This window comes from Streptomyces sp. NPDC021093, from assembly GCF_044333135.1.
GTDB lineage: Bacteria > Actinomycetota > Actinomycetes > Streptomycetales > Streptomycetaceae > Streptomyces.
In genome coordinates, this window is record NZ_JBIRQJ010000004.1 from 619,889 (window position 1) to 677,559 (window position 57,671).

The following is a 57,671-nucleotide window of genomic DNA, read 5'->3' on the forward strand; positions in this document are numbered from 1 at the left end:
AAGGACTGACCAGGAGCGGGCCCGTCCGGAGAGGAGCGTCAGCTCCGCTGATGCCTCAGCCGCGCCGACACCCACCGGGCGCGTCGCCGGAGGATGCGTGGAATGCCAATCGCCTGATGGGAGTGGTGATGGCCCTCATCGTAGGGTCGTCCCCTCTCGTAGGTGATCGGCGCTGCGGCCGAGTGGCGGTTGCGTGCTGCGTCACCGTAGTCGTGCGTCCAGCCCATACCCCGACGTGTGCCCGGGGTCCAAGGTCGGTAATCACCTGACGGACCGCCAATTGGCCTATGCAGGAGGCATTTAGCTGTTCGTACGACAAGCGTTCTGCTGGAGGGCGCCTCCGGCTGGGCCCGTCGCACCGCTTCCCGGTCGACTACCGGTCCGGCTTCGGGTCCTTCAGCCAGTTCACCAGCTCGGTGGAGAAGGTCTCCGGGTCCTCCTCGTGCGGGAAGTGCCCGAGTCCGTCGAGCAGCCGCCACCGGTACGGCGCCTCGACGTACTCGCCGGAGCCCGCCGCGCTGCGGGTGCGCAGCACCGGGTCCAGCGACCCGTGCAGATGCAGCGTCGGCACCCGCACCGGCGCCTTCATCCGCCGGTTGAACTGGAGCCCGTCGGGACGCGCCATCGACCGCACCATCCACCGGTACGGCTCGATCGAGCAGTGCGCCGTCGACGGGATCGTCATCGCCCGCCGGTAGGCGTCGATCGTCTCGTCGTCCGGCTGCCGCGGCCCCGACCAGTCCCGGATCAGCCGCCCGGTCAGCGCGGCGTCGTCCGCGACGAGCTGACGCTCCGGCACCCACGGCCGCTGGAATCCCCAGATGTACGATCCGGCCCGCGACTGCGAGAAGTCCGACAGCATCGCCGAGCGCCAGCGCCTCGGGTGCGGCATCGACGAGACCACCAGCCGGCGCACCAGCTTGGGCCGCATCGCTGCCGCCGTCCACGCCAGGTACCCGCCCAGGTCGTGCCCGACGAGCGCCGCGTCCGGCTCGCCCAGGGACCGTACGACGCCCGTGATGTCCAGGGCGAGGTTCGCCGGGTCGTAGCCGCGGGGCGTGCGGTCGCTGCCGCCCACCCCGCGCAGATCCATCGCCACCGCCCGGAAGCCGGCGTCGGCGAGCGCCGTCAGCTGATGCCGCCAGGTCCACCAGAACTGCGGGAACCCGTGCAGCAGCAGCACCAGCGGACCGTCTCCCATTTCCGCGATGTGGAAGCGCGCGCCGTTGGCCGCCACGTCCCGGTGCGTCCACGGGCCGTCGATGCGTACGACGGAGGAGGTGGACGTCGGGGCCGGGGAGGAGGCGGACGAAGCGGAAGTACCGGAGCCGTTGGTATCAAGGGCGGTCATACCGATGAGCGTGCCACAACGGCCGTGTTGTCCTGCACCTGGCGGGGGTGCGGCTTCGCATTCCCGAGTACGGCGGCCGTCTCCTTGGCCGCCGCGGCGGCCTTCTGCGGGCCCCGGCCCTTCTTGGCCTTCTTCGCGAAGGCGACGCCGATCAGTGCGAGCAAGCCTGCGACCAGCACGTTCGCGGCGAAGGAGAGCAGGAAGCACCAGGCGAGGTGCCAGTCGCTCCACGCGTGGATCCCGTACGCCAGTGCGAAGCTCAACATCGGCAGCGAGAAGATCAGTACGGCGCCCGCCGCGCCGAACGCCCCGCCGCCGACCGCACCGCGCTTCACGTCCTGCCGAAGCTGGATCTTCGCCAGCGCGATCTCGTCGTGCACGAGCGCGGACATCTCGGTGGTCGCCGTGGCGACCAACTGACCGAGGCTGCGCTCGGCGCTCTCGACGCCGTGGGCGTTGCGGGCGGGGTCGCTCATCGCTCTCTCCCTCTTTTGTTCGAGCTTCAGTTCAAGCTTCTGCTCAAGCTCATCGGATCTGCAGTCAGATCATGCCGGACCGGCGCCGTCGTCGCGCGACGCCCCCGGCACATCGTCGTTCCCGCTACCCGCGTACAGCTCGGCCAGCCGTCGGTGCTCCGCGGCCTTCGTGTCGTAGATCTCGGCCATCCGCAGGTGGTAGTCGGGCTTGCCCACCTCGTAGATGTCCGGGATGCCGTCCATGTCTTCGTCGCGCTCTTCCTCGTCGTAGAGCGCACGGTACTTGCGGACCCGCAGTTTCAGCAGCACGCCGGACAGGATCGCGGCGATCAGTGAGCCGATCAGGACCGCCGCCTTGACCTCGTCGGCCAGTTCCAGGTCGTCGGTGAAGGCGAGTTCGCCGATCAGCAGCGAAACGGTGAAGCCGATTCCGGCGAGCGAGGCGATCGCGAAGACGTCCGGCCAGACCAGGTCGTCGTTGAGTTCCGCCTTGGTGAAGCGGGCCGCCAGCCACGTACCGCCGAAGATTCCGAGCGCCTTGCCGACCACCAGGCCCAGCACCACACCCAGCGTCTCCGGCTTGGTGAACACATCGGCGAGCGCGCCGCCCGACACCGAGACACCGGCCGAGAACAGGGCGAACAACGGCACCGCGAGGCCCGCCGACAACGGCCGCACCAGGTGCTCGATGTGCTCGCCCGGCGAGTGCTCCTCGCCCTCGCGTCGGCTGCAGCGCAGCATCAGGCCCATCGCGACACCGGCGATCGTGGCGTGCACGCCGCTGTTGTACATCAGGCCCCAGATCACCAGGGCCAGCGGTACGTACACGTACCAGCCGCGCACGTTCGCGCGCAGCAGCAGCCAGAAGACGGCCAGGCCGACGACGGCTCCGCCGAGCGCCGCGAAGTTGATGTCGCTGGTGAAGAAGACCGCGATGATCAGGATCGCGAAGAGGTCGTCGACGACGGCGAGGGTGAGCAGGAAGGCCCGCAGCGCCGACGGCAGCGAGGTGCCGATGACGGCGAGGACCGCGAGTGCGAAGGCGATGTCGGTCGCGGTCGGGACCGCCCAGCCGTCGGTGCTCCCGTCGCCCATGACATTCACGACGACGTAGACGAGGGCCGGGACCGCCATGCCGCAGAGGGCGGCGATCACGGGGAGGGCGGCGGCCTTCGGGTCGCGCAGTTCGCCCGCGACGAGTTCGCGCTTGAGCTCGATGCCGGCGACGAAGAAGAAGATCGCGAGGAGGCCGTCGGCCGCCCAGTGCTGGACGGACAGGTCGAGGCCGAGGAAGCCGGGCCCGAAGTGCAGGCCGCGCAGCGACTCGTAACTCGCTCCGAAGGTGTTCGCCCAGATCAGCGCCGCGATGGCGGCCACGAGGAGCAGGACACCGCCGACCGTTTCGGTGCGCAGGGCGTCCGCGACGTACGTCCGCTCGGGGAGCGGGAGCCGTCCGAGGAACTTGCTCTTGGTGGGGGGAGTGGGCGCGGCCACGGGTGAATACCTCCGGTCGGTGGGCAGCATGAAGCACATTGCCGACCAGACTTCCCGGCGCACCTGTTGAGTTTTGACGCGTTCCTGACGCGTGGGCAACTCTACCGGTGGTGCGCAAGGGCGTATCCGGCGATCTTCACTTTACGAGCGAAAAGGGCACCCGGCGCGGGGAGCGCGGGGTGCCCTTGAGCTGTTCAGGGGAGGTGCGGGACGGGTGGGACGACCGGGACTAGTCGTCGCCGCCGGCCGAGCTCGGCAGCTTCGCCTGGATCAGCCCCATCACGGACGCGTCGGTGAGCGTCGAGACGTCGCCCAGCTCCCGGTCCTCGGCGATGTCGCGCAGCAGCCGGCGCATGATCTTGCCCGAGCGGGTCTTCGGCAGCTCGGCCACCGGCAGGATCCGCTTCGGCTTGGCGATCGGGCCGAGCGTGGCACCGACGTGATTGCGCAGGTCGGCGACCAGGGAATCGGTCTCGGAGGCCGTGCCGCGCAGGATCACGAACGCCACGATCGACTGACCGGTCGTCTCGTCCGCCGCGCCGACCACGGCCGCCTCGGCGACCGACGGGTGCGAGACGAGAGCGGACTCGACCTCGGTGGTGGAGATGTTGTGGCCGGACACCAGCATCACGTCGTCGACCCGGCCCAGCAGCCAGATGTCGCCGTCGTCGTCCTTCTTGGCGCCGTCACCGGCGAAGTACTTGCCTTCGAAGCGGGACCAGTAGGTGTCGATGAAGCGCTGGTCGTCGCCCCAGATCGTACGGAGCATGGACGGCCACGGCTCCGTCAGGACGAGGTAGCCGCCACCGCCGTTCGGCACCTCACGCGCCTCGTCGTCCACGACCGTCGCGGAGATACCGGGGAGTGCGCGCTGCGCCGAACCCGGCTTGGTCCCGGTGACGCCCGGCAGCGGCGAGATCATCATCGCGCCGGTCTCGGTCTGCCACCAGGTGTCCACGATCGGGCACTTGTCGGCGCCGATGTGCTTCCGGTACCACATCCACGCCTCGGGGTTGATCGGCTCGCCGACCGATCCGAGGACGCGCAGCGACGACAGGTCGAACTTCGCGGGGATGTCGTCGCCCCACTTCATGAACGTACGGATCGCGGTCGGCGCGGTGTAGAGGATCGTCACGCCGTACTTCTGCACGATCTCCCAGAAGCGCCCCTGGTGGGGGGAGTCGGGGGTGCCCTCGTACATGACCTGCGTGGCGCCGTTCGCGAGCGGCCCGTAGACGATGTACGAGTGGCCGGTCACCCAGCCGATGTCGGCGGTGCACCAGTAGACGTCGGTCTCGGGCTTGAGGTCGAAGACCGCGTGGTGGGTGTACGCCGCCTGGGTGAGGTAGCCGCCGGAGGTGTGCAGGATGCCCTTCGGCTTACCCGTCGTGCCCGACGTGTACAGGATGAAGAGCGGGTGCTCGGCGTCGAAGGCCTCGGGGGTGTGCTCGGCCGACTGACGGCCGACGATGTCGTGCCACCACACGTCGCGGGAGTCGTTCCACGCCGTCTCCTGCTTGGTGCGCTGTACGACCAGTACGTGCTCGACCGTCGGGCACTTGGAGACGGCCTCGTCGATCGCGGGCTTCAGCGCGGACGGCTTGCCGCGCCGGTAGCCGCCGTCGGAAGTGATGACGAGCTTGGCGTCGGCGTCCTGGATGCGCGAGGCGACGGCGTCGGCGGAGAAGCCGCCGAAGACGACCGAGTGCGCGGCGCCGACGCGGGCGCAGGCCAGCATCGCGATCGCGGCCTCGGGGATCATCGGGAGGTAGACGGCGACGCGGTCGCCCTTGCGTACGCCCAGCTCGGTGAGGGCGTTCGCGGCGCGCGACACCTCGTCCTTGAGCTCCGCATACGTAATGGCGCGGCTGTCGCCGGGCTCGCCCTCGAAGTGGATGGCGACGCGGTCGCCGTTGCCCGCCTCGACGTGGCGGTCCACGCAGTTGTACGCGACGTTGAGCTCGCCGTCCGCGAACCACTTCGCGAAGGGCGGGTTCGACCAGTCGAGCGTCTCGGTGGGCTCGGTGGCCCAGGTGAGCCGACGTGCCTGCTCGGCCCAGAAGCCGAGACGGTCGGCCTTGGCCTGCTCGTACGCCTCCGCGGTGACGTTGGCGTTCGCGGCCAGTTCGGCGGGAGGAGCGAATCGACGCTCTTCCTTAAGAAGGTTGGCCAGGCTTTCATTGCTCACGACATCTCCCATTCCCAGGGCGTCCGATGTGTCCCCGGGACCTAGCTCATCAGTCCGGGGCCCTGGTGACAAGAGCCATCCGGAAATTGGTTTAGACCTATTGGGTCCGCGAGTTGCTACGGCGTGAGCTGCCGCGACGCCCGTACGGCCCCCTCCGCGGCGGTGCGCGAAGGGGGCCGTACGGACTCACGGACGTACACCCCACGGCCGTACCTCTCACGGACGTACACCCCGTCCACGGACGTACACCCGGAAAGGTTCAGGCGCTCAGGCCCTCCAACTCCGTGTGCGACGACGGTGCGATCCGGTCGAAGACCTCGCTGGTCTCCCCGACCCGTGCCCCGTCGACCAGCAGATATGCCTGCGCCTCGGCCACGTGGAAGTACATCCCGTGCAGTTCCAGCGTCCCTTCGGCGAGGCGGCGCCTCACTGATTCGTGCTGCCGCAGGTGCTCCAGCTGCTGGACCACATTGGTCAGGCACAGCTGCTCGACGGCGTCCGTGGGCAGCCGTCCGGAGATCCGCGCCCACGAGTGGTGACGGCTCTTCATCCGGCGCAGGCTCGGCGCTCCGTGCCGCAGCCAGCGGCGCAGCGGGGTGTTCTCGCCGCCCTCCGCGGGCCCGCTGAGCAGGGCCTGCATCGCGCCGCACCCGGAGTGCCCGCAGATGGTGATCGACGCGACCTTCAGTACGTCCACCGCGTACTCGATGGCCGCGGCGACCGAATCGTCAGCGGCCTCGGCACCCGCCGGCGGAACCAGGTTCCCCACATTTCGTACGGTGAAGAGGTCGCCCGGCCCGCTCGACGTGATCATGCTTGTGACCAGGCGGGAGTCCGCGCAGGTCAGGAAGAGCTGCGAGGGGCTCTGGCCCTCCCTGGCGAGGCGCGCCAGTTCGTCGCGCACCAGCGGCGCGGTGTTGCGCTGGAACGCGCTGAGCCCGCTGGCCAGTTGACGCGTACCGGCCGGGCGCGCCTCGGGGGTCGCGACGGGCGCGGTGTGCTCGTCGCAGTGGTGGTTGCGCCAGGGCGTCCAGGGGCGGCAGCAGGTGTGCGCGGCACTCGTCACGGGACCGGCGACCGGGATTCCGGACCTGCCGGTGACCTCGACCTTGCCGCCCTGTGTGACATGGCCGTCCTGCCAGCCCTGCAGCGCTTCGTACGCCGCGTGGTCCATGAAGGAGCCGTCCAACTCCACGACCGCATGCGCCCCTTGGGGCACCTGACTCAGCGTCCGGGTCAGCCGGGGAACGGCCAGGAAGGTCAACTGCCCGCGCGCCCGTACGTGATGGACGCCGTCGGCGGTCGTCTCGGTGACGATGCGGGTCTTGGCCAGCCGGTGCAGGGCGACGGCGACCGCGACCGCGATCCCCAGGGCCACGCCCTCCAGCACACCGAGCAGTACGACACCGGCGACCGTGGTGACGTACACCAGGAATTCACGGTGCTTATGGACATTGCGGATGTGCGCGAAACTCACCATCTGGATGCCGACCATCATCACCAGGGCGGCCAGCGCCGCCAGCGGAATCCACTCCAGTACGCCGACGAGCAGCCCGGCGGCGAGCAGCACCCACACGCCGTGCAGCACGGTGGCGGCCCTGCTGACCGCGCCCGTACGGACGTTGGCGGTGGAGCGGACGGCGCCGCCGGAGATCGGCAGTCCGCCGAGCAGCCCCGACACCATGTTGGAAATGCCCTGGCCGCGCAGCTCGCGGTCCAGGTCGGAGCGCGGTGCGGGCGGTGCGCCCGGCGCTCCCTGCCGCTCGGCGGCCAGCTTGTCCACGGCGACCGCGGACAGCAGCGACTCCAGGCTCGCCACCAGCGTGACGGTCAGCACCGCCGCGGCCAGCGCGAGCACCGGGCCCTGCGGCATTTCGGGAAGTGCGTGACTGCGCCAGGACGGCAGGTCGACCCGGGCGATCGAGGGGGCCGCGACGGCGGCGACCGCGGTGGCGAGCGCGACGGACGCGAGCGCGGCGGGGGTCTTGCGGAGGAATCTTCCGGTACGCCCCGGGAGGCGCGGCCACAGGATCAGCACGGCGATGGTGAGCGCGCCGATCAGGGGCGCGGCAGGGCCGAGGTGGGCCAACTGCGCGGGTAGCGCGAGGGCGTTGGCCGTGGCGGAGCTCTGTGGAGAGCCGCCGAGCACGATGTGCAGCTGGGCGAGCGCGATGGCGACGCCGATGCCGGCGAGGGTGCCGTGCACGATGGCGGGGCTGACGGCCAGGGCGTTGCGGGCGGCTCGGAGCGAGCCGAGCAGGATCTGCACCAGGCCGGCGCAGATGACGATGGCGCAGGTGGTGCGCCAGCCGTAGCGCTGGATCAGTTCTGCGGTGACGACGGTCAGTCCGGCCGAGGGGCCGCTGACCAGGAGGGGGGAGCCGCCGAGCAGTCCGACGACGATGCCGCCGACGGCGGCGCCGATCAGGCCTGCCGCCAGGGGCGCGTCTATGGCGACGGCCAGTCCCAGCGACATGGGTACGGCGATCAGGAACACAGTGATCGAGGCGGCGAGGTCGCCTCCCGCGATCTTGAAACGGGCCCGGTGGGGCTTTCCGTCCTCGCCGGACGGCGGGCTGTGCGGCCGTTGGAAGCGTGAGGCTCGGGTGGTGCGAGAGGTGTGGTCGGGACGAGTGGGTACGCAAGCAGACATTGCTCTTGTCTCCTCCGGGGCAGCGCGGTCGCGGAACAAGGGGTCGCGGCCGTGGATCACGGCGTGCAGCGGGGGACTCAAAACTCTCGGTAAACGAATCGTAATGCAGAGTAAAGATCTAGGTGGTTCTTTGCGGTCAAATGGGGCAATCCTTCACCCGAATTAGTGAATAAGCATTTCGGACGGCTTGTCGCATCTGTGGGTGTGTGGGTGCATGCGAGGTTTGCCGCGCCGTTCAGGCCGTCCCGGCCCCGGCCGCTCTGCACAGCCGATCGAGGAAGAGGTGGGCGGATGATGGCCGCCACGAAGAGAGTCACCTTCGGCGTCACCGCCGCCGCACTGTCCCTGACCGCCCTGGCGGGCTGCGCCGGTCAGGCGTCGGACCCGGCCGAGAGCAGACAGGGCGCGCACGGCGCCAAGAAGAACGCGCCCGTCGCCGCACCCAACAGCCCGGTCCGGCTGATCGGCGACGGCTCCACCGCGTACACCGGGGTGCAGCCCCTCCAGCCCGTACCGAAGAAGCTCGCACCCGGGCAGAAGCCCCCGCAGTTCGTGGTCTTCTCCTGGGACGGCGCGGGCGAGGACAGCCAGCGGCTGTTCTCCCACTTCCGCAAGGTCGGGCAGAAGTACGACGCGACGATGACGTACTTCCTCAGCGGGGTCTACCTCCTGCCCGAGGACAAGAAGAACCTCTACAACCCGCCGCAGCACTCCGCCGGGCGCTCGGACATCGGCTTCAACGACGCCAAGGGAATCAAGGACACCGTGGAGCAGATCCGCGGCGCCTGGTTCGAGGGCAACGAGATCGGCACCCACTTCAACGGCCACTTCTGCGGCAAGGACGGCGGCGTCGGCACCTGGTCGAAGGAGGAGTGGAAGAGCGAGATCGCCCAGGCCAAGTCCTTCGTCAAGAACTGGAAGTCCAACACCGCGCTGAAGTCGGCCAAGCCGCTGCCCTTCGACTACGAGAAGGAACTGGTCGGCGCCCGTACGCCCTGTCTTGAGGGCCGCAAGAACTTCATGCGGGCGGCGAGCGAGATGGGCTTCCGCTACGACACCAGCGGCGTCAACGACCAGATCTGGCCGGAGAAGCAGGGCCGCCTCTGGGACCTGTCGATGCAGCTGGTGCCGGTGCCGGGGCGGGCCTTCCAGACCCTCTCCATGGACTACAACTTCTACATGAACCAGTCGGGCGCGACCCGGGGCGACGAGGACAAGCACGAGTACTGGGGCAACCAGATGCGCGACGGCCTGGTGCAGGCCTTCGAGCGCTCGTACCGGGGCAACCGCGCCCCGCTGATCATCGGCAACCACTTCGAGTCCTGGAACGGCGGCACGTACATGCGCGCCATCGAGGACACCATCAAGACCGTCTGCACCCAGCGCGACGTGAAGTGCGTGTCGTTCCGCCAGCTCGCGGACTGGCTGGACGCGCAGGACCCGCAGGTCCTGGCCAAGCTGCGCACCCTGAAGGTCGGCCAGGCGCCGAAGACGGACTGGGCGGCCTTCCTGAATCCGGCCGCCCGGCCCGCCGCACACGCCCCGTCGGCCCCGGGAGCCCATACGGCCCCGGGAGCTTCGGGAGCCAAGCCGGCTGAGCGGCACTGACCGCCAGGCGTTCGTCGAGCACGAAAGGCCGGGTCGGCCCGGGCAGCCGGGGCAGATCCGCCGTCTGCGCCCCGGGCACCGTCCGGTGCCCGGGGCGCCTCTCGGGTTTCGGGGCGCTGCGCCGGACTCCGTCCGTCGGTTCCGCTGCGGGGGTGACCGGTGCGGGGGTGACCGGTGCGGTTGCGAGGACGTTGCGAGGACTGGGTGGCGCCGACGGCGGGTCGCTGCGGCAGCTACGCCGGCTGAGCGGCACTGACCGCCAGGCGCTCGTCGAGCACGAAGGCCGGGTCGACCTGGGCAGCCAGGTCGGCGCCGGTCTTCGCGTTCCCCCAGCTCTCCGCGTTCCTCAGGTGGAAGTGCACCATCTGGCGCGTGTAGCGCTCCCAGTCGCGGTGCGCGTAGCTGTCCTCCGCGGCGTCCTGGAGGACCTGCAGAGCTTGGCGGTTGTCCGCCTCCAGGAGCTCGAAGCGGGACGGGCGGCCCTTCTCCATGGCGCGCACCCAGTCCGAGTGGCCCATGGTGACCAGCAGGTCGTCGCCGACCTCCGCGCGCAGGAAGTCCAGGTCGTCCTGGCCCTGCACCTTGTTGCCTACGACCTTGAGCGCGATGCCGTAGTCCCGGGCGTACTCCTTGTACTGGCGGTACACGGAGACGCCCTTGCGGGTGGGCTCGGCCACCAGGAACGTCATGTCGAAGCGGGTGAACATGCCCGACGCGAAGGAGTCCGAGCCCGCCGTCATGTCGACCACCACGTACTCGTCGGGGCCGTCGACCAGGTGGTTCAGGCACATCTCGACCGCGCCGACCTTGGAGTGGTAGCAGGCCACACCCAGGTCCGACTCGGTGAACGGGCCGGTCGCCATCAGGCGGATCACGCCGTCGTCGAGGATCACCGGGCGGGCGCACGCGTCGTACACCGGGTTGTCCTCGCGGACCCGCAGCAGCCGGGAGCCCTCGCCGGGCGGAGTCGTCTTGATCATCGTCTCGGCGGAGGCGATACGGGGGTTGGTGCCGCGCAGGTAGTCCTTGATGAGGGGGAGGTGCGCGCCCATCGCGGGCATCGCGGCCGACTCGTCGTCCGAGAGTCCGAGGGCCGCGCCCAGGTGCTGGTTGATGTCGGCGTCGACGGCGACGACCGGAGCTTCGTTGGCCGTGAGGTGGCGGATGAACAGCGAGGACAGCGTGGTCTTGCCACTGCCGCCCTTCCCGACGAAAGCGATCTTCATGTTCACCAAGGGTAATCGCATGAATGCAGTGGGTGCGCACTGCAAGTGAAGAAGACCACTCCAAGGTGGGGCGTGGAGGGGTGTGCGGGAACGGTGCGTACGCTCCTTACTTATGAGTACGAACGCTGATCCGCTCGCGGCGCTGGGCGCGCTGCCCGGCGTGCCCGAGGCCGTGGATTCCGTACGCAAGGCCGTGGACCGGGTCTATGGGCACCGCGTCATGCGGCGCCGCAGCAACGAGATCACCGGGGAGGCCGCGCTGCGCGGTGCGCGCGGCTCGGCGGCGCTGTCGGGCGCCGACTGGGCGCTGGAGGAGGTGCGGCGGCGCACCGACTTCAGCGGTGACGACGAGGCCCGGGTGGTCGGCGGGGCTCTGCGGCTGACGGCCGAGGCCGGGCAGCTCCTGTCCATCTGGCGGCAGTCGCCGCTGCGGGTGCTGGCGCGGCTGCATCTGGTGGCGGCCGGCGGCGCGGGTATCGCGGACGAGCTGGTGGGGCGGCCGAGGCTGGCCGGCGAGCCGGTGGACGAGCCGCTCGTCGAGCTTCCGCTGCCGGGTGCGGGGGAAGTGGCGGGGCGTCTTGAGGGGCTGTCGCAGTTGATCATCGCCGGGGGTGCGGCCGCCCCCGCGCTGGTGACGGCGGCGGTGGTGCACGGTGAGCTGCTGGCGCTGCGGCCGTTCGGCTCGCACAACGGGCTCGTCGCGCGTACCGCCGAGCGCATCGTGCTGATCAACAGCGGGCTCGACCCGAAGTCGGTCTGCCCGGCCGAGGTCGGCCACGCGGAACAGGGCCGGGCGGCGTACGTCGCGGCGCTGGAGGGCTACGTGTCCGGTACGCCGGAGGGCGTGGCCGCGTGGATCGCGCACTGCGGGCGTGCGGCGGAACTGGGGGCGCGGGAGTCGACGGCGGTCTGCGAGGCGCTGCAGCGCGGCGCGGCCTGAGGCCTGTCGGCCGCGGGTTCGGCGGCCGGGTCCGGTGGCTGGGTCCGCGGTAATCGTGTCCGGTGGTCGGGTTCGGTGACCGTGTCCGGTGGTCGGGTTCGGCGGCCGGTTTCCCTGTCAGGGCAATCAGGGCAAAGAGATGCGGCGGTACCGGAATAGGTACCGCCGCTGGCATGTCCGCCGGGTTACCAAGCGTCCTCGGATTTTTGCCCATCAGGTCGGGATCTTCGCCCGTGGCCTGGTGCGGCTGGCCCGTAATCGACGGGTCGACGTCGCGTGGGTGCTCGGCTTTCATGCGCGGTCCGTGGGGCCGTAATGCGTAGAAAGGTGATCCTCTCGGATGTCCTTGGTCTCGCGGGCCGTTGAATCCTTTGTACTCCCGTTGGCGGGGAAGCGGAACCCCTGGAAACGCTTCTTTACTTTTACTCTCAAATACGGGCAAACAGTCAGCCGGTGACGGCGGTACGGCGGCGGCTCGCGTACCAGACGAGGCCGGCTGTGGCGGCTGCCGCTCCCACCGCTGCCGCCGCCATCAGAGCCGGGCGGGGCGGCATCGTGAGGGTGGGCAGTCGCTGCTTCAGCCGGACCGGGCGGCTGAAGACGAGAACCGGCCATTCCCGGGCGGTCGCCTCGCGGCGCAGCGCCCGGTCCGGATTGACCGCGAAGGGGTGGCCGACCGACTCCAGCATCGGCACGTCGGTCGCCGAGTCGCTGTAGGCGAAGCAGCGGGCCAGGTCGTACCCCTCGGAGGCGGCGAGGTCCTTGACGGCCTCCGCCTTGGTCGGTCCGTACGCGTAGTACTCCACCTCGCCGGTGAAGCAGCCGTCATCGCCGACGACCATCCGGGTGGCCACCACCCGGTCGGCGCCGAGCAGTTCACCGATCGGCTCGACCACCTCGGCGCCGGACGTCGAGACGATCACGACGTCACGGCCGGCGGCGTGGTGCTCCTCGATGAGGGAGGCGGCCTCGTCGTAGATGATCGGGTCGATCAGGTCGTGCAGGGTCTCGGCGACGATCTCCCGCACCTGCTGGACGTTCCAGCCTTTGCAGAGCGCGGAGAGGTATTCGCGCATGCCCTCCATCTGATCGTGGTCCGCGCCGCCCGCCAGGAAGACGAACTGTGCGTAGGCCGTTCGCAGAACGGCTCGGCGGTTGATCAGTCCGCCTTGGTAGAAGGACTTGCTGAAGGTCAGCGTGCTCGACTTCGCAATGACGGTCTTGTCCAGGTCGAAGAAGGCAGCGGTGCGGGGCAGCGAGCGGTTTTCCACGAGCCGAGCATAGGCGCCCACCATTCGGCGTACGCTGGGGCGCGTGGGTTTGCCTGAGAAGCCTCTCGGGTACACCATGGAAGTCACGGATCGTTCGCGACCGTGCTACCCCGGTTCGGCTCCTCCCCCCCCGAGTCGGACCGTGGCAGACGACCCCCGCTCTCCCCCCCGGCGGGGGTCGTCGCATGTCCGGATGCTTTTTCGGGCCCCTCGGCGGCCTCTGATCCGTGTGCATCGGGCGGGTCCTCTCTCTTGTTCGTGGCTGACGGCGATCCCTTGCACACCTTCAACTCGTCACTCTGCGTAGTTGTTCCGTTCCCCTTGGAAGTCACTGGTAAGGGCGAGCGGAATATTCACAACTGCTGAGTTGTCCACAGTTTTCGAGCAAGATCCACATGGTTTTCCGGATCGCTGCACGGTGATTCCAGCCGCGAAGTTCGCGGATCTCGGAATCGCTTGAGAGCGCAGTGAGAGGGGGCGGGGATCGTGGCTGGACCGATCACACCCGACCGGTTGTCGGCTGCCGAAGGGCGGCGGGGCGGACCGCTGATCGTCACCGAAGATGTGGAGTTGCTCGACGATCTGCTGAGATTGTGCGCCGCAGCGGGCGCGGAGCCGGAAGTTCATCACGGATTGCCGGATCGGCACGGAAGTTGGGAAGCGGCGCCGCTGGTGCTCGTCGGGGACGACGCGGCGGCCCGGGTGCGCGGAGCCGTGCGCAGACGCGGGGTGATGCTCGTCGGGCGCGACCAGGACGACCCGCTGGTCTGGCGGCGGGCCGTCGAGATCGGCGCGGACTACGTGCTGCGCCTGCCCGACGCCGAAACCTGGCTGGTGAACCGGATCGCCGACGCGACGGAGGGCGTCGGCCGTCAGGCACTCACCGTCGGGGTGATGGGCGGACGGGGTGGAGCCGGAGCCTCCACTCTGGCGTGCGCGCTGGCCGTGACGGCCGCGCGGGCCGGCCGGCGCACGATGCTCATCGACGGCGACCCGCTCGGCGGAGGACTCGACGTCCTGCTCGGCGGGGAGAGCGTGCAGGGCATGCGCTGGCCGGATTTCGCCTCTTCGCGGGGGCGGGTCGCCAGTGCGGCGCTGGAGGAATCGCTGCCCCACCTGCACGAGTTGAGGGTGCTGAGCTGGGACCGCAGCGACGCGGTGGTCATCCCGCCGGAGGCGATGCGGGCGGTACTGGCCGCGGCCCGCCGGTCCGGTGGGGTGGTGGTCGTGGACCTGCCGCGCAGGGTGGACGAGAGCGTGGCGGAGGCCCTGGCCCAACTGGACCTCGGGCTGCTCGTAGTGCCCGGTGAACTGCGGGCCGTGGCTGCCGCCCAGCGGGTCGCCGCCACGGCGGGCATGGTGCTGGAGGACTTGCGGACCGTCGTGCGGGGGCCGTACGCGGCCGGGCTCGACGAGGAGTGGGTGGCCAAGGCGCTCGACCTTCCCCTGGTGGGGGAACTTCCGGCCGAGCCGGGGTTGTTGGATGCGCTTGCGGAAGGGGAACCGCCGGGGAGCAGTGCGCGGGGGCCGCTGGCCCGGTTCTGCACTGCGTTCTGGGAGCGGGCGCTGGTTGGGGGTGTGGCCGGATGAATGCGACCGTGCTGTTGAACGCGGTGCGTATGCGCCTCGCGGAGAGCGGGGCCGAGCCGACACCGGCGCGGGTGGCTGCCGTGCTGCGGGAGCAGGGGCGGCTGCTCGGGGACGCGGAGGTGCTGGGCGCCGCGGACGAGTTGAGGTCCGAGCTGGTGGGGGCGGGGCCGCTGGAGCCGCTGCTCGCCGACCCTTCGGTGACCGATGTGCTGGTCTCCGCGCCGGACCGGGTGTGGGTGGACCGTGGGGCGGGTCTGGAGCTCGCTCCGGTGTCCTTCGAGGACGCGGCGGCGGTGCGCAGGCTGGCACAGCGGCTCGCGGCGGTGGCGGGCCGACGTCTCGACGATGCCCGGCCGTGGGTGGACGCGCGGCTGCCGGACGGGACGCGGATGCATGCCGTGCTGCCACCGGTGGCGGCCGGGTCGACGTGCCTGTCGCTGCGGGTCGTGCGGCCCAGGGCGTTCCGGCCCCAGGAACTGGTGGCGGCCGGGACGGTGCCGCCGGGCGGGGACGTGCTGCTGCGGGCGCTGGTCAAGGCCCGGCTGTCGTATCTGATCAGCGGGGGCACGGGAGCCGGGAAGACGACCTTGCTCTCGGCGCTGCTGGGGCTGGTCGGGGAGCGGGAGCGGATCGTGCTCGCCGAGGACTCGGCGGAGCTGCGGCCCGACCATCCGCATGTGGTGCGGCTGGAGTCCCGGCCGCCGAACCAGGAGGGCGCCGGGCGGGTCACTCTGCAGGACCTGGTGCGGCAGGCGCTGCGGATGCGGCCCGACCGGCTGGTGGTCGGTGAGGTCCGCGGGGCCGAAGTGACCGAGCTGCTGGCCGCGTTGAACACCGGGCACGAAGGCGGGTGCGGCACGGTGCACGCCAATGCGGCGGCACAGGTCCCGGCCCGGATGGAAGCCCTGGGGACGGCTGCAGGGCTCGACCGGGCGGCGCTGCACAGCCAGTTGGCGGCGGCCCTGTCGGTGGTCCTGCATCTCGCGCGGGATCGGGACGGCCGGCGGCGGCTCGCCGAGGTGCATGTGCTGGAGCGGGATCCGGCGGGGCTGGTGGTGACGGTGCCCGCGCTGCGGTGGGGCGCCGGCGGATTCGTACGGGAGCGGGGCTGGCCGCGGCTGCGGGAGCTGATCGGGGGTGCGCTGTGACGGGAGGACCGGTCGCGTATGCGGCGATGGTGTGCGCGGGGCTTGCGGGCTGGCTGCTGGTCGGCTGGGACCGGGGGGTGCGGCGGGCCCGGCTGGTCGTGGCCGGGGGCGTGGTGGACGAGCGGGAGACGCCCTGGGAACGGCTCTGGCTGCTGGTGCGGGAGCGGGTGCGGCCGGAGTGGCTGTGCGTGCCGGCGGCGGGGGTGGTCGCCGCGCTGGGGGAGTCGATGGTTCCGCTGGTGCTGGGGGCGGTGGCGGTGCCCCTGGTGGGACGGCGGCTGCGGGCGACGGAGTCGGAGCGGGCGCGCGGGAGACGTACCGACGAGGTGATCGCGCTGTGCGGGGCGGTCAGCGGGGAGCTGCGGGCCGGCAGCCAGCCGGGGCAGGCGCTGTGCGCGGCGGTCGCGGACACCGGCGTACTGGGGGATGCGGCGGCGGAGGTACTGGCGGCGGCCCGGTTCGGGGGTGATGTGCCGGAGGCGCTGTACCGGGCGGCGCGGGAGCCGGGGGCGGACGGGCTGGTCGGGGTGGCGGTCTGCTGGCAGGTGTCGGTGGGCAGTGGGGCCGGACTCGCCTCCGGGCTCGACCGGTTGGAGGCCGCGCTGCGGGCCGAGAGGGACCGGCGGGAGCAGCTCCGGGCCCGGCTGGCCGGAGCCTGGTCGACGGTGGCGCTGCTCGCGGTGCTGCCGGTGGTGGGCGTGCTGATCGGCAGTGCGATGGGCGCCGACCCGCTGAGGGTGCTGCTGCACACACCGCTGGGGCTCGGATGCCTGGTGGCGGGAGGACTGCTGGAGGCCGGGGGTCTGCTGTGGGCCCGCCGGATCGTACGGACCGGAGCGGGGGAGGGCGCGTGAACGGAGAAGTTGTCCACAGGCTGGGGGTGGTGGTGTGCGCTGCTGCGGCCGTGGGATGTCTGGCCTTTGCGGTCGCGGGCCGGAGCAGGGAACGGGAGGCGCGGCGGCGACTGGCGACGCTGCTGGCGGTCGAAGCGGCGGTGTACGGGGCGGGGCGGCGAGGGCGTTTCCGTGGTGGGGCCGAGTGGGTGCGGGGCTGGGGCGGCCCCGCGGGGGCTGTGGTCGCGGGATATGTGCTGGTGGGAGGGGTGTGGGGGTGCCTCGTGGGGGCGGTGGCCGCAGTGGGTGTGCGGCGGTGGCAGCGGGGGCGGCAGCCGCGGGGTGATGCGGCGGCGGAGGATGCTGCCGCAGGTCGTCAACTACCGCTCGCAGCCGATTTGTTGGCGGCCTGCGTGGCTGCCGGTGCGGGGCCACGGGAGGCTGCCGAGGCGGTCGGGGAGTCACTCGGCAGGCCGGTCGGGGAGCGGCTGGCCCGGGCGGCGGCAGAGCTGCGGCTCGGCGGCGAACCGGCCGAGGCGTGGGGGCGGTTGGCGGCGATACCGGGCGCTGCCGGTCTGGCCAGGTGTCTGGAGCGGGCGGGTGCCAGCGGGGCTCCGGCGGCCGGACAGGTCGGGCGGGTGGCGGACGGGCTCAGGGCGGAACGGGCACGCCGGGCCGAGGCTGCGGCGAACAGGGCCGGGGTGCTGATCGTCGTACCGCTGTCGCTCTGCTTCCTGCCCGCCTTCCTGGTGGTGGGCGTGGCACCGGTGGTGATCGGGCTGGGGGAGGGACTGCTGGCTGGTGGGTGAGGTGAGTCGGGGCGACGGGAAGCGGCCCGAAGCAAGATCCGAAGAAAGATCCGAATCGAGAAGTGAGCGGAATCAACGGGAGGTTGAGATGTGGAAGCGGATGAAGGTTCGGGGCTGGGGTTGGGGCTTGGAGCGGGTGCGGGTGCGGGCGCGGGTGCAGATGGCTGGCGACTCAGGGATGACGACCTCCGAGTACGCGGTGGGGACGATCGCGGCGTGCGCCTTCGCGGCGGTGCTCTACAAGGTCGTCAGCAGTGATGCCGTCTCGACGGCGTTGCAGGCGGCGGTGGAGAGGGCGCTCGATGTGCAGTTCTGAGGGGGCGGAGACAGAAGCGGTAGGGGCAGGGGCAGCTCGTCGTGGTGCTGACCGGGGGTATGTGACCGCCGAGGCCGCGCTGACCCTGCCGGTGCTGATGCTGTTCGGGATGGCGCTGGTGTGGGCGCTGATGGCGGCCTCCGCCCAGATCCAGTGCGTGGACGCCGCCCGGGCCGGGGCGCGGGCGGCAGCCAGGCAGGAACCGCAGGCGGCTACCGAGGCGACGGCCAGACAGGCGGCACCGGACGGGGCGAAGGTCGGGTTCCGGCGGGAGGGCGACCTGGTGCGGGTGCTGGTGGAAGCCCCTGTGCCGGGGCCCGGCCGACTGGGGCTGACGCTGCGGGCCGAGGCGGTCGCGCTGGCGGAGGAGACGGTGGGGGTGGGGGTGTGAGAGCGCGTGGCCGGAGGCCGGGGGTGTTCCGGTGGGGGAGGGCGGAGCGGGGTTTGGAGCGGGGGCCGGAGCGGGGGTCGGCGACCGTGTGGGCGCTGGGAGTTGTCGCGCTGCTCGGAGTGGTGTTCACGGGGGTGCTGGCGATGGGACAGGCGGTGGTGGCCCGTCACCGGGCCGGGAGCGGGGCGGACTTGGCGGCGCTGGCGGCGGCAGGGGAATGGGCGCGAGGGGAGGGATCGGCGTGCCGGAGGGCGGAGGAGGTGGCTGGGGCGCAAGGGGTGCGGGTGGTGGGGTGCGTGGTGCGGGGGGAGGTGGCGGACGTTTCGGTGGCGGCGGGGGTGGGGCCGTACGAAGTGGTGGTGAGGTCTCGGGCGGGGTGGGGGTCCGGGGCGGTGGGTGGAGGTGAGGGTGCGGGCGTGGTCGCGCCTGCGGCGGGCCGGGCCCGCACCCCGCCGCTGAGGCACGTTGCGGCTCCGCCGCGTGGCGCTGGTCGCGGGGCCGGGAGCAGCACGGTTCGTGCCGGTGGGGGCTGATGCCCGGGGCTGTGCCCTGCGTACGGGCTGTGCCCTGCGTACGGGCTGTGCCCCGCGCATGGACTGCGTCCGCGCGCTCTCAGGCGTCGGGCGGGCCGGGCGGGCCGGGTGCGTCGGATGGGCTGGAGGTGTCTGGTGAGTGAGGTGAGCCGGGTGGGCTGGAGGCGCCCGGTGAGGGGGGTGTGTCGGGGGAGGGGGTGCTGGTGGGGGCGGCGTTGAGGAGGGTGGTGAGGAGGCGGAGGGCGCCTCGTTTGTGGAGGGGGTCGTTGCCGTTGCCGCACTTGGGGGACTGGATGCAGGAAGGGCAGCCGGCGTCGCACTCGCAGGAGGCGATGGCTTCGCGGGTGGCGGTGAGCCAGGCGTGGGCGGTGTGGAAGCCCCGTTCGGCGAATCCGGCGCCGCCCGGGTGGCCGTCGTAGACGAAGACGGTGGGGAGCAGGGTGTCGGGGTGCAGCGGGATGGAGACGCCGCCGATGTCCCAGCGGTCGCAGGTGGCGAAGAGCGGGAGGAGGCCGATGGCCGCGTGCTCGGCGGCGTGCAGGGCGCCGGGGAGGATCTCCGGGGTGAGGCGGGCGGCGTCGAGGTCGTCCTCGGTGAGGGTCCACCAGACGGCCCGGGTGCGCAGGGTGCGGGGCGGGAGGTCGAGTTTGGTCTCGCCCAGGACCTCGCCGGTGACGAGTTTGCGGCGGAGGAAGGAGACGACCTGGTTCGTGACCTCGACGGAGCCGTAGTGGAGGTGGGCCGTGCCCCAGGGGACGGTGGTGTCGGTGGAGAGGATGGAGATGGCGGTGGTGTCGCGGGCGGTCGTGGAGTAGGGCGGGTTGGCCTCTTCGACGAGGGCTGCGGAGTCTTCCAGGTCGAGGCGGCGGACCAGGTAGGTGCGGCCCTGGTGGAGGTGGACGGCGCCCTCGTGGACGGCGGTGTGGGCGGCTTCGGCGTCGACCGTGCCGAGGAGGCGGCCCGTTGATTCTTCGACGATCTGGATGGGGTTGCCGCCGCCGCCCCGGATGTCGGCGAGGTCGGCGGCCCGTTCGCGGCGGGTCCAGTACCAGGACTTCCCCCGGCGGCGGAGGAGGGAGGCTGATTCGAGGGAGGGGAGGAGGGGGGCGGCGGCCGGGCCGAAGAGGGTGAGGTCGGCGGCGGTGAGAGGCAGTTCGGCAGCTGCCGCGCAGAGGTGGGGCGCCAGGACGTAGGGGTTGTCGGGGTCGAGGACCGTCGATTCGACGGGCTGGTCGAAGAGGGCCTCGGGGTGGTGGGCGAGGTAGGTGTCGAGGGGGTCGTCGCGGGCGACGAGGATGGCGAGGGCGCCTTCGCCGGTGCGGCCCGCGCGGCCGGCTTGCTGCCAGAGGGAGGCTCGGGTGCCGGGGTAGCCGGCGATGAGGACGGCGTCCAGGCCGGAGACGTCGATGCCGAGTTCCAGGGCAGTGGTGGCGGCGAGACCGAGCAGTTCGCCGGAGTGCAGGGCGGCTTCGAGGGCGCGGCGCTCTTCCGGGAGGTAGCCGCCTCGGTAGGCCGCCACCCGGTGGGGGAGCGAGTGGTCGATCGAGGCCAGGCGTTCTTTGGTGATGAGGGAGATCAGTTCGGCTCCGCGGCGGGAGCGAACGAAGGCAACTGTGCGGATTTTGTGCAGGATCAGGTCGGTGAGGAGGTCGGCGGTCTCCGCGGTGGCGGTTCGCCGGACGGGGGCTTCCCGCTCGCCGTGGAGGTCGGTGAGCGGCGGTTCCCAGAGGGCGAAGACCAGTTCCCCGCGCGGGGAGGCGTCGTCGGAGACCTCGCGGACGGGCAGGCCGGTGAGGCGGCTCGCGGCGACCGCGGGGTCGGCGGCGGTGGCGGAGGCGAGGAGGAAGACCGGGTTCGCTCCGTACCTCTCGCAGAGGCGGCGCAGGCGCCGGATCACCTGGGCGACGTGCGAGCCGAAGACGCCCCGGTAGGTGTGGCACTCGTCGATGACGACGTAGCGGAGGGCCTTGAGGAAGGAGGACCAGCGGGCGTGGGAGGGGAGGATGCCGCGGTGCAGCATGTCCGGATTGGTGAGGACCAGGTTGGCGTACTGGCGTACCCACTCGCGTTCCTCGACCGGGGTGTCACCGTCGTAGACCGCCGGGCGGATCGCGTTGCCGAGAGGGGCGGCGAGGGATTTCACCGCGCGGCGCTGATCGGCGGCCAGGGCCTTGGTGGGGGCGAGGTAGAGGGCCGTGGCGCCGCGGCCGTTGGGGGCCTCGGAGCCGTCGAGGAGGGTGGTGAGGACCGGGGCCAGGTAGGCGAGGGACTTCCCGGACGCCGTTCCTGTGGAGATCACCACGGACTCGCCGTCCAGTGCGTGCTCGGCACCTTGTGCCTGGTGGGTCCAGGGGTGTTCGATCCCGGTTTCGCGGATGGCCGCGATCACTTCCGTTCGGATGCGGTCCGGCCATACTGCATGGCTGCCCTCCCGCGGGGGCAAGTGCTCCGTATGAGTGATGCGAGCGGCCCGGCTCTCCCCTGCGGCGAGACGGGCGAGGACCTCGCCCGGAGACGGGGCCTGGGCCCTGCTCTGGGGAGGTCGTCCGGGACGGGGATTCTTGGCCATCACCGCCGAGTGTGTCACTGGCGTGACGGACAATGGTCCCAAGGCGTCGTGCTCGCCTGCTGGTAAGTGATTGAATGCGTTTCGCGGCTGGCGTTCCGTCCTCTGGCTCCGCCGGGGAGACCTCAGGGGGGCGGCCGCTCGATAGCAAGGTGCTGGAGGATCCGTGGACCTGTCCCTGTCGACTCGCAACGTGACCGGACCTGCCGGCGACCGTACGGTCGTCGAGGTCGGTGGCGAGATTGATGTGTATACCGCGCCCAAGCTGCGCGAGCAGTTGGTCGAGTTGGTGAACGACGGCAGTTACCACCTGGTCGTCGACATGGAGGGCGTGGACTTCCTCGACTCCACCGGCCTCGGCGTGCTCGTGGGCGGACTGAAGCGTGTGCGTGCCCATGAGGGCTCGCTGCGCCTGGTCTGCAACCAGGAGCGCATTCTCAAGATCTTCCGGATTACCGGACTGACCAAGGTGTTTCCCATCCACACCACGGTCGACGAAGCCGTCGCGGCCACCGACTGACGGCTTCCGGTCTCCGGAGGCAGAACAGAATCAAAGAGCAGTACAACGCGGGGTGCCGGGCTTGTAGCCCGGCCTCCTGCGGATGCACGCCCGTACGTCAAGGGGGAGCGCAATGGCCACCGTGGAACTCCGTTTCAGCGCCCAGCCCGAACACGTCAGGACGGCCCGCCTCGTGGCGGCCGCCGTGGCGCGTCGGGCCGGGGTCGACGAGGCGGTGCTGGACGAAGTCCGGCTCGCGGTGGGCGAGGCGTGCTCCCGGGCCGTGGGGCTGCACCGTACGAACGGCATTACGGCTCCGGTACGGGTCGCGCTGACCGAGGAGGAGAAGACCTTCTCCATCGAGGTCGGCGACGAGGTTCCCGGACCGGCCGGTTCGGTGCCGGGCGCGCGCAGTACACCGGAGTCGGTGCCGGGTGCTGTGGATCTCGATTCCGACGGTGAGGACGACATGGGCCTCGCCGTGATCAGTGGACTCGTCGACGACCTCGAAGTGGTCGGCGGGGAGAACGGCGGAATGATCCGCATGAGCTGGCCCACCGCTTCCGCGGTGGCGATGCCCTGAGGTCTCTGAGACCCCTGAGGTAATGCTCTTGCGGTATTTCCGTAAGCGATATTCGTGAGGCCCTGCTGAGCAGGGCCTTTCGTTTTTTCCCGGCCGTTTCAAAATCATTTCGAGAGATCGATTTCACTGCGGTCTGTTGAGATCAGCTTCCGCTACCTACAATCCGTCCACGTCTTGAGCTCTGTGCGTCAAGGAGGACGAATGGCGGGACTCTTCAACTCCCCACAGTCCGAACACTTCTCGAACCTCGCGGTTTCACTCACCGACAACAACCGGCTCATCGTGATCGTCATCGCCGCTGTCGCGATCGCCGCACTGATCGTCGCTCGCCTGCTGACACGGCAGGTACTGGCGGCCGACGAGGGCACCGACTCCATGAAGGAGATCGCAGCCGCCGTGCAGGAGGGCGCAAATGCCTATCTGATGCGGCAGTTGCGGACTCTCGGGATCTTCGCGGTGGTGGTGGTATTCCTGTTGCTGCTGCTTCCGGCGGACAACACCTCGCAGCGGATAGGGCGTTCGCTGTTCTTCCTCGTCGGCGCGATCTTTTCCGCGGCCACCGGATACATAGGTATGCGCCTTGCCGTACGAAGCAATGTGCGTGTCGCGGCGGCTGCGCGGGAAGCGACTCCTGCGGAGGGTGAGGCGGAGAAGGATCTCAAAACCGTCTCGCACAAAGCGATGAAGATCGCTTTTCGTACGGGTGGCGTCGTCGGCATGATTACCGTGGGCCTCGGCCTGCTCGGTGCGGCCGTCGTCGTCCTCGTGTACGCCGACCACGCCCCCAAGGTTCTGGAGGGCTTCGGGCTCGGTGCCGCGCTCATCGCGATGTTCATGCGGGTCGGCGGCGGCATCTTCACCAAGGCCGCCGACGTCGGCGCCGACCTGGTCGGCAAGGTCGAACAGGGCATTCCGGAGGACGATCCGCGCAATGCCGCGACCATCGCCGACAACGTGGGCGACAACGTCGGCGACTGCGCGGGCATGGCGGCCGACCTCTTCGAGTCGTACGCCGTCACGCTCGTCGCCGCGCTGATCCTGGGCATGGCGGCCTTCGGCGACGCGGGACTCGCGTTCCCGCTGATCGTTCCCGCGATCGGTGTGATCACCGCCATGATCGGCATCTTCGCCGTCGCGCCCCGGCGCAGCGACCGCAGCGGCATGACCGCGATCAACCGCGGGTTCTTCATCTCCGCCGCGATCTCGCTGGTGCTGGTCGCCGTCGCCGTCTTCGTGCACCTGCCGTCCTCGTACGCCGATCTGGAAGGCGTCGGGGACAAGTCGGTGCTCGGGCACAGCGGCGATCCGCGGATGCTGGCGCTGGTGGCCGTCGCCATCGGCATCGTGCTGGCCGCGCTGATCCAGCAGCTCACCGGGTACTTCACGGAGACGACGAGGCGGCCGGTCCGCGACATCGGCAAGTCGTCGCTGACGGGGCCCGCGACCGTGGTCCTGGCCGGCATCTCGATCGGGCTCGAATCCGCCGTCTACACCGCGCTGCTCATCGGGCTCGGCGTGTACGGGGCCTTCCTGCTCGGTGGTACGTCGATCATCCTGGCCCTCTTCGCGGTCGCGCTGGCCGGGACCGGGCTGCTCACCACCGTCGGCGTCATCGTCGCCATGGACACCTTCGGGCCGGTCTCCGACAACGCGCAGGGCATCGCCGAGATGTCCGGCGACGTGACCGGGGCGGGCGCGCAGGTGCTCACCGACCTGGACGCGGTGGGCAACACGACGAAGGCCATCACCAAGGGGATCGCCATCGCGACGGCCGTCCTCGCGGCGGCCGCGCTCTTCGGCTCGTACCGGGACGCCATCCTGGGCGCGGCGCGGAAGGCGGGCCTCGTGACCGGCGGCGAGGGCACCCCGGTCAGCCTCTCCATGGACATCTCGCAGCCGAACAACCTGGTCGGGCTGATGCTCGGCGCCGCGGTCGTCTTCCTCTTCTCGGGTCTCGCGATCAACGCGGTGTCCAGGTCGGCGGGGGCCGTGGTCTTCGAGGTGCGGCGGCAGTTCCGCGAGCACCCCGGGATCATGGACTACACGGAGAAGCCGGAGTACGGACGGGTCGTCGACATCTGTACGAAGGACGCGCTGCGGGAGCTGGCGACGCCGGGGCTGCTCGCCGTGATGGCCCCGATCGCCGTGGGCTTCACCTTCGGCGTCGGCGCGCTCGGCTCGTACCTCGCGGGTGCGATCGGGGCGGGCACGCTGATGGCGGTCTTCCTCGCGAACTCCGGCGGGGCCTGGGACAACGCCAAGAAGCTCGTCGAGGACGGGCACCACGGCGGCAAGGGCAGCGAGGCGCACTCCGCGACCGTGATCGGCGACACCGTCGGCGACCCCTTCAAGGACACCGCGGGCCCCGCGATCAACCCGCTGCTGAAGGTGATGAACCTGGTGGCGCTGCTGATCGCACCCGCCGTGGTGCAGTTCAGCTTCGGCGTCGACGCGAGTCCGTGGGTACGGGCCGTGGTCGCGGTCATCGCCTTCGGCGTGATCGTCGGAGCGGTGTACGTGTCCAAGCGGCGCGGCATCGTCATGGGCGACGAAGCGGGCGGTGACGGTGGTCACGGTGACGGCGGACACGGTGACGAAGGCAACTCCGGGGGCGTTCCCGAGCAGGCCGGACCGTCCGTGACGACGAAGGCGGTGCCGTAGCGAGTCTGGTAATGGCAGGTCAGAAGGCAGGCGGGCGACACGCGTTGGCGTGCCGTCCGCCCGCTTCGTGCGCGGGCGCGGGAGGGGGCGTGAGCCGTCTCTCTCCTGGTGCAAATGGCTTCAATACTGGGTGAATGGGATGCCCGACACGCGGTGGTAGCCCACTTGGCGTGTATGTTCCGGGGCCGAGAACCTTGGAAGGGACCAATCCGGTGAACAAGAAGCTTGCAGCCGCACTGTCCGGCGGTGCGGTACTCGTGATGATGGCGACGCTGTCCGGCTGCGGAGACGACGCAGAGGACAAGAAAGCGGAGTGGTCCAAGGCTTTCTGCCCGAAGGAGAAGACCGCTCTCGACAAGCGGAGCAAGGCCGAGCAGCTGATCGTCGCGACGGCTGCCGACGGCAAGCCCGAGGACATCAAGAAGGCCGATGTGGCGGCCTTCCAGCAGGTCGCGGAGTCGAACCGGGCGCTGGCCGAGGCGCTGCGCACGTCGGGCGTGCCGCCGATCGACAAGGGAGAGCAGCTCCAGAAGGACGGCATCAAGCAGCTTGAGGCGCAGGCCGCCGCGTACACCGCGCTGAAGAAGAAGGCCGAAGCCCTCGACCCGAAGAACGGCGACGCGTTCGCGAAGGGTCTGAAGGAGATCGGCGCCGACATGGAGAAGGCGGACAAGCTGCTCAGCAAGGCGCAGCCGACCTGCCAGAAGCCGAAGGACGGCGCGGGGAGCCCGGCCGCGGGCCAGTAGGGCCCGCCCAGTGGCGGGCCCGGTTCCGGGCGCGGAGTGGAGCGGGCTGACGGGCCCGTGGCCCGGAGCGGGCCGACGGATCCGCGGCCCGGGGCGCCGTTGCCGTGTCACGGGGGCGGGCCGCCTCCGTGGGTACGGCGATTGTCAGTGGCAGCGGTGACAATGGCCGGGTGAGTCAGACCAGCCTTTCCGCGCCCCTGCCCGAGTCCCTGCCCGCCCCCGAGAGCGCTCCCCGGTTGCGGGAAGCCCTGCTCGCCGCGGCCTTCACCGCCGACGGGCTGCTCGACCTGCTCGGCGCGCCCGCGTACAGCGCGCTGGCCCGCGGTGAGACCGTGCCCGCGCTGCGGGCGACCCGGACGACCGGGCCGCTGGAGACGCTGGTGCGGCTCTTCCTGCTCCAGGAGTCCGTGCCGGCCGAGCGGGCCGCCGGCGTGCTGCCGGTGGAGCTGTGCCTGGCCGACGGCTGGCTGGTGGCCGAGGGCGATGACGTACGGGCCCGGGTCGACGTGCGGCCGTACGGCGGGGACGAGGGCCAGGACTGGTTCATCGTGTCCGACCTGGGGCGCGCGGTCGGCGGCGCGGGCGGTGCGGGCACCCGCGAGGAGGGCGTCGTGCTCGGGGTCGGCGGCGCTTCCACCACGCTCGCCGGAATCACCGTACGTACGCCTGTCGGCGCCGCCCTCGACGTCGGTACGGGCTCCGGCATCCAGGCACTGCACGCCGCACAGCACGCGGTGCGGGTCACCGCCACCGATCTGAACCCGCGCGCGCTCGACTTCACCCGGCTCACCCTCGCCCTGTCGGGGGCAGCCGGCGCCGAACTCCTTGAGGGCTCGTTGTTCGAGCCGGTCGGGGGCGCCGCGTACGACTTGATCGTCTCCAACCCGCCCTTCGTCATCTCGCCCGGCGCCCGGCTGACGTACCGGGACGGCGGGATGGGCGGGGACGATCTGTGCCGCACGATCGTTCAGGGAGCGGGCGAGCTGCTGAACGAGGGGGGATACGCGCAGTTCCTCGCCAACTGGCAGCACGTGGAGGGCGAGGACTGGCAGGACCGGCTCCGCTCCTGGGTGCCGCGCGGCTGCGACGCGTGGATCGTGCAGCGCGAGGTGCAGGACATCACGCAGTACGCCGAGCTGTGGCTGCGCGACGGCGGCGACCACCGCACGGACCCCGCCGACTACGCCGCGCGGTACGAGGCGTGGCTGGACGAGTTCGAGGCCCGCAAGACCACCGGGGTCGGTTTCGGCTGGATCACGCTGCGCAAGTCCGCGGCCGCACAGGACGCGCCGTCGATCACCGTCGAGGAGTGGCCGCACCCCGTCGAGCAGCCGCTCGGCCCGGTGATCGTGGCGCACTTCGAGCGCCAGGACTATCTGCGCGGCCACGACGACGCGGCGCTGCTCGCCGACCGTTTCAAGCTGGCCGACGAGGTCGTGCAGGAGCAGATCGGGGCCCCGGGGGCCGAGGACCCGGAGTACGTGGTGCTGCGCCAGAACCGGGGGATGCGGCGGGCGACGAAGGTCGACACGGTCGGCGCGGGCTTCGCGGGAGTGTCCGACGGGTCGCTGACCGCCGGGCAGATCCTGGACGCGATCGCCCAACTCATCGAGGAGGACCCGGTGTTGCTCCGGGACCGGACGCCGGAGGCCATCCGGCTGCTGGTGGAGCAGGGGTTCCTGGAGCCGCTTGAGGAGGGGAGGGAATGAAGTGACGGCATTTGCCCGGTAAGGGGCTCTGTGTCGCCCCGGAGGCGCGGCTACCGTCGAGAGGGTGCGTGACGACGCACGTCGGCATGCACGGGAGAGCAGCGGTCTCGGGTACGCGGTCTCGGGGGAGGCGCCATGGCGGGCGGCACGCCGGAACGGGGCGGACAGCAGGGTGGGCAGCGGGGCGGACAGCGCATCGTCGCGGGCCGGTACCGGCTGGTGCGGAAGCTGGGCGCGGGCGGTATGGGGCGCGTGTGGCTGGCGTACGACCAGGAGTTGGCCATCGAGGTCTCCATCAAGGAGATCGTCATGCCGGAAGGCACGGACGCGGCCCCGGTCGACGACGGCGAGCGCGCCGAGCGGATCGCCCGCGCACGCAGCGAGGCCCGCAACGCCGCCCGGCTGCGCGGCCATCCGCATGTGGTGACCGTGCACGACGTGGTGGTGGACCACGGACTGCCCTGGATCGTCATGGAGTTCGTGCCGGACGCCGTCGATCTCCAGTCGGTGGTGCGGAGTTCGGGCCCGCTCCCGCCCGACGAGACCGCGCGGATCGGGCTCGCCGTGCTCGACGCGCTGGCCTTCGGGCACCGGATCGGCGTCCTGCACAGGGACGTGAAACCGGCCAACATCCTTCTCGCGCCGGACGATTCGGGCCCGTACGGACGTGTGCTGCTGACCGACTACGGGATCGCGCTCCAGCCGGGGTCGAACGAGCCCCGGCTGACGGCCACCGCCGGGATCCTCGGCACACCCGGGTACTTGGCCCCGGAGCGGGCGCGCGGCGACCCGCCGACACCCGCCGCCGACTTCTTCTCGCTCGGCGCGACGCTGTACTCGGCGGTCGAGGGCCGGGGTGCCTTCGACCGGCCCGACGACTACGCGATGCTCACCGCCCTGCTGACGGAACCTCCCGCTCCGCCGGTACGGGCCGGGGAGCTGCTGGGGCCGGTGCTGCTGGGGCTCCTGACGAAGAATCCGGTACGGCGGTCCGCGCCCGAGACGGTGGCGCGGGGGCTGGAGCGGGTACGGCAGGGGCCGGTGGCGGGATTCGGTCCTGTGCTGCCGTACGGGGGTGGAGGGACTGGCTCCGGTGGACCGCCGAGCGGGACGGTGCCGCTGGGCAGGGGGGTGTCCACACCGGGCGGGACGCCGCAGGGGAGTCCGTACGAGCCGCCGAATCCGTATCCGTACGAGCCGAATCCGTACGCGGCGATGGGGGTCGGCGGGCTCGGCGGGGGAACGCCGTCGACGCCGGGCACTCCGGTCGACGGCCCGGGCGTGCCGGGTGCGCCCGGGGCGCCGGACGGCGGCAGGCCGAAGCATCGGCGGGGCGTCGTGCTGGGGGCCGCCGTCGCGGCGCTGCTCGCGATCGGCGGCGGCACGTGGGCGGTGCTGGCCATCGGCGGGGACGAGAAGGGCGGGACCGGCGCGGGTGGGGCCAAGTCGTCGGCCGAACCGGCCGAGGCCTCGGCCTCGCCGAGTGATGCGGGCGGTGGCTCGGGCGAGCTCTATCCGTACGGCGAGACCGTCGGGCTGACCAAGCCGCTCGGGGTGGGCGACTGCGTCAGCACCGTGTGGTTCAGCAAGCCGTTCACGGGCCGGCCCAACATCGGGACGGCGGACTGCGCGACGGGCGTACCCGACGGGCAGGTGATGACGGTGGAGAAGTTCGACACCGCGCAGGAGGCGAAGCGGGACGGGGCCGAGCTGTGCCGGGGCCGGACCCGGTCCTTGGTGGCGGCGCTGCCCGACGCGGCGCCGTATGCGCTGATCCCGACGGCGCAGGGGTTCGACACGGCGGGCGGGCAGGTCGTCTGCCTGGTGCTCGGCCGGTCCACCGGGATCGGCAGTGAGGTGGGACGGTTCCGCGACACGGGGCTCGACCTGCCGGTGTCGGGGATGGCGGTCGGCGACTGCTGGACGTACAAGCAGCTCAAGGACACCTGGGCCGCGCTGCTGACCGACTGTGCGAATCCGCACACGGATCAGGTGATCGGCTCGCTGTGGGCGCCGGCCGGGATGGCGTACCAGCGGGCGGTCGACAACGCGAACAAGCTGTGCGGCAACAAGTTCGAGCCGGTCTGGGCACCGGGCGACAAGTTGTCCGTGAACGGCAGCATGGCGGGCGCGTCCGAGTGGAACACCGGTTTCAGGAAGGTCGTCTGCACGGTGGGCCGGGCGGACCGGAAGGCGGAGTCCGGGACGCTCTCGCCGACGGGCGGGTGAGGGACCCGGGGGCGCGGACGGACGACGGCCCCGCCGACGGGCGGGCGGCGGTCTCACGGACGGCGGACGGCGGGCGGCGGTCTCACGGACGGCGGTCTTACGGACGGCGGGCCAGGGGGTCCGGCCAGGGGCGCCAGGTGGTCCGGCCAGGGCTTCTTGCGGGGGCCGCGCCACCGGGCCCGGACGGACGGGCCCCGGACCCGTAAGGGGTGGTGTGTCGGTCCGGGCGGCAGGAATGGCGATTGTCGGGTTACCGTCTCCGAGTGGCCGTTGCGGGCTTTCGGGCTTTTGCCGTTTGACACGAGGGCGGGTTGTACCGTCACACTCCGCAGCGTTATGCGTCCGGCACAGCCGTGCCGGACGGGTATCGACCACCACTTGTGACCACCGAGTGTCGACCGGAGAGAAGAGCCAAGTTGTCCCCGACCAGCGAGACCGCACAGGGCGGCCGCCGACTCGTCATCGTCGAGTCGCCTGCCAAGGCGAAGACGATCAAGGGCTACCTCGGCCCCGGATACGTAGTCGAGGCGAGCGTCGGGCACATCCGCGACCTCCCGAACGGCGCCGCCGAGGTGCCGGACAAGTACACCGGCGAGGTCCGTCGCCTCGGGGTCGACGTCGAGAACGACTTCCAGCCCATCTACGTCGTGAACTCCGACAAGAAGGCGCAGGTCAAGAAGCTCAAGGAGCTGCTGGCCGAGTCGGACGAACTCTTCCTGGCCACCGATGAGGACCGCGAGGGCGAAGCCATCGCGTGGCACCTCCAGGAGGTCCTGAAGCCCAAGGTCCCGGTCCACCGGATGGTCTTCCACGAGATCACCAAGGACGCGATCCGCGAGGCGGTCTCGAACCCCCGCGAGCTGAACAAGCCGATGGTCGACGCGCAGGAGACCCGGCGCATCCTCGACCGGCTGTACGGCTACGAGGTGTCGCCGGTCCTGTGGAAGAAGGTCATGCCGAAGCTGTCGGCGGGCCGTGTCCAGTCCGTCGCCACACGTCTTGTCGTCGCCCGGGAACGCGAGCGCATCGCTTTTCGTTCTGCTGAGTACTGGGACCTCACCGGTACGTTCTCCACCGGACGCACCGGGGACGCCTCCGACCCGTCCTCTCTGGTCGCCCGCCTGACGACGGTCGACGGCAGGCGTGTCGCCCAGGGCCGCGACTTCAGCGCGGCCGGACAACTGAAGAGCGACGTCCTGCACCTGGACGAGGCGAACGCACGAGCGCTGGCCGCCGCCCTCGCCGACTCCTCCTTCGCGGTGCGCTCGGTCGAGTCCAAGCCGTACCGCCGCTCGCCGTACGCTCCGTTCCGTACGACGACCCTCCAGCAGGAGGCGTCCCGCAAGCTGGGATTCGGCGCGAAGTCGACCATGCAGGTGGCCCAGAAGCTGTACGAGAACGGCTTCATCACCTACATGCGTACGGACTCCACCACGCTGTCCGGCACCGCGATCACCGCCGCCCGCGCCCAGGTGACGCAGCTGTACGGCGCCGACTACCTGCCGGACAAGCCGCGCACGTACGCCGGCAAGGTCAAGAACGCGCAGGAGGCGCACGAGGCGATCCGCCCGTCGGGCGACCGTTTCCGCACTCCGGCCGAGACCGGTCTGACCGGCGACCAGTTCCGGCTCTACGAGCTGATCTGGAAGCGGACCGTCGCCTCCCAGATGAAGGACGCGGTCGGCAACTCGGTGACCGTGAAGATCGCGGGCCAGGCCTCGGACGGCCGCACCGCCGAGTTCTCGGCCTCCGGCAAGACGATCACCTTCCACGGCTTCATGAAGGCGTACGTCGAAGGCGCCGACGACCCGAACGCGGAGCTGGACGACCGCGAGCGACGCCTCCCGCAGGTCGCCGAGGGCGACGCGCTCGGCGCCGAGGAGATCACGGTCGACGGCCACGCGACGAAGCCGCCGGCCCGCTACACCGAGGCCTCGCTGGTCAAGGAGCTGGAAGAGCGCGAGATCGGGCGTCCGTCCACGTACGCCTCGATCATCGGCACGATCCTGGACCGCGGTTACGTCTTCAAGAAGGGCACGGCACTGGTCCCGTCCTTCCTGTCGTTCGCCGTGGTCAACCTGCTGGAGAAGCACTTCGGCCGGCTCGTCGACTACGACTTCACCGCGCGGATGGAGGACGACCTCGACCGCATCGCGCGGGGCGAGGCGCAGTCCGTGCCGTGGCTGCGGCGGTTCTACTTCGGCGAGGGCGAGGCGACGGGCGTCGCGTCCGACGCGGGCAACGGCGACGGGGACCACCTGGGTGGTCTCAAGGAGCTGGTGACGGACCTCGGCGCGATCGACGCGCGGGAGATCTCGTCGTTCCCGGTGGGCGACGGGATCGTGCTGCGGGTCGGCCGCTACGGTCCTTACGTCGAGCGTGGCGAGAAGGACGCGGAGAACCACCAGCGCGCGGACGTCCCGGACGACATGGCGCCGGACGAGCTGACCGTGGAGTACGCGGAGGAGCTGCTGGCCAAGCCGAGCGGCGACTTCGAGCTGGGTGCGGACCCGGAGACGGGCCGGCAGATCGTCGCGAAGGACGGCCGTTACGGGCCGTACGTCACGGAGATCCTGCCCGAGGGCACCCCGAAGACGGGCAAGAACGCGATCAAGCCGCGGACCGCTTCGCTGTTCAAGTCGATGTCGCTGGACACGGTGACGCTGGCGGACGCGCTGAAGCTGATGTCGCTGCCGCGAGTGGTGGGTGTCGACGCGGAAGGTGTCGAGATCACCGCGCAGAACGGGCGGTACGGGCCGTACCTCAAGAAGGGGACGGACTCGCGCTCGCTGGAGACCGAGGACCAGCTCTTCGCCATCACGGTGGAGGAGGCGCTGGCGATCTACGCCCAGCCGAAGCAGCGCGGGCGGGCCGCCGCCAAGCCGCCGCTGAAGGAGCTGGGCACGGACCCGGTGAGCGAGCGTCCGGTGGTGGTCAAGGACGGCCGTTTCGGTCCCTATGTGACCGATGGGGAGACGAACGCGACGCTGCGGTCCGGCGACAGCGTGGAGGAGATCACGCCCGAGCGCGGGTACGAGCTCCTGGCGGAGAAGCGGGCCAAGGGGCCGGCGAAGAAGACGGCCAAGAAGGCGGCAAAGAAGGCTCCGGCGAAGAAGGCTGCCGCGAAGAAGACGGCGGCCAAGAAGACGGCTTCTTCTACGGCGGCGAAGAAGACCGCTGCCGCGAAGAAGGCGCCGGCGAAGAAGGCTCCTGCCAAGAAGGCGGCGGCGGCTTCCGAGTAGTCGGGGCGTTGGGTTGGGCGGTCGCGCGGGCGTGCGGTCGTGAGGGGGCGGCTCCGCGTGGGGGCCGCCCCCTTGCCCACCCGTTCCGCCCCAGGGGGCGGCCCCTGTGCCCAAGGGGGCTAGGGGCGTAACTCCAGCCCCGTCCACACGTCAGTTCGAGTGCCCGCGCATGCGCCCCCGGCACTGCGGATAGGCTGGCGGGATGACGCGAGCCGAGCAGCCAACGGTCGTGAGCCCCACCTCCGACGCACTAGCCGCAGACTCACGCGAGCGAGCCGTACGGGCTCTTCTGCGCCATCAGCCGCTGAAACGGCTGTGGAGCGCACAGCTCGTCGGTGGTGTCGGGGATGCTCTCGCCCTTCTTGTCCTCCTCCTGCTGACGCTGGAGGCATCAGGCCTCCGGGATGTCTTCGGTGGTGACTACCGGGCCGACGCCTTCGCCGTGGCCTCCGTGTTCGGTGCGCGCATTCTCGCGACGCTGCTGTTCGGTGCCGTACTGCTCGGTCCCGTTTCCGCGCTCGTCGCGCCCGGCGGGCCGCTGGACCGGCGCTGGGCGATGCTCGCCGCCGACGGTGTGCGGCTCGCGCTGCTGGTGATCGCCCCCCTGTGGGTGGTCTGGCTGCCGGGCAAGGCGACGGCGATACTGCTGGTGACCGTGTTCGTGATGGGGGTCGCCGAGCGGCTCTGGACCGTGGCGCGCGAGAGCGCGGCCCCGGCGCTGCTGCCCGCGCCGCCCATAGAGGGCGCTGCGGTACGACCGCTTCCCGATCACCTCGACGCGCTGCGGAGGCTGTCCCTCCGTACGAGCTTCGCGGCGATCCCGCTGGCCGCCGCCGCGCTTCTCGTCGCGGTACTGCTCGCGCGGCTGCTCGGTACCGGCATCGGCTGGTTCGCGCACCACCAGGCGGCGCTCGGGTCGTATCTCGCGGCGGGGCTCTTCGCCGCTTCCGTCTCCACGCTCGTACTGCTGGAACTGCCCGACGTGCTGACGCCGCGTGCCCGTTCCCCGCTGGAGGGCCTGCGGCGTCCCACGACCGGGAACGGGCCCGACAAGGGGCGTACCGGAGCGATTCCGCTTCTTGTTCTGGCGGGTGCTGCCGTCACGATGTCGGTCGCTGCCGCCGGAGCCGTCTCCGTACTGCACGTGCGTGATCTCGGACGCGGGCCCGCGGTGTTCGCGCTGCTCGTGCTCGCCCTCGCGGCGGGCGTGGGCATCGGCATCCGCAGTGCCGCCAAGATCCTTCCGGCGCTGTCGCGGCGTCGGCTGCTCGCCCTCGCGATCGCCGTCACCGGGGTCGCGCTGCTGGCCATGGGGCTGGTCCCGGACACCACCACCGTGCTGCTGCTCGCGCTCCTCGCGGGCGTCGCTGCGGGCGTCGCCGCGAACACCGGGCACACCCTGCTCGACCTGGAGACCGAGGACTACCGCCGGGCCCGCACGACGGAGCACCTGCAGGCGGTCGTACGTGTCTGCGGCGCGCTCGGCGTGCTCGCGGGGCCGCTGCTGGCCGCCGCGATCGGCCTGCACCGGCTGGAGAGCGGAAGCGTCGTCTTCGTACAGGGCGGCGGGGCCGCGTACACGTTGATGCTGGTCGGAGCGTTGCTGCTGCCCGTGGCCGCGCTCGTGCTCGCGAAGGCGGACGACCGTCAGGGAGTGCCGCTGCGGCGCGATCTGCGCGAGGCGATCCGTGGCGGGGAGCCCGCGCAGGCGCCGTCCGCGACCGGCTTCTTCATCGCCCTGGAGGGCGGTGACGGCGCGGGGAAGTCCACCCAGGCCAAGGCGCTCGCCGACTGGATAAGGGCCAAGGGCCACGAGGTCGTGGTGACGCGGGAGCCGGGTGCGACGCCGATCGGCAAGCGGCTGCGGTCGATCCTGCTGGACGTGTCGAGCGCGGGACTCTCGAACCGTGCGGAGGCGCTGCTGTACGCCGCGGACCGTGCGGAGCACGTGGATTCGGTCGTACGGCCCGCGCTGGAGCGCGGCGCGGTCGTCATCAGCGACCGGTACATCGACTCGTCTGTGGCGTACCAGGGTGCGGGCCGGGATCTGGCTCCGACGGAGATCGCGCGCATGTCGCGGTGGGCCACCCACGGTCTCGTACCGCATCTGACGGTTCTGCTGGACGTGTCGCCGGAGACGGCGCGCGAGCGCTTCACCGAGGCGCCGGACCGGCTGGAGTCGGAGCCGCCGGAGTTCCACGCGCGCGTGCGGGCCGGATTCCTGACACTGGCGGCGTCGGACGCGAGCCGCTATCTGGTGGTGGACGCGGGCCAGGAGCCCGAGGCGGTGACCACGGTCGTACGCCACCGGCTGGACCGGATGCTGCCCATGTCCGAGCAGGAGATCGCCGCCCAGGAAGCCGCCCGCAAGGCCGCCGAGGAGGAGGCGCGACGCCTCGCCGAGGAGGAGGCCGCGCGCAAGGCCGAGGAGGAGCGGCTGGAGCGCGAGCGGCAGGAACACCTCGCCCGGCTGCGTGCCGAGGAGGAGGAGCGCAAGCGCCGCGAGATCGAGGAGGCGCGGCTGCGCGAGGCGGAGCGGCAGGCCGAGGAGGCCCGTCAGCGCGCCGAGGAGGCGCGCAAGCAGGCCGAGGAGGAGCGGGTGCGCCGCGAGGCCGAGGCCAAGGCACGGGCGGCGGAGCAGGAACGGCTCCGCAAGCAGGCCGAGGAGGAGGCCAGGCTGCACGCGGAGGCGGAGGAACGCCGCCGCGAGAAGCAGCGCAAGGCGGAAGAGGCGCTGCTGAGGGCAGAGGAGGCGCGGGCGGCCGCGACGGCGGCATCGGCGGCCTCCGCGGCGGCGGCCGCCGTGCGGGTGCCGGAGCCCGACAACGAGACGACGCTGCAGACGCCGGTCGTACGGCTGAACCTGACGAAGGCGGACGAGACGCCGGGCACGGCGGACGGTCGTACGCCGGACGGTCGTACTCCGGAGGGGCGCACTCCGGACGGTCGTACTCCGGACGGTCGTACTCCGGAAGGGCGCACGCTGGACGGGCGCACTCCGGACATGGCGGAGACGGCGGTGCTTCCGCAGGCGCCGAAGCCTTCGGGCGGCGGGGCGGCGGACGAGACGGCTGTGCTTCCGGCGGTGCGGGACGAGGGCGCCGGTACGGGCTCGGGCCCGGGCGCTCGTACGGCCGCTGGTGCAGGCGCGGGCTCGGGTGCGGCCGATCGGGTTCCGCCGGGGTTCTTCCGCGACGAGGCGGGGGAGGTCCGGACGCAGGAGCTTCCCCAGCTCGACCCGGACAATCCGGGAGGCGGCGGGTCGGAGCGCTCCGACCGGGACCGGCCGCGTCGGCGGTCGGACTGGGCGGAGGAGACGCCGCTGGACGATCTGCCGTCGCTGGCGGACGAGCTGCTGGGCGGGCAGGACGAGGCGGACGAGGGTCGGGGCAAGGGCCGGGGCAAGGGCCGCCCCTGACGGGGAGGGGTTCGAGCCTCTCCCACCTCCCACCTCCCACCTGCCACCTCCCATCTCCTACCTCACCGGTCCACCGGTCACCTCCACCGGTCACCGTTGTCAGTGGTGTCGCCCACAATGGAGACCGGGCCCCCGTACCGGGGCCGTCAGGGTGTGAGGTGGGAGCGGTATGACCGTATGGGACGACCTGGTCGGGCAGGAGCGCGTCCAGGAGCAGCTGGCCGGTGCGGCCAGGGACGCCGATGCGCAGGTCACCGCCCAGTCGGCGGGCGAGTCCGGCGCCGACGCGTCGAAGATGACGCACGCCTGGCTGTTCACCGGCCCGCCCGGCTCCGGCCGTTCGACCGCCGCCCGCGCCTTCGCCGCCGCCCTCCAGTGCACCAGCCCCGACCGTGCGATGGGCGGCATCCCCGGCTGCGGGTTCTGCGACGGCTGCCACACCACCCTCGTCGGGACGCACGCCGACGTGGAGATCGTCCGCACCGATCTCCTCTCCATCGGCGTGAAGGAGACCCGCGACCTGGTCCGCCGCGCTCAGCTCTCCCCGGCGGTCGGCCGGTGGCAGGTCATCGTTCTGGAGGACGCCGACCGCCTCACCGAGGGCGCGGGGAACGTACTGCTGAAGGCCGTCGAGGAGCCCGCCCCCCGCACGGTCTGGCTGCTCTGCGCGCCCTCCCTCGAAGACGTGCTGCCGACGATCCGCTCCCGCTGCCGCCACCTCACGCTCAGCACGCCGTCCGTGACGGCCGTCGCCGACGTTCTCGTACGGCGCGACGGCATCGACCCCGAAGCGGCGATGACCGCAGCCCGCGCCACCCAGGGCCACATCGGCCGCGCCCGCCGCCTGGCCACGGACGAGCGCGCCCGCAACCGCCGGGCCACGGTCCTCCGCCTCCCCCTCCGCGTGGACGACATCGGCGGCTGTCTCAAGGCCGCCCAGGAACTGGTCGACGCGGCGGGCGAGGACGCCAAGCAGGTCGCGGAGGAGGTCGACGAGAAGGAGACCGAGGACCTCAAGGCGGCCCTCGGCGCGGCGGCCGGCGGCCGGATGCCGCGCGGCACGGCGGGTGCGATGAAGGAGCTCGCCGACCGGCAGAAGCGCCGCTCCACCCGTACCCAGCGCGACAGCCTCGACCTCGCCCTCACGGACCTGACCGGCTTCTACCGCGACGTCCTCGCCCTTCAGCTCGGCTCGTCGGTGGCCCTCGCCAATGAGGACGTACGGGAATCCCTGGACCGCATCGCCCGCGACTCCACGCCCGAGCGCACCCTCCGCCGCATCGAGGCGATCATCGCCTGCCGCCAGGCCCTGGACCGGAACGTGGCACCGCTGCTGGCCGTCGAGGCGATGGCGGTGTCACTGCGGGCGGGCTGACAAGGGGAGCTGGGGGAGAGTCGGGGGGACAGTCGGGGGAAGCAGTACGGCCGTGCAGTCCTGCCGGGCCGCGGGGCTCAGCAGGGGGCCGAACCCGGTGAACAGGTTCAGGAGGTCTGCTCCCCAGCGCTTGCGGAAGGCGTCGTCGATGCGCGCGATGTCGAGTTCGTTGGCCGCGGTGAGTTCCGCGAGGTCCCGCCTCTCCTGGAGGGCGGGGGTGCGGATGAGGCCGGTGAACCTGTCCGTGAAGCGCATGGCCGGGTCCGTGAGCACGGGGTACGTGGCCCGCCTGTCGCAGCTCGCGTAGAAGTAGACGACGGCCTCGGCCTCGGGGCCGATCACGGCCTCCAGAGGCCCGCGCCGGTCGGGCGGCAGCAGGACGGGGGCGAAACCGTCGGTGCCGTAGAACGCGTGGCACAGTCCCGCGAGTTGCAGTGCGGGCCGGGCACCCCAGCGGGCGAGCTGTTGGCGTACGCGCTCCAGGTGGGACAGCAGGGTGCCGCCCGGGTGGTCGAGGGCGTCGGCACCGTGCTCGCGCAGGAGTCGTAACGCGGCGCGGGCGGTCCGGTCGGTGTGTCCGGTGTCGGGGCTCATCGGTGACTTCCTTTCGGGCGGCCGGAGTTCACACGGCCACGGATGCGGCAGCGGATGCAGCTGCGGATGCGGCTGCACCGAGGCCGATGACCATCCGCACCCAAGCCCTCGGGCGGGGTCGGCACCCGGCAAGCCCCCGCACACCGTCCGGAGCGGTGCGGGGAAGCCGGCCGGGTTGCCGCCTTGGGCCCGGAAAAGATCGTCCCGCCTGCCCAATACTCAAGTCAATCCTCGGGTTTCCTTGCCCACCTCCAAGCTGTAGCTTCAGCTTCCATGACCCTCGACGACCTCCGCGTCTTCGTCGCCGTGTGCCGCAGCGGCAGCCTCAGCGCCGTCGCCCGCGAGCTGTGCTGCACGCAGTCCGCGGTGAGCCAGCACATCAAGCGGCTGGAACGGGAGACCGGCATCGCGCTGCTGGAGCGCCATCCGCGCGGAGTGGTGCCCACCCCGGCCGGGCAGCTCCTGCACAGCGCGGCGGCCGGCGGCCTCGGTGACATCGACCACGCCCTGCGCCGCCTGCGGGACCTGGTGCACGGCGAGGGCGGCTCGGTGCGGGTCACCACCGGCGCGACCACGGTCCGCCACTTCATGTCCGATGCCGTGGTCGCCTTCCGAGGTCAATTCCCGCGCGTCAGCCTGGAGTTCCGGACCACGCACTCCAGCCGCAGCTGCTTCGACGCGCTCCTCGCGGGCGGCCTCGACCTGGCCTGGATCACCCTGGGCGAGCCGGTCCGCGGCATCGAGCAGCGCCCCGTCGTGGAGCTGCCCTGGGTGCTCGCCGTCGCCGCCGACGATCCGCTCGCCGCCAAGTCCCGTATCGACATGGCCGACTTGGCGGACGTACGGCTGATCGGCCTGCCCGAGAACGCCACTTCCCGCTCCCGCCTGGACGCCTGGTTCGCGGCGTCCGGCATCGAGCCGACCTCCGACACCAGCGTCGCCGACTGGGACACCGCGATCCTGCTGGCCGAACTCGGCCTGGGGCACGCGATCGTCCCCGACCTGCCCGGCTGGCACGGCCCCGCCCACCCCCACCTGCGGTTGATCCCCGTCCCCGAACTGCCCACCCTCTGGACGGGCTGGGCCGTGCGCCGCTGGGAAGCGCTGTCCCCGCTCGCCCGCGCCTTCGCCGACACGGTGGAGGCGAGCTGCGACGAGGTCTTCCCGTCGTGCGGCGAGGTCTTGCCGTCGTGACGTGAGGTCTTGCCGCCCTGAGGCGAGGTCTTCCCGTCGTGCGGCGAGGCCTTCCCGTCCGGCCCCGCCGCGAGTCCCGGAGCGACCCACGGTTGACCGCCTCACTCGTACGGGCAACTCCGCGCACCCGAGGCGCACCCCAAGTAACAATCCCACTACGCTCCGGGCATGGATACCAGGCGCCTGCTCCTCACCTCCGCCACCCTGTTCGCCACGACCGGCCTCCTGATCGGCTCCTCCGGCTGCTCGTCCGGCTCGACGTCGTCCCCGTCGCCGAGCCGCACCGTGTCCACCTCCGTGCAGGGCAAGGTCCAGGGCGTGGACCGCGCCGCCCTCGCCCCGTACTACTCCCAGAAGCTGTCCTGGCGGGAGTGCGGCGTCCCCGGCTTCGAGTGCTCGACCATGAAGGCGCCGCTCGACTACGCCAAGCCCGGTGACGGGAACGGCGGCAGTGGCGACATCAAGCTCGCCGTCGCCCGCAAGAAGGCCACCGGCCCCGGCAAGCGCATCGGATCGCTGCTGGTCAACCCGGGCGGACCGGGCGGTTCCGCGATCGGCTACCTGCAGGCGTACGCGGGCATCGGCTACCCGGCTCCCGTCCGCGCCCGCTACGACATGGTCGCCGTCGACCCCCGCGGCGTCGCCCGCAGCGAGCCCGTCGAGTGTCTGACGGGACCCGAGATGGACGTGCACACGCAGGTCGACCAGACCCCGGACGACCCGGCCGAGATCACGAAGCTCAGTGCGGCGTTCGACAAGTTCGCGGCGGGCTGCGAGCAGCGCTCGAAGCGCGTCCTCCCGCACGTCTCCACCGTCGAGGCGGCCCGCGACATGGACGTCCTGCGCGAGATCCTCGGCGACGAGAAGCTCCAGTACGTGGGTGCTTCGTACGGCACCTTCCTGGGAGCCACCTACGCCGAGCTCTTCCCGGACCGCACCGGCCGCCTCGTGCTCGACGGCGCCATGGACCCGTCCCTGCCCGCCCGCGACATGAACCGCGACCAGACCGCGGGCTTCGAGACCGCCTTCCGGTCCTTCGCCGCGGACTGCGTCAAGCAGCAGAGCTGCCCTCTCGGCACCGGCACCCCGGCCCAGGCCGGCACCCGCCTCAAGGCGCTCTTCGCCGCCCTCGACGCCAAGCCCGTCCCCACCAAGGACAAGAAGCGTCCGCTCGGCGAGGCCCTCGCCACCACCGGCGTGATCGCCGCGATGTACGACGAGGGGGCCTGGCCGCAGCTCAGCGCCGGGATCAAGGCCGCCCAGCAGGGCGACGGCAACGGCCTCCTGGCCCTCGCCGACAGCTACTACGAGCGCGACGCGAACGGCAAGTACGCCAACCTCATGTACGCCAACACCGCCGTCAACTGCCTCGACCTCCCTCCGGCCTTCACGTCCTCCACGGACGTCCAGTCGGCCCTCCCCTCCTTCGAAAAGGCCTCCCCGGTCTTCGGCGAAGGGCTCGCCTGGGCCTCCCTGAACTGCGCCTCCTGGCCGGTCGAGCCCACCGGCAAGCCCCACCGCATCAAGGCGGAGGGCGCCGCTCCGATCGTCGTGGTCGGCACCACCCGCGACCCGGCCACCCCGTACAAGTGGGCCGAGTCCCTCGCTGGCCAGCTCGACTCCGGCACCCTCCTCTCGTACGACGGCGACGGCCACACCGCGTACGGCCGCGGCAGCGACTGCATCGACACGGCGATCAACACCTACCTCCTGGAGGGCACCCCTCCCAAGGACGGCAAGCAGTGCCGCTGACCTCTCCCGTGCTCTCTTCGGCCCTCGTCCCGACCCCCGTCTGACCTGCACGGAGTCCACCGTTCCGGGGGTGTGCGGAGCACCCCCGGAAACTGTGTAGACTTGGCTCCGCTGCTGATCGCACCATGGTGTGAACGGCAGCAATGCCGCCTTAGCTCAGTTGGCCAGAGCAACGCACTCGTAATGCGTAGGTCTCGGGTTCGAATCCCGAAGGCGGCCCGGATCAGCCCCAGGACTCACTCGCCGTGACCTGGGGCTTTTTCATGTCCGGGTGTCCTTCGGGACCGGGGCGTTCTTCAGAGCCGGGGCTAGTGGGGCTTGCCCTTGGGAGGCTTGGGAGGCTTCGGGGGTTCTCCTCTGGTGTTAGTGCGGACGACCTCGATGCCCCGGGCCGCGTTCGCCGTGGTCAGGGTGTGTGGGCCGGTGACGGGGCGGCTGGGCAGGAGGTAGCCGTCGGGGACTGCTGTTTCGCGGAGGTAGTACGCGCCGAGCGGCAGTCCGGTGAAGGTGCACCGGCCTCCCCGGTCCGTGGCGCAGCCGGGGCCGGTGAGGGTGTCGGGGCGGGGGCCGGACATCTGCAGGCCGGGGATCCTGTTGGTCTCCCGCCAGAGCTGGAACACCGCGCCCAGAAGCGGCCTGCCGGTGGTGGCGTCCCGTTTGAGGACGGTGATCCGGCCCAGGACGGGGCGGACGGGCTGGTTGTGCGCGGTCGCCGTGACGCCCTTCGCGGCGTTGTCCACGGTCAGGGTCAGGGGGCCCACGACGCCCGGCCGGGGCAGGACGTACCCGGTGGGGGCCTGGATCTCCTGCCAGTAGTAGGTGCCGAGTGCGAGTTCCTCGCTGCGGCAGACCCCGTCCGCCCCTGTGGTGCAGGGGGTGCCGAGCGCGGTGTCCGAGGGCTGCAGGCCCGGGGTGCCGTTGGTCTCGTGCCAGAGCTGGAAGACCGCGCCGGCGAGCGGCTTTCCGGTGCCGGCGTCCTTCTTGACGACGGTGACCCTTCCGGTCGGCGGGAGGTAGTAACCGGCGTCGTGGGTGTGGTCGTTGTCCCCGGCCGCGCCCGTGGTGAGGACGTCGGTCTGGGTCTTCGGGTCCGGGTCGGAGTCGATCGAGCGGTTGGTGCCGCGTTCCTTCGCCGTCGGTACGAGCTCGGCGGGGGCGGGCCGTTCGGGGATGCCGCTGGTGTCGGCGGTCGTCACGTCGAACTTGATGCGGTACGTCGTCCTCGGCTCGACCTGGAAGTAGTACTCGCCGCGGGCGTCGGTCGTGGTGGTCCGCAGGACGTTGCCGTCCTTGTCCAGGAGGGTGACCGTCGTGCCGGGTACGGGTTCCTCGGTCGGTCCCTGGATGCCGTCGCGGTCGCGGTCGAACCAGACCCGGTTGCCGATCTGGACCGGCGCCTCGTCGCACAACAGCTCCAGGTCACCGAGGCCGTTGGCCTTGCCGAAGGTGCCCTTCCCCTCTTCGATCTGGTAGTCATCGCCGCCCGCGCCGGTGGCGTTGTCGAACTTCCGCACACCGCCCGAGAAGATCGTCAGCGGGTCCACGATCGTCGAGACCGTCTTGGTGAAGCGGGGGGCGAAGGCGAGCCCGCCCTGCAGCGACTCGGCGAGCTGGCCGAGCGTGGAGTCTCCGGGGTAGTACTCCTTCACCCCGTTCTGCTGCGGCGGCTCGGTGCCGTCGACGAAGTGGTTGGGGCAGGCCGGTGAGTCGCTGTCCCACACCCAGCCGCCCGCGGTTCTGCACACCCTGGTGATGTCGCCCATGGCGGGGAAGAGGGAGCGCTGCGCGGTGTCCGTGCTGCCCTCAGGGGCGAGCGCCTCGTACCCGGCCTGGTCGCCGAGCCGGTCCCGGAAGCCCAGGATCAGCGAGCCGTCGCGGTCGAAGACGAGGTCGGACAGCATCGGGCCGGGGAAGTTCGCCTGGATGAACCACTTGTACGGGTCCCAGGTCTGCAGCCAGGGCCGCCAGGCGGTGTCCCCCTGCACGGCGGCGTAACCCATGCCCCGCGCGTAGTCGAGGGCGTGGGAGACGACCGTACTGAACGAGGTGCCGGACAGCTTGAGGACGTAGGCCCGCAGGTCGGCGCTCCGCTGGGAGGACTCGGCGGAGCAGGTGCCGCCGACGTACACGGCGCCGTCGTGGACTCCGAGGCCGTACGGGCGCCAGTCGCCGGCGCCGGACGGGCAGCCGGGGTCGGGGACCGGGATGACCTGGGCGGGGGCGGCCTGCGGATTCCCGGGGGCCGCGCCCGCCGTGTCGTAGACGTAGAGGCTCTTCGCCTTGAGGCCCATCGCGTACAGCTTGCTGCCGTCCTCCGACAGGTCGAGGTCGCCCAGGCCCTCCTTGCCGACCGCGTCGTTGATCGCCATGGTGTCGCGGGTCAGGTCGGTGGAGTGCTCGGCGTCACCGGCGTCAGGGACGGTCGCGAAGACCGACGTCCGGTCGGTCTTGCGGTCGACGAGGTAGATCCCGCCGGGGCCCGCCGGGCCGTAGGGGATCAATCGTTTCGTCAGGGCGCCCACGAAGAGCTGGTCGGTGTCGCGCTTGTGGGCCAGTCCGTAGGTGGCACCGATCTGGTCGGACGTCGCCTCGGTCGTCGGCTGCTCCGAGTTCCCGGTGCGGTCGTAGGGCCAGGACACCAGCGCCCTGACGCCCACGCTTCCGGCCGCGTCCTGCCGCTGGCAGGGCGTGGCCAGGTCGGGGTTCTCCTGGCAGTAGTCGGCCGGGTTGTGCACGCCCGTGACGACGTCGGCGTTCCCGCCGTCGGAGACGTTCACGAACTCGACCAGCGAGGACAGGGAAGGGGCGGGACCGCCCGCCTGCGCGGGGCGCAGATATGTCTTGGTGGCCGGAATGACGGCCTCCACCCGGTACCGCCCGCCGGTCAGCCCCAGGCTGCCCGGGGCGAAGCGCACCTTGCCGTCGGAGCCGGTGACCGCCGTCCGTACGGTGCCCGCTGCGTCGGTCAGCGTCACGGGGATGCCGGGCTCGCCCACCTCAAGGGCGGGCGTCCAGCTGCCGTCGGAGTCCACGTCCCGTACGACGGTCACGGTGACGGTGCCGTCGGCGCGGGCGTCCGGCGCGCCCGACGCGGGAGTACCGGCGAGGGACGGAACGGCGAGGGCGAGTACCGCGCCCGCCATCCACCGGCGGCTCCACCCGCGGCTCCGTCGACGGTTCCGCACGGGCGGAAAGGGTGGTCTTCTCATGTTCCTCATTCCCACTGCTGTCGTCGCAGATGGCGGAATGATCTCCTCCGGTCGTACGATCGCGACCCGTCCGAGGGATGAGTCGCCCGCTCCTCACCCGTCCGCTGCGCCGCTTTCGTTCGCGTGGACCGACGAACGGAGCCCGGTGCCCCCTGCACGGATGATGCGTGCGGGGGACACCGGGCTCTTTCGGCTCAGTTACTGCTGAGGGTCGTGGCCTCGGTCAGCGGCTGCTGAGGGCCGGCAGCTGACCGCACTCGCCGCCCGCGCACTTGCTCAGCCAGCTGGCGAAGTCGGCGTCGTACCTGGTGCCGATGGTGTCGCGGAGGAAGGTGGCGGCCGCTTCGTACTCGCCCGCGCGGTAGTGGCCGAGCAGGGTGGCCACGTCACCGGGGTGCGACTGGAGCATGTAGCGGACGCCCAGGTAGCCCCACTGGTAGATACGGGTGGTGTCGGAGTTCTCGTAGGTGTTCCCGAAGAGCTGGCTGAGCGTGTACGTGTTCTTGCCCGCCTCCTCGATCGCCCTGTCGTAGGTGACGCCGCGGTACGCGTACGAGACGTACTCGGCGAAGCCCTCGACCCACATCACGGTCGGGGTGGTCTGCCCGGCCGCGAAGTCGCCGTGCATGTTGTAGCGGCCGTCGAGGTAGTGGGTGTACTCGTGGTTGAGGTTCCAGATCTGGAACGCGCCGTCCTGGGCGGGCTGTTCGTAGGCGATGAAGCGCGGCTGGTTGCCCTGGACGGCCGGGTCGCCCTCCAGGTACATGCCGCCGTTGTTGGTGTCGATGCCGAAGATGATTCCGGCGTAGGTCCGGTAGTCGTTGCTGGAGTTGAAGGCGACGATCTCGATGTTGGTGTTGTTGTCGTCCTTGACCGGGCCGGGGTCCTTGACGATGTTGTGGAAGACCGGGTCCTGCTTGAGGACGCTTTCGCAGCTGGCCGCCAGTTCGGTGGCGGTCAGTTCCTGGGCGACGATCTTGGCGCTCGGTCCGCACGAGTGCTTGACCGTCAGTACGGCTTCCCGCACCCGGTTCTGCAGGTCACAGGTGCCGTACTCGGCACAGTTCGCCTTGTCGAAGGCGTCCGTCATCCCGGCGACGGTGATCCACAGCGCGGCGGTGCGCCCGGTCATCTGGCTGCGGCCGAGCAGCTCCTTGACCAGCGGCTTGACGAGGTCCTTCAGGTCGGCGTGCTGAAGGAAACGGCCGATTTCGAGTCCGGCGTTGCTGACCAGGTAGGACTTGTCGGTACCGAGCAGGTCGTCGTGGGCGACGGCGAAGTCGCGCATTCCGGTGAGCACGCTCGGGTCCGCCTTCACCGCTGCCGCGAACTCCGGCAGCTGGTGGCCGCGGAACATGACGGTGTAGGTGTTGTTGACGGCCGCGACCATCCAGTAGAACTCGTCGTACGACGCGTTGTAGTCCTTCTGCAGGCGCTTGACCACGTTGAGGAAACGGATGTTCTCGCCGGAGCTGTCGATCAGGATGACGGCCTCGGCCAGGGTCTGGCCGTTGGCCTCGGTGACGTCGAAGGCGTGCGAGGAGGCGAAGAAGGCGTCCAGGGCACCCTGGATGGCGCTCTTCAGCGCCGGGCCGTACTCGCCGACGTTCTCCGGCTGGCCCCACTGGACGTAGTAGCCGGCGCGCAGGAACAGCACCAGCTGGCTCGCCGAAGTGCTGTTGTCACCCGGGTAGTTGGCCGAGACGTCCCTGAGGGCGTTCGCCACCGTGACCATCTGTTCCTCGCGGAAGATGGCCTTGGCGTCCCCGCCGGTCACGCTGAACAACGTGTTGATACAGCCGACTTCCGACTTCTTGATCTGCTCGACCAGGGCGGCGCCGGTCCTTGAGGCGAAGTCGCTGACGTTGCACTCCGCAGCGGCCTTCGCCTCGGCGCGGGCCTTCTTGCGCTCCGCGGCGTTCTGGGGTGCGGGGCGCGGGGGGCGCAGCGTGGGGTTCGAGGCGCGCGCGGCCGATCGCGGGGAGGTGGCGGCGTGCCCGGGTGCGAGGTCGGCGTCGAGCACGGTGGCGGTGGCGGGCTGTGGGGCGGCCCGGAGCGCGGACGGCAGTGCGGGGGCCTGCCTCGGTGCGGACTTGGGTGTTCCGGCGTCGGCCGGGACCGGGGCCGCCACGCCCGTGGGGGCGAGCAGGGTGAGCCCCAGGCCGGCGGCGGCCACGGTGGGTATCAACAGGCGGGTGAATTTCCTGACGGTGGGGGGTCTGCGCATGGCGATGGCCTCCAGGCCGGTCGGCAGCCGTGCTCGGGGCACGGCGGTGGGGGGAGCGGACCGTTGTGGCAACGGAAGTTGAGCACTTCCGGAGCTGTCATGCCCGCGAAAAGTGTGACCGTACAATTTCACAGTTCACATGGCAGTGGTAGGGGGCTGCACGCAACAGAAGAAATTGATGTGGCGTCAGGTGCCGGGTGTGGTGGGGGACTTGGGCCCTCGCGGCTCTCGGGCCGGGTCGCCGCGGCGCTCGTCGGGTGCGGGAACGTGCAGGTGGGCGTGGTTCTACCGCTGTGGTGGTGCTGGAGGTGCGGGGCGACGAGGGTGTCGTTGGGTGGTGAGTCCCTCGGCGGCGTGGTGCAGCGGGTGGTCCCGGGACGGGATGCGGGCGCGGGCCGCGCTTGTCGTGACAGTGTGCGACGACACGTCGCACTTGCAGTGACATCACGAGCGGGTCGACTCTTGTAGGAGTCTACGAAGAGCCGGTCTCAGCCTGCGGGGTTTTCATGTCTTCCACGCCTAGCTGACTCCGCTCGGTTGGCTGTGTACTCCTCACACAAGGTGCAACGAAGCAAGGGATGAGCGCGTGGACTTCCTCCGACCCGCCCCACGGGCGGAAGTGCTGGACGCCGAGGCCGGCCGCTCTGCCCCTGTCGCCGTCGACCACCCGGAGGCGGCCCGGCGTGCGAGGGAACCGCGCTGATCACCCGCACCCCTTCCGAACCAGGCTGATCCCCCGTTCACCGTTGCCGAACCTCACCGATACCGAACCTCACCGATACCGAATCTCACTGATCCCGAACCTCACCGATACCGAACCAAGGAGTCACCGTGACCGCGCACGCCCAGGAGAAGAGCATCCAGGAGCTTGAGAGTGCCTGGATGGACGAGGCGATCAGGCTGGCCACCACCAGCGTGCAGAACGGTGGCGGTCCGTTCGGCGCACTGGTGGCCAAGGACGGCGAGATCGTCGCCATCGGGAACAACCAGGTCACCGCGAACCTGGACCCGACGGCGCACGCCGAGGTGAGCGCGATGCGCGCGGCCTGTCAGAAGCTGAACACCTTCTCGCTCGAAGGCTGTGTCCTGATCACCTCGTGCGAGCCGTGCCCGATGTGTCTTTCGTCCGCGCTGTGGGCGCGGGTCGACCGGATCGTCTTCGCCGCGGACCGGGACGACGCCGCGGTGGCCGGGTTCGACGACCGCAAGTTCTACGACCTGTTCGAGAAGAAGCCCCAGTCGATGTGGCCGGCGCAGATCGTGCGGCTGGACGTGGCGAACCGTACGGAGCCGTTCGACGCGTGGCTGGCCAAGTCGGACCGTATCGACTACTGAAACTCCGTACCGGAGTACCGGAGTACCGGAGTACCGGAGTACCGGAGTGCCGGAGTGCCGGAGTGCCGGAGTGCCGGAGTACCGGGGCGCCGCAGTGTCGGCTCATCGGAAAGACCCCAGGACACACGTGCTGTGACCTGGGGTCTTCCATGTCTGAGGGCTGCCCTGTGGGCAGGCCCGCGCGCGCCCGTGCCTACGCCAAGTCCTCCGGGTACCAGCGCAGTTCGACCGTGTTGCCGTCCGGGTCCTGTACGTAGAGGGACTGGGCCGAGCCGCGGGCGCCGAAGCGGGGGACCGGGCCGTCCAGGACCGTGAAGGTCCCGGAGTCGATGACCGCCTGCCAGTCGAGGGGGTCGACGGTCAGGCAGATGTGGTCGACGTTGGATTCGCCGCGGGGGCGGCTGAACAGGTCGATGATCGTTGCTGAGTTGACGCGCACGGAGGGGAACGGGACCTTGCCGGCCCGCCACTCCTCGACCCGGACCGGCGCCAGGCCGAGGGGGCCGGTGTAGAAGGCCAGGGAGCGTTCCACGTCCTGGACGTTGAGCACCAGGTGGTCGAAGTCCTTCACGCGCAGCTGAGGCAGAGACGGCAGAGACATGAGGGGAATCAAGCAGGGGCGAGGGGTGGCTGTCAATGCCTGGTGAGGGGGGCGGGGGCGGGGCTGAGGGGGGGGCTGGCCTGGGGGTTCCCCCTCAGCGCGGTGGCTCAGGTGGGCGGCCGCTGGGTCCAGACCTCCAGTTCGGGGCGGCCGTTGGCGGCGGGGATGCGGTCCGTGCGGCTCCAGTGCCAGGATTCGTACGCCGCCTTGGCCGCCGTGTTGGAGGGCTCGATGAGCGTGGTGACGAGCTCGGCGTCGACCCGTACGAGCAGGCGTTCCTGGAGGCGTTCGGCGACCTTCTGACGGCGGTGGGAGGGGGCGACCATCAGATCGGCCACGTTGAACACCCGCCCGGAGTCAGCGAGTTGCCCGATCTCGGGCGGGGCGATGTCGTGGCGTCCGTACCACCAGGAGCCCTGCCGGTCGGGGAGGTAGCCGTAGATGCAGCCGACCAGGGCGGTGGCGGAGCTGGCGATCAGGAGGTCGAAGCCCGGACGCTGGACGTCGGCCGCGAAGCGGGTGAGGAAGGCGGTCCGGTCGTGGAAGGCCGGGTCGCAGGGGTTGTTCGGGTCGTTCGGGTCGTCCGGGGGCACCGTTTCGTACGGATTGCGCCTCGGGCGCGTACTGCTCGTCCTCGCCCTGCTGCTGTCGCGGTACGTCAGTTCGTACAAGTCCGCGATGGATTCCCGCTGTTGGTCGGCCTGCCATCTGCTCAGCCGACGGAAGAACACCTCTGCCACTGCTGCCATGCCCACAGCGTGACAGTGGGGAGCGGGTTGTGGAACAGGACCTACGCCTGGAACAGGACCTACGCCGAGCGCGCGAGCGCCGCCTCTATCTGGGTGGTGACCTCGGCGGCGGGCAGCGGGCGGCCCGCGCGGTCGAAGCCGTGGATCGAGGTCTCGCCGAGCCGGACCGTGGGGGTGCCGCGGACCCCGCTGCGGCCGAAGGCCTCGGCCACAGCGACCGCCCACGGGACGTACGTACCGGAGAGGGTCGCCTCGCGGAAGGCGGGCGCGACCACGCCCACGGACTCGCCGACGCGCAGGACGACCGAGGGGTCGCCGTAGGAGTCGACGCTCTCGTCGGGCTGCTGGGCGTAGAGGGCCTCGTGCAGGGTCTTGAAGTCCTGCTGGCTCTCGTGGAGCGCCGCGCCCGCCGCGCTCAGCGCCGTCGTGGAGCCCCGGCCGCCGAGCATGCCGTCGAGGAACGCCGCGAAGTGGTACTCCAGGCGCAGCCGGCCGTCGTCCGCGAAGCGGCGGATCGCGGCGCCCGCGCTGAGCTCCAGGCCCGCGCAGTACGGACAGCGGAAGTCCTCGTAGAGGGAGAGGACCGGGAGCGCGCCCGCCTCTCCGTACGGGACGACCAGCCCGGACTCGCCCGTGGCGTGCGCGGGCCTCCGGGGCGGCTGCTCCGGCTGCGACGACTGCGACGACTGCGACGACTGCGGGAACTGGGGCGGCGCGGGCTGCTGCGACATGAACCGGGCTCCTTTTCGTCTCTCTCAGGTACGCACAGGGGGGCGGGCAGCGCATCTTCACGCCGCGTGCGCGGCCCGTGGGGACAGTCACTTGGCGTCGGCATAGCACTCCACCGCCGCCACCGTGAACGGGAACCGCACCGGGGTCTCCCCGAAGGCGATCCGCCCGGCCAGCTCACCGGCCGCGCGGATCGCCGCCGTGACCGCTTCCGTCTCCTCCGCCGGGCAGTGCACGATCACCTCGTCGTGCTGGAAGAAGACCAGCTCGGCCTTCATCCCCGCCGAGTGCAGGGACTGCCGCAGCGCCGCCAGCATCAGCAGTGCCCAGTCCGCCGCGCTGCCCTGGACGACGAAGTTGCGGGTGAAGCGGCCGCGGGCGCGGTCGTTGCGCGAGGCGTAGCCCGGGGTGTATCCGTCCTCCGAGGAAGGCGCGTCCACCCCGGAAAGCGATTCGTCCGGGTCCTGCGGGATTCCCGCCTCCCCGGAGTCGTCGTCCGAACCCGCCGCCGGTGGGCAGGTCCGGCCCAGCCAGGTGCGCACGAGGCGGCCCTCCTCGCCCGCCCGCGCCGCGTCGTCCACGTACTGCACGGCGCGCGGGAACCTCCGGCGCATCGCGGCCAGGTTCTTCAGGCCGTCGCCCGAGGTCTGCCCGTACACCGCGCCCAGCACGGCGATCTTCGCGGCCTCGCGGTCGCCGGAGAAGGCCCGGTCGGAGACCGCCTTGTAGAGGTCGCCCGGCTGGCCCGCGACGTCCATCAGGCCGGGGTCGCGGGAGATCGCGGCCAGGACGCGGGGTTCCATCTGGTCGGCGTCGGCGACCACCAGCCGCCAGCCCTCGTCGGCGACGACCGCGCGCCGGATGACCTTGGGGATCTGGAGCGCGCCGCCGCCGTTGGTCACCCAGCGGCCGGTCACCGTGCCGCCCGGCAGGTACTCGGGTCGGAAGCGGCCGTCGCGCACCCAGTCCTGGAGCCAGCCCCAGCCGTGCGCGGTCAGGATCCGGTAGAGCTTCTTGTACGCGATCAGGGGGGCGACGGCCGGGTGGTCGATCTCTTCGAGCTCCCAGCGCCGGGTCGACTTGATCTTGATTCCGGCCTGCGCGAACGCCTTGATGACATCGGCCGGCAGCTCGGGGCGGACCCGGCGGCCGAACGCCTCCGACACCTGGTCAGCCAGCTCGGCCATCCGGCGCGGGTCGCCGCCGCCCGCATACCGCTCGCCGAGGAGCTCGTCCAGTACGGACCGGTGGACGTCGGCCCGCCAGGGCAGCCCGGTCTGGTTCATCTCGGCGGCGACGAGCATTCCGGCGGACTCGGCGGCCGTCAGCAGGCGCATGCGGTCCGGGTGCTCGGCCGCCTCGTGCCGTCCGACCTGGTCCTCGTACACCTGGAGGAGGGCCTCGAAGGGGACGTGCACCGGCTGCGGCTCGAACAGCGAGGACTGGGAGCCGGGCTCGGCGGCGCGCTGCGGGGGATCGGGCGGTACGGGGAGGTGGTGGAGGCGGGCGTACGCGGCCGCTGCGGAACGGGGCTCGCCCCAGCGGCCGGCCTGGCCGAGGAGGAGGAGCTCGGCGTCCTCGATGTCGTAACAGCGGGGGACGTGGACGCCGGCGGCGAGGAGGCGGGGGTAGATCTCGGCGGTGGAACGCCAGACCCAGCGGGTCGCCCCGGGGCGGGAGCGGACGGCCTCGGCGAGGTCGGGTTCGTGGCAGGGGGCGGCGGCGGGGCGGCCGGCCCGGGTCAGCGGGGCCAGCAGTGCCCCGCCGCCTTCCGTCGCGGCGACAGCCCACCGGTCGTTCATGAGATCGAGTGTGGCAGGGGGGTCTGACAATGCACGGCGAGCAGGCGGGAGGGCGCGTGGCCGTGTGGGCGGGAGGGGGCTTGGCCGTGCGGGCGAGGTGTGCGTGGCCGTGCGGGCGGGGTACGCGTGGCCGTGTGCGCGGCGGGGAGCGCGCTTGTCTCGCACGGCAGTTCACGCTATCTACACGCTTTCCCCTGCTTCTGGCGCACAACTTCTCGGCGGCCCCACCAGTCACATAGGTGAGTGACCGTCCGCACCGGAAGAGGAGCCCCATGAACGTCCGTCATGTCCTGGCCGCCGCAGTCGCGACGGCAGCTCTGTCCGCCACCGCGGCGCCCGTCGCGTACGCCGCGGACGCTCCCGCCGAGCTGCCCTCCTGCAGCGACGTCGGGTCCGGGGGCAGCGGCTACGAGATGAAGCTGCTCGATTCGACCATGTCGGAAGCGACCGGACCCGTCGTCGCCGGCGGCGACTGGTACACCTACACCGTCACGGTGACCAGCACCTCGGCCGACGAGCTGAAGGACGTCGGCCGGTCCGTGGCCCTTGCCCGCCAGACGGAGAACGGCGAGGACCAGCCCGGCCCCTGGATGGACGTCGAGTACAAGTCGAAGGAGACCGGCCAGTGGGTCGCCCTTGAGGGGCACGGCGGCCCCCTGACGACCCTCGGCACACTGAAGCCGAAGGAGTCGGTGACACAGGAGGTGCGGATGCGGGCCGCCAAGGACACTCCTGAGGTGATCAACTTCATCGACTCGTACTTCTCGGCCTCCGTCGACGACGTCTACGTCGACCCCTCGACCGGTACGAAGACCCCCTGCCGCGGCTCGATGACCGCGATGGACAGCTTCGGGGTCAAGCAGGCCGGGACGACCCCGGAGCCGACCCGCACTCCCGGGCCGAAGCCCACGACGACCGCCAAGCCGACTGCCAAGCCGACCGCCGAGCCGACTGCGACAGCGACTCCGTCCGGCGGTCCTTCCGAGTCGGGGAAGCCGTCCGGCAAGCCCACCGCGACCCCGAGCACCGTGCCGACGGCCACCGGGTCGGCCTCCCCCGCCCCGCAGCTCGCGGGCAACGCGGGCGGTACGGGCGTCACCGGCGGCACGGCCAACCTCGCCTCGACCGGTACCTCCGGCGCCCTGCCGATCGTCGGCCTCGCAGGTGGCGCCGCGGTGCTGCTGGGCGCGGTCGCGGTGGTCGTCGTACGACGCAAGGGACGCGTGTAACAGCGGCGGCGGACCCCGTCCCCCGGGCGTACGTCCGCACGGCCCGCCCGGGATGCCGACCGGTCGGGCCGCTGGCAGGCTCGACGCATGCGCGTGGCACTTGCACAGACCGACTGCGTCCTCGGTGACGTCGAGGCGAACCTGGCGGCGGCCCGGGACCGGATCAGGCAGGCCGTCGCCCAGGGTGCCGAACTCGTCGTCTTCCCCGAGCTCAGCCTGCACGGCTACCACCTGGGCGCCCTCAAGCAGGACACCTCAGTGGAGGCCCGTGACCCGCGGCTGATGGAGCTGAGCACGCTCGGCGCGGATGTCGTCGTCGGGTTCCACGAGTACACCTCCATGAGGGCGTACAACACCTCGGCGTACTACAGCGCGGGCACCCTGCTGCACGCCCACCGCAAGCTGTACCTCCCCAACTACCTGGCCTGGGAGGAGCGCAAGCACGTCAGCCCCGGCCAGTCGCTGAAGGCGTACGACCTGCCCGGCGGGCGGGGCCGGGCGGCCACGCTCATCTGCAACGACGCCTGGCAGCCGGTGCTGCCGTGGATCGCCGTGCAGGACGGCGCGGAAGTCGTCGTCGTCCCCGCGAACAGCGCGGCCTCCCTCGACCCCGAGGCGATGGACACCGGCCTGTACTGGGACAGCCTGCTGTCGTACACGGCCCGCATGCTCCAGTGCTGGGTGGTCTTCGTGAACCGCGTCGGCAGCGAGAACGGGGCGTCCTTCTGGGGCGGCTCCCGCGTCGTCGACCCGCGCGGCATGGTCGTCGCCCAGGCCCCCAAGTGGGAGACCTCACTGGTCACCGCGGACATCTCGGTGCACGAGGCGCGCCGCCAGCGCCGTGCGGTGCCGCTCGTCGCGGAGGCCAGGCTGAGCCTGGTGTCGCGCGAGGTCGGCCGTCTGATCGACGAGGGCGGCGACAGCTGAGCCACGGGATCGGCGACGAGCGGCACGGCCGGGCGCGGTATACCAGAAGGGTGAGCCCGACCGAGGAGATACGTTGACCGACACTGCCGCCTTCCCGGGCGCCGACCAGGCGTTTTCCGCGCTGTACGGAACGGGCGACGACGATCTCGACCTCGGCGCCTCGCTGCTCGCCGCCGCCCCCTGGGCGGACGCGGGACGTGAAGTGCTGCGCCGGGGCGAGGAGTTCGTGCGCCGCGCCTGGGACCGGGGCTGGCAGCCGGCCGACGTCGCCCGCCTCGTCCGCCGCGACCTCAAAGAGGTGCACATACGCCTCCTCGCCGACCTGGTGGCCGCCGAGCACAGGCGGCATGCGCCCGCGCACGCGTACGTGCCGCCGCGCTGGCAGGAGCAGCTGCGGGAACTGGGCGTCCAGGACGGTCCTGTCCGGTGGCAGAGCGACGAGCTGTACGCCGACGCGCTCGCCCGCCGCGAGAAGACCGACCGCTTCTCCCTGGCCACCGCCGTACTGGAACTGCTGCGGCTGCTGATCCGGCTCCCCACGATCGAGCCCGTCGGGCCGGCACCGGGCGCCTCCCCCCTCGTACAGCAGCTGCAGGCCGCACCCGGCGAGCCGCGCATGCTGACCCGGATCCGCGCCCTGCTCGCCAAGGCGGAGGCCACGGACTACCCGGAGGAGGCCGAGGCGCTCACCGGGAAGGCGCAGGAGCTGATGGCCCGGCACAGCATCGACGACGCCGTCCTCGCGGCTCGGGGACACGGGCACTCCGCTGACGGGCCCGGCGCCTGCCGCATCGGCGTCGACGCACCGTACGAGACGGCGAAGGCGATCCTGCTCGACGCGGTCGCGACGGCGAACCGCTGCCGGTCCGTGTGGAACAGCGAGTTCGGGTTCTCCACGGTCGTCGGCTTCGAGGCCGACCTGGAGGCCGTCGAGCTGCTCCACACCTCGCTGCTCGTCCAGGGGACGGCCGCGATGACCCGTGCCGAGGCCGCCCAGCGGGCCGGCGGCCGCAAGCGCACCAAGTCCTTCCGGCAGTCGTTCCTGACGGCGTACGCGAGCAGGCTCGGCACCCGGCTGGCGGAGGCCACCGAGCACGTCGTGGCGGAGGCCGGGGCCGAGGGGGCGGGCGCGCTGCTGCCCGTGCTGGCGGCGCGGGACGTGGCGGTGACGGACCGGGCGGAGCAGATGTTCCCGCGCACCACGTCCACGCGCGTGCGTGGCGTGAACGACCTGGCGGGCTGGGAGCACGGGACGGCGGCGGCGGACCGGGCCTCGGTGCACGGGGCGCAGCGGTCGCGGGATCGGATCACCCGTTGACCCTGGCCCGCCTCAGACGTTGGTGACCCGGGCCCGCCTCATCCGTTGAGGAACTCCGCACACCGGTAGGGGCCCAGTGCGCCGCCCTCGGTCGGGTTCAGGGTGACCTCGACGTCGTCGGTCCGCACCTTCGGTTCGAGTACGGACTGGGCGCGGGCCAGCGTGCACACCAGTTGGCCCGTGCCCAGGTCACGGCCGGTCGCCGGGTAAAGACCCTCGATGCGGACCGTGACGCGGGCACCCGACCCGGTCGCCGTGTAGCCGCCGAGCTGGACGAGCGAGGTGAGCCCGTCGCGCCTGTCGGCGTCCGACGGCGGCTGGGCGAGCATCTTCAGCGCCGAGTTGAGGTCCCTGATCTCCTGGTCGAGCAGGGGCACCCCGCGCAGTCCGCCGGGGGACGCGTAGTACAGCCGGATGCCGCGGGTCAGCCCGGTCGCGGGCTCGCCCGCGTCTATCACCCCGGTCGGCTGGACGCCGCAGCCGGTGAGGGCGACGCCCAGCGCGGCCACCACGGCCCCCGGCCGGCTCTTCCGACGGACCTTCAACTCTTGTCCTCTCCGGTACGCCGCAGAGGCAGCCGCAGCGTGAACACCGCGCCGCCGTGCGGACCGTCGGCGGCGTCGATCGTGCCGCCGTGCAGCCGTGCGTTCTCCAGGGCGATCGCCGTGCCGAGGCCGCTGCCCCGGCCACTGTCGTCGTCGGCGTCGCGCGTACGGGCCTCGTCCGCCTTGTAGAACCGGTCGAAGACCCGCTCCCTGGCCCCCGGCGGCAGCCCCGGGCCGTGGTCGGCGACGACGAGAGTCGCCTCTTCCCCCTCCACCGCGAGGGTCACGGTGACCGGCGGGGCGCCGTGCCGCAGCGCGTTGCCCACCAGGTTCGCGACGATCACGTCGATGCGGCGCCGGTCGACCACCGCGCGCACGCCCTCATAGAGGTGCGTGTCGACCTGCTCCGTCCAGCCGCGCAGGGCCAGCGAAGCCCGCACGGTGTCGGCGAGGTCGGCCTCCGCCGCGTTCAGCCGTACCGCCTTCGCGTCGAAGCGGGAGATCTCCATCAAGTCCTCGACCAGCCGCGCCAACCGTGCCGTTTCCGCGCCGACGGTACGGGCCGCCCGCGCCGCGTCCGGCGGCAGCTGGTCGGCGTCCTCCTCCAGCACCGTCGCCACCATCGTCATCGCCGCGAGGGGCGTGCGCAGTTCGTGCGACACGTCCGCGACGAAGCGGCGCGCCTTCGCCTCCTGCTCGCGCAGCTCCGCGTCGGATCCCTGGAGCGCGTCGGCGGTCTCGTTGAACGTCCGCGCCAGATCGGCGAGTTCGTCGTGCCCGGTCACCGCGACCCGGCTGCCGAGGTCGCCCGCGGCCAGTTCCCGGGTGGCCCGGCCCAGCTTCCGTACCGGGCGCAGCACCGTTCCCGCGGCCAGCAGCGCCAGTACGGCGGCCAGCAGCACCACCGGCACGACGCCCGTCCGTACGGAGTCCAGCAGGGCGGCCGTGTCGTCGCGCTCGGCCCGCAGATCGGTGATCGCGAACACCTCCAGACCGGAGGTGCGGCGGTCCCCGTCGGCGTACGTCACGGGCGTACCGACGACCAGATAGGGCTCGCCCCGCCACGTGACCCGCTGGAACTTGGTCTCCGTCACGGTGGAGGCCCGCAGCGCACTGCTGATCCGCTCCCCCGTGTCCGCGAGGGAGTCCGACGACGCCGACAGGTCCTGGTAGCGGGCGACCACGATGTTCCCGCCGAGGCCGTCCGACACCTTCGCCGCGAACCGGGCCAGGGACAGCTGGTCCGGCGGTACGTCGAAATCGGCGGCGACGGCGCTGACCCGCTCGCGGAGGTCGTTCACGGCGGCGTTCTGGGTGCGCTGGAGCACGGCGGTGCGGGCGTCCCGGTAGGCGAGCGCGGTCGCGGTCACCGCGCTGATCAGGGCGACGACGACGAAGGCGACGACGAGCCGGGTGCGCAGCCCGCCGATGAGCCGCCGCGAGCGCCTCTTTGAGGCGGTGGCACCGAACGAGCGCCTCTTTGAGGCGGCGGCGCCCTCGCTGCCGGTCGCGCTGTCGGACGTGTTGCTGGTCGTGCTGCCCGTCGTGCTGTCGTTCGTGCGGCTCACAGCGGCCCGAATCGGTAGCCGAAGCCCCGCACCGTCT

The 57,671-nt window shown here is 71.3% G+C and carries 44 protein-coding genes and 1 tRNA gene (2 of these 45 running past the window's edge); 26 read left to right on the forward strand and 19 right to left on the reverse strand.

Annotated elements, in window-relative coordinates:
• Positions 1-9, forward strand: partial view of a 6-phospho-beta-glucosidase gene (locus ACH4SP_RS15420; RefSeq protein ID WP_398414784.1) — the final stretch only. Its footprint begins 1,401 nt before the window's first position; 9 of the gene's 1,410 nt are visible here — the last part of the coding sequence; its start codon lies off the left edge, out of view; it ends in the stop codon at positions 7-9.
• A gap of 29 nt (positions 10-38) precedes the next feature.
• Here ACH4SP_RS15420 and ACH4SP_RS15425 read toward each other — a convergent pair whose 3' ends face one another.
• From ACH4SP_RS15425 to ACH4SP_RS15450, 6 genes are all read right to left on the reverse strand, one after another.
• Positions 39-227, reverse strand: a complete 189-nt coding sequence (locus ACH4SP_RS15425; protein WP_398414786.1) for a hypothetical protein — start codon at positions 225-227, stop codon at positions 39-41.
• A gap of 146 nt (positions 228-373) precedes the next feature.
• A complete protein-coding gene (locus ACH4SP_RS15430; RefSeq protein ID WP_398414789.1) occupies positions 374-1,351 on the reverse strand; it encodes an alpha/beta fold hydrolase in 978 nt (325 codons plus the stop codon).
• Positions 1,348-1,827, reverse strand: coding sequence for a phage holin family protein (locus ACH4SP_RS15435; protein WP_398414791.1), 480 nt, complete (start codon positions 1,825-1,827; stop codon positions 1,348-1,350). Before ACH4SP_RS15435 ends, ACH4SP_RS15430 begins: the two co-directional genes overlap by 4 nt.
• Before the next feature lie 69 nt (positions 1,828-1,896).
• Positions 1,897-3,360 (reverse strand): Na+/H+ antiporter NhaA, encoded by a 1,464-nt coding sequence (nhaA, locus tag ACH4SP_RS15440; RefSeq protein WP_398415098.1) that lies wholly within the window; start codon positions 3,358-3,360, stop codon positions 1,897-1,899.
• Between the two features lie 190 nt (positions 3,361-3,550).
• On the reverse strand, positions 3,551-5,521 hold the full coding sequence (gene acs, locus ACH4SP_RS15445) for an acetate--CoA ligase (protein WP_398414794.1): 1,971 nt from the start codon (positions 5,519-5,521) through the stop codon (positions 3,551-3,553).
• Between the two features lie 247 nt (positions 5,522-5,768).
• Positions 5,769-8,162, reverse strand: coding sequence for a bifunctional SulP family inorganic anion transporter/carbonic anhydrase (locus ACH4SP_RS15450; RefSeq protein ID WP_398414796.1), 2,394 nt, complete (start codon positions 8,160-8,162; stop codon positions 5,769-5,771).
• Positions 8,163-8,453: 291 nt separating this feature from the next.
• Between ACH4SP_RS15450 and ACH4SP_RS15455 the strand changes: the two genes are divergently transcribed.
• Entirely contained in the window at positions 8,454-9,770 is a 1,317-nt protein-coding gene (locus ACH4SP_RS15455; RefSeq protein WP_398414798.1) for a hypothetical protein, read from the forward strand.
• A gap of 233 nt (positions 9,771-10,003) precedes the next feature.
• Here ACH4SP_RS15455 and ACH4SP_RS15460 read toward each other — a convergent pair whose 3' ends face one another.
• A complete protein-coding gene (locus tag ACH4SP_RS15460) occupies positions 10,004-10,996 on the reverse strand; it encodes an ATP-binding protein (RefSeq protein WP_398414800.1) in 993 nt (330 codons plus the stop codon).
• Between the two features lie 112 nt (positions 10,997-11,108).
• On the opposite strand from ACH4SP_RS15460, the gene ACH4SP_RS15465 reads away from it, so the two are divergent.
• Complete coding sequence (locus ACH4SP_RS15465) at positions 11,109-11,936, forward strand: oxidoreductase (RefSeq protein ID WP_398414802.1); 828 nt, start codon at positions 11,109-11,111, stop codon at positions 11,934-11,936.
• A 446-nt stretch (positions 11,937-12,382) separates the two neighbouring features.
• Here the strand turns inward: ACH4SP_RS15465 and ACH4SP_RS15470 are convergent, their stop codons facing one another.
• Positions 12,383-13,231 carry an HAD family hydrolase gene (locus tag ACH4SP_RS15470; RefSeq protein WP_398414804.1) on the reverse strand — a complete coding sequence of 283 codons (849 nt, stop codon included), beginning with the start codon at positions 13,229-13,231 and terminating at the stop codon, positions 12,383-12,385.
• A 462-nt stretch (positions 13,232-13,693) separates the two neighbouring features.
• On the opposite strand from ACH4SP_RS15470, the gene ssd reads away from it, so the two are divergent.
• The 7 genes from ssd to ACH4SP_RS15505 all read left to right on the forward strand — a co-directional run bounded on the left by ssd (position 13,694) and on the right by ACH4SP_RS15505 (position 18,827).
• Positions 13,694-14,797, forward strand: a complete 1,104-nt coding sequence (ssd, locus tag ACH4SP_RS15475; protein WP_398414806.1) for a septum site-determining protein Ssd — start codon at positions 13,694-13,696, stop codon at positions 14,795-14,797.
• The gene (locus tag ACH4SP_RS15480) at positions 14,794-15,945 is read left to right on the forward strand and encodes a TadA family conjugal transfer-associated ATPase (RefSeq protein WP_398414808.1); all 1,152 of its coding nucleotides are present in this window, start codon (positions 14,794-14,796) and stop codon (positions 15,943-15,945) included. Before ssd ends, ACH4SP_RS15480 begins: the two co-directional genes overlap by 4 nt.
• A gap of 26 nt (positions 15,946-15,971) precedes the next feature.
• Positions 15,972-16,799 (forward strand): type II secretion system F family protein, encoded by an 828-nt coding sequence (locus ACH4SP_RS15485; protein WP_398415100.1) that lies wholly within the window; start codon positions 15,972-15,974, stop codon positions 16,797-16,799.
• Entirely contained in the window at positions 16,796-17,587 is a 792-nt protein-coding gene (locus ACH4SP_RS15490) for a type II secretion system F family protein (RefSeq protein ID WP_398414809.1), read from the forward strand. Before ACH4SP_RS15485 ends, ACH4SP_RS15490 begins: the two co-directional genes overlap by 4 nt.
• Before the next feature lie 88 nt (positions 17,588-17,675).
• On the forward strand, positions 17,676-17,903 hold the full coding sequence (locus tag ACH4SP_RS15495; RefSeq protein ID WP_398414810.1) for a DUF4244 domain-containing protein: 228 nt from the start codon (positions 17,676-17,678) through the stop codon (positions 17,901-17,903).
• 61 nt (positions 17,904-17,964) lie between these two features.
• Positions 17,965-18,294, forward strand: coding sequence for a TadE family type IV pilus minor pilin (locus ACH4SP_RS15500; protein WP_398414812.1), 330 nt, complete (start codon positions 17,965-17,967; stop codon positions 18,292-18,294).
• 23 nt (positions 18,295-18,317) lie between these two features.
• Positions 18,318-18,827, forward strand: a complete 510-nt coding sequence (locus ACH4SP_RS15505) for an Rv3654c family TadE-like protein (RefSeq protein WP_398414814.1) — start codon at positions 18,318-18,320, stop codon at positions 18,825-18,827.
• Positions 18,828-18,906: 79 nt separating this feature from the next.
• Here ACH4SP_RS15505 and ACH4SP_RS15510 read toward each other — a convergent pair whose 3' ends face one another.
• On the reverse strand, positions 18,907-21,396 hold the full coding sequence (locus ACH4SP_RS15510) for a DEAD/DEAH box helicase (protein ID WP_398414816.1): 2,490 nt from the start codon (positions 21,394-21,396) through the stop codon (positions 18,907-18,909).
• A gap of 163 nt (positions 21,397-21,559) precedes the next feature.
• Between ACH4SP_RS15510 and ACH4SP_RS15515 the strand changes: the two genes are divergently transcribed.
• From ACH4SP_RS15515 to ACH4SP_RS15555, 9 genes are all read left to right on the forward strand, one after another.
• Positions 21,560-21,913 (forward strand): STAS domain-containing protein, encoded by a 354-nt coding sequence (locus ACH4SP_RS15515; RefSeq protein ID WP_185033884.1) that lies wholly within the window; start codon positions 21,560-21,562, stop codon positions 21,911-21,913.
• 112 nt (positions 21,914-22,025) lie between these two features.
• Positions 22,026-22,475, forward strand: a complete 450-nt coding sequence (locus ACH4SP_RS15520) for an ATP-binding protein (protein WP_398414820.1) — start codon at positions 22,026-22,028, stop codon at positions 22,473-22,475.
• Positions 22,476-22,676: 201 nt separating this feature from the next.
• The gene (locus ACH4SP_RS15525; RefSeq protein WP_398414823.1) at positions 22,677-25,136 is read left to right on the forward strand and encodes a sodium-translocating pyrophosphatase; all 2,460 of its coding nucleotides are present in this window, start codon (positions 22,677-22,679) and stop codon (positions 25,134-25,136) included.
• Positions 25,137-25,348: 212 nt separating this feature from the next.
• Positions 25,349-25,882: a small secreted protein gene (locus ACH4SP_RS15530; protein WP_398414825.1), complete on the forward strand. Its 534-nt coding sequence runs from the start codon at positions 25,349-25,351 to the stop codon at positions 25,880-25,882.
• Between the two features lie 170 nt (positions 25,883-26,052).
• Complete coding sequence (locus tag ACH4SP_RS15535; protein WP_398414827.1) at positions 26,053-27,591, forward strand: methyltransferase; 1,539 nt, start codon at positions 26,053-26,055, stop codon at positions 27,589-27,591.
• A 135-nt stretch (positions 27,592-27,726) separates the two neighbouring features.
• Complete coding sequence (locus ACH4SP_RS15540) at positions 27,727-29,820, forward strand: serine/threonine-protein kinase (protein ID WP_398414829.1); 2,094 nt, start codon at positions 27,727-27,729, stop codon at positions 29,818-29,820.
• Positions 29,821-30,236: 416 nt separating this feature from the next.
• Complete coding sequence (topA, locus tag ACH4SP_RS15545) at positions 30,237-33,062, forward strand: type I DNA topoisomerase (protein WP_398414831.1); 2,826 nt, start codon at positions 30,237-30,239, stop codon at positions 33,060-33,062.
• Between the two features lie 202 nt (positions 33,063-33,264).
• The gene (gene tmk, locus ACH4SP_RS15550; RefSeq protein WP_398414833.1) at positions 33,265-36,480 is read left to right on the forward strand and encodes a dTMP kinase; all 3,216 of its coding nucleotides are present in this window, start codon (positions 33,265-33,267) and stop codon (positions 36,478-36,480) included.
• Positions 36,481-36,649: 169 nt separating this feature from the next.
• A complete protein-coding gene (locus ACH4SP_RS15555; protein WP_398414836.1) occupies positions 36,650-37,855 on the forward strand; it encodes a DNA polymerase III subunit delta' in 1,206 nt (401 codons plus the stop codon).
• Here ACH4SP_RS15555 and ACH4SP_RS15560 read toward each other — a convergent pair.
• Positions 37,838-38,449: a DUF6817 domain-containing protein gene (locus tag ACH4SP_RS15560; protein WP_398414838.1), complete on the reverse strand. Its 612-nt coding sequence runs from the start codon at positions 38,447-38,449 to the stop codon at positions 37,838-37,840. The two genes, ACH4SP_RS15555 and ACH4SP_RS15560, sit on opposite strands and share 18 nt — an antisense overlap.
• 273 nt (positions 38,450-38,722) lie before the next feature.
• Between ACH4SP_RS15560 and ACH4SP_RS15565 the strand changes: the two genes are divergently transcribed.
• The 3 genes from ACH4SP_RS15565 to ACH4SP_RS15575 all read left to right on the forward strand — a co-directional run bounded on the left by ACH4SP_RS15565 (position 38,723) and on the right by ACH4SP_RS15575 (position 41,614).
• Positions 38,723-39,643, forward strand: a complete 921-nt coding sequence (locus tag ACH4SP_RS15565) for a LysR family transcriptional regulator (protein ID WP_398414840.1) — start codon at positions 38,723-38,725, stop codon at positions 39,641-39,643.
• Between the two features lie 168 nt (positions 39,644-39,811).
• On the forward strand, positions 39,812-41,395 hold the full coding sequence (locus ACH4SP_RS15570; RefSeq protein ID WP_398414843.1) for an alpha/beta hydrolase: 1,584 nt from the start codon (positions 39,812-39,814) through the stop codon (positions 41,393-41,395).
• Positions 41,396-41,540: 145 nt separating this feature from the next.
• Positions 41,541-41,614: transfer RNA gene (locus ACH4SP_RS15575), tRNA-Thr, on the forward strand.
• An 89-nt stretch (positions 41,615-41,703) separates the two neighbouring features.
• Here ACH4SP_RS15575 and ACH4SP_RS15580 read toward each other — a convergent pair.
• Together ACH4SP_RS15580 and ACH4SP_RS15585 are read right to left on the reverse strand one after the other, a co-directional pair.
• On the reverse strand, positions 41,704-44,538 hold the full coding sequence (locus tag ACH4SP_RS15580) for a SpaA isopeptide-forming pilin-related protein (protein ID WP_398414845.1): 2,835 nt from the start codon (positions 44,536-44,538) through the stop codon (positions 41,704-41,706).
• Between the two features lie 289 nt (positions 44,539-44,827).
• On the reverse strand, positions 44,828-46,831 hold the full coding sequence (locus ACH4SP_RS15585; RefSeq protein ID WP_398414847.1) for a collagenase: 2,004 nt from the start codon (positions 46,829-46,831) through the stop codon (positions 44,828-44,830).
• Between the two features lie 882 nt (positions 46,832-47,713).
• Here ACH4SP_RS15585 and ACH4SP_RS15590 point away from each other — a divergent pair.
• Positions 47,714-48,166 (forward strand): nucleoside deaminase, encoded by a 453-nt coding sequence (locus ACH4SP_RS15590; protein ID WP_398415102.1) that lies wholly within the window; start codon positions 47,714-47,716, stop codon positions 48,164-48,166.
• Between the two features lie 193 nt (positions 48,167-48,359).
• On the opposite strand, the gene ACH4SP_RS15595 is transcribed toward ACH4SP_RS15590, so the two are convergent.
• The 4 genes from ACH4SP_RS15595 to ACH4SP_RS15610 form a co-directional block, all read right to left on the reverse strand.
• Positions 48,360-48,767 carry a VOC family protein gene (locus tag ACH4SP_RS15595; protein WP_398414849.1) on the reverse strand — a complete coding sequence of 136 codons (408 nt, stop codon included), beginning with the start codon at positions 48,765-48,767 and terminating at the stop codon, positions 48,360-48,362.
• Positions 48,768-48,874: 107 nt separating this feature from the next.
• Positions 48,875-49,516 carry a GNAT family N-acetyltransferase gene (locus tag ACH4SP_RS15600; protein ID WP_398414851.1) on the reverse strand — a complete coding sequence of 214 codons (642 nt, stop codon included), beginning with the start codon at positions 49,514-49,516 and terminating at the stop codon, positions 48,875-48,877.
• Between the two features lie 59 nt (positions 49,517-49,575).
• Entirely contained in the window at positions 49,576-50,247 is a 672-nt protein-coding gene (locus ACH4SP_RS15605) for a DsbA family protein (RefSeq protein WP_398414853.1), read from the reverse strand.
• 87 nt (positions 50,248-50,334) lie between these two features.
• Complete coding sequence (locus tag ACH4SP_RS15610) at positions 50,335-52,047, reverse strand: bifunctional 3'-5' exonuclease/DNA polymerase (protein WP_398414855.1); 1,713 nt, start codon at positions 52,045-52,047, stop codon at positions 50,335-50,337.
• 272 nt (positions 52,048-52,319) lie between these two features.
• Between ACH4SP_RS15610 and ACH4SP_RS15615 the strand changes: the two genes are divergently transcribed.
• From ACH4SP_RS15615 to ACH4SP_RS15625, 3 genes are all read left to right on the forward strand, one after another.
• Entirely contained in the window at positions 52,320-53,276 is a 957-nt protein-coding gene (locus ACH4SP_RS15615) for a hypothetical protein (protein WP_398414857.1), read from the forward strand.
• Positions 53,277-53,363: 87 nt separating this feature from the next.
• Positions 53,364-54,203: a nitrilase-related carbon-nitrogen hydrolase gene (locus ACH4SP_RS15620; protein ID WP_398414859.1), complete on the forward strand. Its 840-nt coding sequence runs from the start codon at positions 53,364-53,366 to the stop codon at positions 54,201-54,203.
• 73 nt (positions 54,204-54,276) lie between these two features.
• On the forward strand, positions 54,277-55,521 hold the full coding sequence (locus ACH4SP_RS15625; protein WP_398414861.1) for a DUF2786 domain-containing protein: 1,245 nt from the start codon (positions 54,277-54,279) through the stop codon (positions 55,519-55,521).
• A 38-nt stretch (positions 55,522-55,559) separates the two neighbouring features.
• Here the strand turns inward: ACH4SP_RS15625 and ACH4SP_RS15630 are convergent, their stop codons facing one another.
• From ACH4SP_RS15630 to ACH4SP_RS15640, 3 genes are all read right to left on the reverse strand, one after another.
• Entirely contained in the window at positions 55,560-56,066 is a 507-nt protein-coding gene (locus tag ACH4SP_RS15630; protein ID WP_398414863.1) for a hypothetical protein, read from the reverse strand.
• A complete protein-coding gene (locus ACH4SP_RS15635; RefSeq protein WP_398415104.1) occupies positions 56,063-57,496 on the reverse strand; it encodes an ATP-binding protein in 1,434 nt (477 codons plus the stop codon). Before ACH4SP_RS15635 ends, ACH4SP_RS15630 begins: the two co-directional genes overlap by 4 nt.
• Before the next feature lie 134 nt (positions 57,497-57,630).
• A protein-coding gene (locus ACH4SP_RS15640) for a response regulator transcription factor (RefSeq protein ID WP_398414866.1) crosses the window boundary here: on the reverse strand, positions 57,631-57,671 show its final stretch. The gene runs 676 nt beyond the window's last position; the window shows 41 of its 717 coding nt (coding positions 677-717); its start codon lies beyond the right edge, outside the window; it ends in the stop codon at positions 57,631-57,633.

Coding starts and splice junctions, on each gene's coding strand:
- ACH4SP_RS15495 (WP_398414810.1), top strand. CDS start 17,676: ATGTGGAAGCGGATGAAGGTTCGGGGCTGGGGTTGGGGCTTGGAGCGG.
- ACH4SP_RS15560 (WP_398414838.1), bottom strand. CDS start 38,449: ATGAGCCCCGACACCGGACACACCGACCGGACCGCCCGCGCCGCGTTA.
- acs (WP_398414794.1), bottom strand. CDS start 5,521: ATGGGAGATGTCGTGAGCAATGAAAGCCTGGCCAACCTTCTTAAGGAA.
- ACH4SP_RS15595 (WP_398414849.1), bottom strand. CDS start 48,767: ATGTCTCTGCCGTCTCTGCCTCAGCTGCGCGTGAAGGACTTCGACCAC.
- ACH4SP_RS15585 (WP_398414847.1), bottom strand. CDS start 46,831: ATGCGCAGACCCCCCACCGTCAGGAAATTCACCCGCCTGTTGATACCC.
- ACH4SP_RS15465 (WP_398414802.1), top strand. CDS start 11,109: ATGAGTACGAACGCTGATCCGCTCGCGGCGCTGGGCGCGCTGCCCGGC.
- ACH4SP_RS15600 (WP_398414851.1), bottom strand. CDS start 49,516: ATGGCAGCAGTGGCAGAGGTGTTCTTCCGTCGGCTGAGCAGATGGCAG.
- ACH4SP_RS15525 (WP_398414823.1), top strand. CDS start 22,677: ATGGCGGGACTCTTCAACTCCCCACAGTCCGAACACTTCTCGAACCTC.
- ACH4SP_RS15610 (WP_398414855.1), bottom strand. CDS start 52,047: ATGAACGACCGGTGGGCTGTCGCCGCGACGGAAGGCGGCGGGGCACTG.
- ACH4SP_RS15605 (WP_398414853.1), bottom strand. CDS start 50,247: ATGTCGCAGCAGCCCGCGCCGCCCCAGTTCCCGCAGTCGTCGCAGTCG.
- ACH4SP_RS15510 (WP_398414816.1), bottom strand. CDS start 21,396: ATGGCCAAGAATCCCCGTCCCGGACGACCTCCCCAGAGCAGGGCCCAG.
- ACH4SP_RS15430 (WP_398414789.1), bottom strand. CDS start 1,351: ATGACCGCCCTTGATACCAACGGCTCCGGTACTTCCGCTTCGTCCGCC.
- nhaA (WP_398415098.1), bottom strand. CDS start 3,360: ATGTGCTTCATGCTGCCCACCGACCGGAGGTATTCACCCGTGGCCGCG.
- ACH4SP_RS15580 (WP_398414845.1), bottom strand. CDS start 44,538: ATGGCGGGCGCGGTACTCGCCCTCGCCGTTCCGTCCCTCGCCGGTACT.
- tmk (WP_398414833.1), top strand. CDS start 33,265: ATGACGCGAGCCGAGCAGCCAACGGTCGTGAGCCCCACCTCCGACGCA.
- ACH4SP_RS15470 (WP_398414804.1), bottom strand. CDS start 13,231: ATGGTGGGCGCCTATGCTCGGCTCGTGGAAAACCGCTCGCTGCCCCGC.
- ACH4SP_RS15460 (WP_398414800.1), bottom strand. CDS start 10,996: ATGAAGATCGCTTTCGTCGGGAAGGGCGGCAGTGGCAAGACCACGCTG.
- ACH4SP_RS15540 (WP_398414829.1), top strand. CDS start 27,727: ATGGCGGGCGGCACGCCGGAACGGGGCGGACAGCAGGGTGGGCAGCGG.
- ACH4SP_RS15590 (WP_398415102.1), top strand. CDS start 47,714: ATGGACGAGGCGATCAGGCTGGCCACCACCAGCGTGCAGAACGGTGGC.
- ACH4SP_RS15450 (WP_398414796.1), bottom strand. CDS start 8,162: ATGTCTGCTTGCGTACCCACTCGTCCCGACCACACCTCTCGCACCACC.
- ACH4SP_RS15480 (WP_398414808.1), top strand. CDS start 14,794: ATGAATGCGACCGTGCTGTTGAACGCGGTGCGTATGCGCCTCGCGGAG.
- ACH4SP_RS15565 (WP_398414840.1), top strand. CDS start 38,723: ATGACCCTCGACGACCTCCGCGTCTTCGTCGCCGTGTGCCGCAGCGGC.
- ACH4SP_RS15455 (WP_398414798.1), top strand. CDS start 8,454: ATGATGGCCGCCACGAAGAGAGTCACCTTCGGCGTCACCGCCGCCGCA.
- ACH4SP_RS15425 (WP_398414786.1), bottom strand. CDS start 227: ATGGGCTGGACGCACGACTACGGTGACGCAGCACGCAACCGCCACTCG.
- ACH4SP_RS15615 (WP_398414857.1), top strand. CDS start 52,320: ATGAACGTCCGTCATGTCCTGGCCGCCGCAGTCGCGACGGCAGCTCTG.
- ACH4SP_RS15555 (WP_398414836.1), top strand. CDS start 36,650: ATGACCGTATGGGACGACCTGGTCGGGCAGGAGCGCGTCCAGGAGCAG.
- ACH4SP_RS15570 (WP_398414843.1), top strand. CDS start 39,812: ATGGATACCAGGCGCCTGCTCCTCACCTCCGCCACCCTGTTCGCCACG.
- ACH4SP_RS15435 (WP_398414791.1), bottom strand. CDS start 1,827: ATGAGCGACCCCGCCCGCAACGCCCACGGCGTCGAGAGCGCCGAGCGC.
- ACH4SP_RS15620 (WP_398414859.1), top strand. CDS start 53,364: ATGCGCGTGGCACTTGCACAGACCGACTGCGTCCTCGGTGACGTCGAG.
- ACH4SP_RS15520 (WP_398414820.1), top strand. CDS start 22,026: ATGGCCACCGTGGAACTCCGTTTCAGCGCCCAGCCCGAACACGTCAGG.
- ACH4SP_RS15485 (WP_398415100.1), top strand. CDS start 15,972: ATGGTGTGCGCGGGGCTTGCGGGCTGGCTGCTGGTCGGCTGGGACCGG.